This is a genomic window from Burkholderia sp. MSh2, from assembly GCF_000731655.1.
Classification (GTDB): domain Bacteria; phylum Pseudomonadota; class Gammaproteobacteria; order Burkholderiales; family Burkholderiaceae; genus Burkholderia; species Burkholderia paludis.
Window position 1 is genome coordinate 55,991 of record NZ_JPGM01000022.1, and the last position, 56,786, is coordinate 112,776.

The following is a 56,786-nucleotide window of genomic DNA, read 5'->3' on the forward strand; positions in this document are numbered from 1 at the left end:
TTACATCGAATGCGTCACGTCACGGCGCGCGCGGCGTGCTCCGCCGAACCGCTCAGCCAGCCTGTTCGACGCTGGTTTCCCATCCGTCGTATTCTCCTCCGAGCGAACGCGCCTCGCGACTGATCGCAACCGTATGGCGCGTGATGTCGGCCAGTGCCATGGTGCCTTCGTGCGAAAACCGCACGGCCGATCTGCCGTCTTCGGTCGGTGCGACCGATTCGACCGGATAGCCTTTCGCTTCCGCCCAGTCCGCGAACTGGTGCGCGTCGCTCGGGTCAGGGAAGAACGCCCAGTGCATCACGCGCCGGCTCACGCTGGCGGTGTCGCCTTTCTTCCGCAATTCGTCGAGCACCTGCATGTCGTGCATGATCTGCCGGTCGTCGTCGGTCGGGTAGAGCGTTTGCCAGTACGCTTCCTTGTCCGGATCGTCCTGGTGCGCGTACTGGAGCGAGTAGGTTGTCTGTTCGGCGAGCGCGTCGACGATTTCCGCCGCCTCGGCCTCGTCGAACGGCACGTAGAAGAGGAAATCCCGATTGCCGTCGGCGGTGATGCGGCCGACCTGCACGCCGCCTTTCGCGGCGATCGCGGCGTCCAGCAGATCCTCGATCTTCGCGAGATCGGCGAACTCGTCGCCGGCCGGCAGGCCTTCGGGCGTCGGACGTGCCAGCGGGACGCGCACGCTGAGCAGCGACGTGCGCGGATCGCCCTCCGCGATTTCCGCAAAGCTGTGGTTGAAGCTGATGAAGGCCTGATGGTCGCCCATTCTGGCAGGGAAGGTTCCCCAGGCGTCGGTCATGTGTTTCTCCCGTACACGATTGTCTGTTGACGGTTGCAAAGCGCCCCAATGTATCATCGAAAATCGCATTGGCTGGAGAAGCGCGCATGATTGCAAGTCTGGGCATCCTGGTGCCGGTCGAGGATGATCGTTTCCGGGCGGTGGTGGATTTCTATCGTCTGGCGCTCGCGCTGCCGGTGCATTCCAGCGGCGTGTCGGCCGCGGGGAATCCGTGGCATCGCTTCGTCGCGGGCGGTGCGACGCTGACTGTTCATACGGGCCGGGGCGGCGAGTTTCCGTATCCGGAATTTCGGCCGACCGGTCATGGAATCGCGCTGGCGATCGAGGTGGCGTGCGTTTCGCAAGCCGTCGAGCGACTTGAATCGTGCAGCGTCGGCCTCCTGAATGCGTGGGACTACGGCGACGGCACGGTGGCGATTTCCGTGGCGGACCCGGCGGGAAACGTCTGCGAGATCTGGGGCCGTCCGTGACCCGCGCCTGGGCGCAGCGGGCCGCAACAAGTTCGAAGGAGAAGCCGATGTCGATGTTTGCGGTGAATGGTGTGCGTATCGATCCGCGCAGCGCGCGGGTGACGCATGTGCGCTGGGCGGCCGTGAATCCGGCCGACCGATCGTGGGCGGCGGCGCCGAGCGAGGCGCCGGTGGCGGACGTCGCGCGGGCGCTCGCGTCCGGCGACGACGTTCGCGCGATCTTCTCGGCATCGGATGCCACGGCGATCGGGCCCAGGCTGAAACGCGTGCTGTACCGCGATGCCTCGGAGGGCATCGAACTCGACATCGATGCGACGAGCGAGTCGCGCACGTTGCGCGATCTTCCGCAAATCTGACCGGCGCGGCATGCGCCGGCGGCAGGTGCGACCGGCGGTAGCGCTCGCGAGACCCGGCCGAACGGACTCGCGCACAGCGTCGATCGGGAGGCGTAGTATCGGACGATCGGCGTCCCGCATTGCCGGTTGCACCGAACGGTTTGACGGGCCGCGTGTTTCCGGCGAGCCGGTGTCGGTGCCGGAGGCGTGCGGCGCAAACGCGTACGAGACCATGTCCAGACCTCTCATCGCCCCGTTGGCATCCGCGTGCTGTCTTGCGCTGTCGGCTTGCCAGACCGCGTCCGCGCCGCCTCCGCTGCCGTCGCCCGAGACCGCGTCGGCGGCCGTGGCCGTTCCGGCATCGTCGCCCGCCGTGCCGATTCGCGGCAACGGTCTGGCGCCTCATCTGGCAGGGCAGAGCCATTGGTCCACCGGTCAATGCACGACCAACGGTACCGTCAAGGTGTGCAATTGAAATTGCCGATGGTGACTGTTCTGCCCGGATGAAGGCGCGTTTGCGCGCGTCGTCGATGCGTTCTCCCGATCTCGATCCGTGCCTGCCGACAGGCTTCAGGAACATCACCGGCTTTCGTGATCCTGGCGATCCATACCCGATGCGTTCGTCGTGCGTAGACGGCGGGTGGTGCGACGGGGCCGATCGCCCGGCGCGGGGGCCGGATGATCGAGGCGGCCGACCGAACGGGCCGATGGCGCCCGATACCGGGAATCCGCGCACTCGCGTACTCCGGAAAAAATGTCGGGCGTCGTGTCGATTTCCGTCGGGGTCGTTCGTCGTGGGATCGGAGGCGTGCGCTTCGTGCGTGCGTCCCGATTCCGACAAGACAACTGACCGAAGGAGCGACACCCATGTCCACGTCCGCCAAACCGATCCCGGAAGGGATGCGCACGCTGACGCCGCACCTGATCTGCGCCGGCGCAGCATCGGCCATCGACTTCTACACGCGGGCATTCGATGCGCACGAACGGTTTCGCCTCGCGACGCCCGACGGCCGGCTCGCGCATGCGTGCCTCGCGATCGGCGATTCGACGTTGATGCTGATGGATGAAATGCCCGAGCACGGCGCGTTCGGGCCGAAGGCGCTGAAAGGTACGGCGGTCTGCCTGCACCTGTACGTGCCGGACGCCGATTCGGCTATCGCGAAGGCGGTCGCGGCCGGCGCGACGGTCACGATGCCTGCTTCCGACATGTTCTGGGGCGATCGCTACGGGCAGGTCGAGGATCCGTTCGGGCATCGCTGGTCGATCGCGACGCATCTGCGCGACCTGACGCCGGAGCAGATCGCGCAGGCCATGGCCAGCGCGCCGCCGTGCGGCAACTGACGCAGCCGCGCAACCGGCGTTGAACGGCCGGGCGGCGGCCTGCGCCGGCGCCCGGATCGTCCGAGCCTATGCGCCGGCCGCCTTGCGGCGCTGCTTGTCCTCGTACATCCGCTGGTCGGCCAACGCGAGCAGATCGGCCACGTCGCGATGGTGCGCGGGATCGTAGGCGACATGCCCGACGCTGAACCGGATCGCGTAGCCGCGGGCGTCGGCCGCGTTGCGCTGCGCGAGCGCCTGCGTCACGCGTTCGATCGGCCCGGCCAGGTCGGCCGGCTCGGTGGCGCTCAGCAGCACGACGAACTCGTCGCCGCCGAGCCGTGCGATCACGTCGCTGTCGCGCAGCGTGCCCGTCAGCGTGTCGGCGAATGCCCTGAGTGCGTGGTCGCCTTCGGCATGGCCGAAGCGGTCGTTGATCGACTTGAAGTCGTTCAGGTCGAAGAACAGCAGCTCGGCATGACGATCGAGGCGATCGCACAGGCTCAGCACGTGGCGGGCCAGGATCTCGAAGCCGCGCCGGTTCGTCAGTTGCGTGAGCTCGTCGGTGGTCGCGAAATGCAGCGCGGCGATCTCGCGCTCGGTCATGTGGGCGAGATCGCCGAGCAGCGCGAGTTCGTCGGGTTCGAGCGAGCGCGGCCGCGTGTCGATCAGGCACAGCGTGCCGATCGGTGCGCCGTTCGGCGCGGCGAGCGGGCGGCCGGCGTAGAAGCGGATGCCGGGCGCACCGGTGACGAGCGGGTTGTCGTGGAAGCGATCGTCGTTCAGCGCGTCCTGGATCACCATCGTATGGCCCTCGAGCAGCGCGTGTGCGCAGAACGACGCATCGCGCGACGTTTGCGCGACATCGAGCCCCGCATGGCTCTTGAACCACTGGCGATCCTCGTCGACGAGACTGACGAGTGCGATCGGTACGTCGAACAGCCGGCGCGCGAGACGCGTCAGGCGGTCGAAACGCTCTTCGGGGGGCGTATCGAGGATCGAGAGCGAATGAAGCGTATCGAGCCGGGCCGCCTCATCGGCCGGTTTCGGTGCGATTTGCATGGGCCTTGTCTTTTGTCCCGGCTGTCAGGCCGGGCTCGGGATCGTATGCCGGACAGTATCGCGCATTATCCGGTGCATCGCCAACGTACAGTCCCGGCGACGGGTGTGTTCGGCACGGCCCGGATCGCCGCGCGCGCGGCTGGAGGCGGGCGCAGCCGGCCCTGCGTTCCGGTCGGGCGCGCAGCCGGAGGCGCGACGTCTCAAGGTGCCGGGCGCAGTGCCGTAAACAGGGCGAGTCCAATCGTTCATCGCATCCCATCGCACCATGGTTCGAATTCTGTACGCGGGCTATCTCGCTTTTGCGCTGTATTTCCTCTACCCGATGGTTCACGACACGCTGACGTTGGGCATGGTCTGTATCGGCAGCGCGCTGCCGGGCGGCGCGAGCGGTTTGTCGACGCCTGCGGCGAACGGCTTGGGCCGGCATGCGGGCCGCTGCGGGCCCGCGGCGCGCACCGGTGTGGCGACCGGACGGATGCCCGGCATTCATTGAGTGTGGCGGAGTGTCGCGCGGGGTGTTCGATAAGCAGGCGCCGTGCTGGCCATTCGGCCGAATTGAAGCTTGCGCCACGCATCGCCGATCATCGGCAATGCGGCGACTGAAGGCGGAATGTCGAACGATGCGCGGCCGCGCGACGTGCGTCAGTAGCTGGAGCGGTACGGCACGCCCTGGTCGAAGCGGCTTTGCCAGTGCGCGAGGTAGCGCGCCGCGAGTTGCGGATTGTTCCAGACCACGACCACGTTCTCGGAATTGCGGCTGGCCGCCGACGCACTGTAGTTGAACGAGCCCGTTTCGACGTGCTCCGCGTCGATCACGAGGTACTTGTCGTGATGGATCGCATAGGTGTCGATCGTGCGCGTCGGGATGCCGGCATTGACGAGCAGGTTCAACGCCTGCTTGCTGCTCTTGGCCCGATTGCCCTTGTCGTCCACGACCACCTCGACATTGACGCCGCGTTGCTTGGCGGCGAGCAGCGCACGCGTGACGGGCGGCGACGTGAACGAATAGGCGGCGACGCGAATCGAGCTGCGCGCCGCGCCGATCGCTTTCAGCACGAGCGCTTCGGCGCCGCCGTCGGGCGAGAACGCCGATTCGACAACCTGTGTCGCGGGGGCTTCGTGGGTGGGCGCCGGCAGCCATCGCGACACGAGGTCGATCGCCTGCTGAAGCAGCGATTCACTTTGCGTCTTGCCGAAGGCGGCGAACGGTGTGGCAAGCAGGGAGGCGGCGAGACAGGCGGCGGCGAGGCGATTGCGCGACAACATCTTGGACAGCGAACAATTTCGAGACAGCGGGCCGTGAGTGTAACGCAGACGCGGCGGCCCGGTCACGTGCGGCGGCGCAGGGTTCGCCAGGTTGAGTGATGTGATCGCAACGGTCGGCGGTGGCGGGGCGCATGAAGAAGGATCGCGTCGTGCGCAATCCGCGTGTGCGATCCGGTTCGGCTTGCGTGCCGGCTGCGACCGAGGGCGACGTGCGGTGGCGAGTGCGGCGGCAGGGTATCGAGCAAGTCGGGCACGCACGGAGTCTGACGGGCTCGGTGCGTCCCGCGGCAATAGTGCGAACGTACGCGCGATTGGTGTGTGTCAGGCGGTCGGGCGCGCGATGCGTCAATCGTCGACGGGGGGCGCCGCGCCTTCGCCGGGTACGCTCCATCCCGGGCCGGGCTCCGGCTGCACGTCGCGTGCGTCGAGCGGTTCGCCGCACGCAGAACAGATGGTGACCGCATGCATCAGCTGGCCGCAGGTGCGGTGGCGCAGTTGCACGGGCGGACCCTGGCCGTCGTTCTTCCAGCGGTCGCCCCACGCCATCAGCGCGAGCAGGGCCGGGTAGAGGTCGAGACCTTTGTCCGTCAGCCGGTATTCGAAGCGCGGCGGGCGCTCCTGGTACGTGTGCTTGATCAGCACGCCTTCGTCGACGAGCCGCGCGAGCCGGTCCGCCAGCACGTGGCGCGTCAGGCCGAGCCGTGCCTGGAACGCGTCGAAGCGGCGGCAGCCGAGGAACGCGTCGCGGAGGATCAGCATGGTCCAGCGGTCGCCGAGCACGGCGAGCGTACGCGCGACCGAACAGTTCAGCGTGCCGATGTCATCCCATTTCATCGTCGAGTCTCTTGCAGCGGTTCAGCGAAATAGCGGGCTCGATTATAGAACCCGCCTTCGGTTGCGACGGGCCCGGCCGCGTTGACAACGGCCGGCCTCCCTGTCGATAATGAGTTCCAATTTAGAACTTACTAGCGCGACGACGCGCTTTCAATCCGGAGACAACCCGATGAATTCGCTTCCCCTGTCCGGCCTCGATCTGCTGCGCAATGCGATCGCGGGTGATGCGCCGCTCGCGTCGATCACCGAAACGATCCCGATGCGGCCGCTGGACGTCGAACTCGGCTACGTGAAGTTTTCGGCGCGGGCGGACGGCCGTCATCTGAACCCGCTCGGCGGCGTGCACGGCGGCTTCGCCGCGACGGTGCTCGATTCGGTCACGGGGTGCGCGGTACATTCGATGCTCGACGCGGGCGTTGGCTACGGTACGGTCGATCTGCACGTGAAGATGCTGCGGCCCGTGCCGCGCGACGTCGATCTGATCGCGGAAGGGCGCGTGATTCACCTGTCGCGCTCGCTGGGCGTGGCGGAAGGTACGCTGAAGACGCCCGACGACAAGATCGTCGCGCATGCGTCGGCGACCTGTTTCATTCAGCGACCGCAGTAACGGACCACGGCAGGGCGGCGGTCCTCGCAGGTGCGTATCCGCCGGCTTCGGCGTCGAAGGGGGAATGTAAGCCTGCGCGGCGCCCGTCTGAAGCGGCCGCTTCAGTGTGATAGCGTTTCTGCTTTCCACCGACGCGACAGGAACAGCATGGAATACCGCACACTCGGCGATTCGGGCATCGAGGTCAGCCTGATCGGTCTCGGCACGATGACGTGGGGCGAGCAGAACTCGGAGCGCGACGCGCACGAGCAGATCGACTACGCGATCGCGCAGGGCGTGACGCTGATCGACGCCGCGGAGATGTATCCCGTGCCGCCGAAGCCCGACACGCAAGGCCGCACCGAGCAATACATCGGCACCTGGCTTGCGCGGCATCGCGCGCAGCGCGACCGCATCGTGCTCGCGACGAAGATCGCGGGGCCGGCGCGGCAGCCGCACAATCCGCGCCATATTCGCGGCGAAGGCAACCAGTTCGACCGCAGGAACCTGACCGAAGCGCTCGACGGCAGTCTCAAGCGCCTGCAGACCGATTACGTCGATCTCTATCAACTGCACTGGCCGGACCGCAGCACGACCACGTTCGGCCGTCCTGCCTATCCGTGGGTCGACGACACATACACGGTGCCGATCGAGGAGACGCTCGGCGTGCTCGCGGAATTCGTGAAGGCCGGCAAGGTGCGCGCGATCGGCGTGTCGAACGAAACGCCGTGGGGCGTCGCGCAGTTCCTGCATGCGGCAGAGAAGCTCGGGCTGCCGCGCATCGCCAGCATCCAGAATCCGTATAGCCTGCTGAACCGCACGTTCGAGAACGGGCTGTCGGAATTCACGCATCGCGACGGCGTAGGGCTGCTCGCGTATTCGCCGCTCGCGTTCGGCTGGCTGTCCGGCAAGTACGAGAACGGTGCGCGTCCGGCCGGCGCGCGCATCACGCTGTTCGAGCGCTTCCAGCGCTACAGCAAGCCGCAGGCGGTCGAGGCGACGTCGCGCTACGTCGCGCTCGCGCGGCGTCACGGGCTGTCGCCCGCGCAGTTCGCGCTTGCCTTCGTCAACAGCCGGCCGTTCGTGCACAGCAACCTGATCGGTGCGACGTCGCTCGAGCAGTTGAAGGAGAACATCGGCAGCATCGACGTGAAGCTGTCCGACGCGGTGCTCGCCGAGATCGACGCGCTGCACGAACTGCAGCCGAACCCGGCGCCGTAAACGGCGCACGGCCCGTGCGGCAGCGATGCCGCAACGGGCCGCACCGGCGGCGGATCGCCGCACCGCCGCCGGTTCGGCTACCGCATCTTGAGCCGCGTGCGCGCGACGAACAGCGCGGCGAGGCTCAACAGCGCGCAACCCATCAGGTAGAGCGCCGGCGCCAGCCGGTTGCCGGTCGCGCTGATCAGCCAGGTGATGACAAACGGCGCGAAACCGCCGAACAGCGTGACGCCCGTGTTGTAGCTGACGGCGAGCCCCGTTGCGCGCGTCTGCGACGGGAACAGCTCGGCCATCAGCGCCGGCAGCGCGCCGCAGTACATCGCCTTCAACGCGCCGATCCACACCAGTGCCGCGAGCATTGCCGCGAACGATGCGTGGCGCGTGAGCCACGCGAACGTCGGCCAGACGGTGACGAGCATCAGGAGGGCCGCGACCGCCATCATGCGGATCCGTCCGGTGCGATCGGACAGGTGCCCGACGACCGGCGTGACGAGCGTGAGCACGAAGCCGGTCGCGAGCGTCGCGGCGAAGCCCGTCGACGCGGGCAGCCCGAGCTGCCGGATCGCGTAGGTCGGCATGTACAGCACCATGTAGTTGAGCGCGGTCGAGATCACGAGCGCGCCGATCGACAGCAGCAGCCGCAACTTCTGATCCGCGAACAATTCGCGCACGGGCGCCTCGGAGCGGGCCTGCGCCTTGAACTCGACGCCTTCGTCGACGTAGCGGCGGATGTACAGCCCGACCGGGCCGATCGCGAGACCGAACAGGAACGGCACGCGCCAGCCCCAGCTTTCGAGTTGCGCGGTGGTCAGCGTGGCCGTCAGCAGCGCGCCGAAGCCCGATGCGAGCAGCGTCGCGAGGCCCTGGCTCGCGAACTGCCAGCTCGACATGAAGCCGCGCCGCTGCGGTGCGTGCTCGACGAGGAACGCGGTCGAGCTCGCGAATTCGCCGCCCGCGGAAAAGCCCTGCATCAGTCGCGACAGCATGATCCCGAGCGGCGCGAGTATGCCGATCGACGCGTAAGTCGGCATCAGCGCGATCAGCAGCGTGCCGGCCATCATCATCGCGATCGACAGCAGCAGCGACGCCTTGCGGCCTGCGCGATCCGCGTACGCACCGAGCACGAAGCCGCCGATCGGCCGGATCAGGTAGGACAGCCCGAACGTGCCGAGCGTGAGCATCAGCGACGTCGCTTCGCTCGTGGCGGGAAAGAACAGCCTGGCGATCGTCACCGCGAAGAAGCCGTAGACGATCAGGTCGAACCATTCGAGCGCGTTGCCGATCGATGCCGCGAAGATGATGCGCCGGATCTGCGCGGCGCTGGGGCGGGCGACTTCGTGCGAGGTCAGGGTGGTCGTGTTCATCGTGTGGGCAGCTTCCTTGAAAGGGGGCGAAGCGCGCGTTACAGGGCGGCGGCAGCCGTGGCGGGCGCCGCTTGGCGAACGGTCGGCGCGTCGTCGCCGAGATCCCAGAAGAGGCCGGCCATCATCTGCAGCCCTTCGCGGACGACGCTTGCAAGCAGATGCTCGTCGGGGGCGTGCTGCGAGCACGCCGGGTACGAATGCGGCACCCACAGCGTCGGCAGTCCGAGCGTCTCGGCGAACACCTCGTTCGGCAGCGTGCCGCCGAGATTCGGCAGGATCGCGGGCCGCTTGCCGGTGGTGCGCGCGAGCGACGCGACGGCCCAGCGGACCCACGGATCGTCCGGCGACAGGCGCGTCGCCGGTGCGCCGCGCTCGACGTCGATCTCGACGTCGGCGAAGCCGTGCGCATCGAGGTGCGCGCGCAGGTGCGCATGCAGCGCTTCCCAGTCGGTGCCGACGACGAAGCGCAACTGGCAGTGCGCATACGCGACGGGCGGGATCGCATTGACGGGGTGCTCGGGATTGCCCGCCTTGAAGGCGAGGATCTCGAAGGTGTTCCAGCCGAATACGCGCTCGGCCGCGGAGAGGCCGGGCTCGCCCCAGTCCGCGTCGAGCGCCGGATCGCCGGGGCCGCCGCCCACGGCAAGATCGGCGAGCGCGTCGCGCACGGCGGCCGGGATCGGCGGCGGACGCAGCCCCGCGACGCGAATCGCGCCGCGGGCGTCGACGAGGCTCGCGAGGGCATGGGCAAGCACGATCGCCGGGTTGCGCAGCAGTCCGCCCCAGTTGCCGGAATGGTGCGCGCCGTCGCGGGCGCGCAGGCCCAGCCTGAAGTTGACCGAGCCGCGCGAGCCGAGGAACACGGTCGGGCGCGCAGCGGCGATGCGCGGACCGTCGGATGCGATCAGCACGTCGGCCGCGAGCGCGTCGCGCTCCCGGCGGCACAGCGCGTCGAGGCCCGGCGACCCCGTTTCCTCGCCCATATCGATCAGCAGTTTCGCGTTGAAGCCGAGCCGGCCGCCGCGCGCGTCGAGCACGCTCGCCAGCGCGGCCAGGTTGATGGTGTGCTGGCCCTTGTTGTCGGCGCTGCCGCGGCCGTACCAGCGGTCGCCGTCGGCCGTCAGCGTCCACGGCGACAGCGGCGCGCGCCATTGCGCGTCGTAGCCGCGCACGACGTCGCCGTGACCGTAGATCAGCACGGTCGGCAGCGCGTCGTCTTCGTGGCGGGACGCGAGCAGGAACGGGCCGCCGCCGTCGACGGGGTTGTCGACGATCCGCGATGCGAAGCCGAGACGGGCGGCCTCGGGCGCGATTTCGTCGCTCAGGTAGGCGCGCAGCGCGGCTTCGTTGCCGCTGTCCTGGCTTTCGGTGCGCAGGCCGACGCGGCGGCTCAGGGTCGTGAAGAACGCACCGGATTCGAACTGGTTCAGCGCGTGCTGGATGGCGGCGGTACGGCTCAAGTCGTGTCTCCTGGGTCGAGGGCTGCACGCGCGTGTCGTGCATGCAGCGGGAAGTGCGATCGATTCTAGAAAGCCGTTTTTTTTGTCACAATGATCGAATTTCGAACCTTTCTTTGCCGAAAAGGCAAAGCAGACTGACCAAGCGCGGCGTGGAGACGGAACGATGGCGGCTTTCCTGCATGGCCTGGCGTTGCGGTATTTCGTGGAGGTGGCGCGTACCGGCTCGATCAGCGACGCATCCGCGCGGCTGCATGTGGCCGTGTCGGCGATCAGCCGCCAGATCGCGAAGCTCGAGGGCGAGCTCGGCGCGCCGTTGTTCGAGCGCCGGCCGCGCGGGATGGCGCTGTCGGAGGCGGGCGAGCGGCTGCTGGCGTTCGCGCAGCGCAGCCTGCTCGAGGCCGAGCACGTGATGAAGGACATCGGCGGGCTCGACGCGCTGCACGGCAGCCTGCTGAAGATAGCGTGCTCGGAAGGGTTCGCGATCGATTTCCTGCCCGGCGCGCTCGCGAGCTTCAAGGCGCGTCACCCGGGCGTCGACTTCTCCGTGTGGGTCGTGTCGCCGGCGGACGCGACGCGGCGCGTGCGCGACGGCGATGCGGACATCGCGCTGACCTTCAGCCTCGCGCCGGAGAAGGGCGTGCGCGTCGAGCATACCGAGCGCGCGCCGATCTTCGCGCTGGTGCGTCACGACCATCCCCTCGCGACACGCGGCGCGGTATCGCTCGCCGATGTCGCGTGTCACCCGCACGTGCTGCCCGAGGCCGGCACGACGGTGCGCCAGCTGATCGACATCGCATGCGCGCTCGACGGGCTGCTGCTCGAGCCCGAGCTGACGAGCGACAACACGGCGGCGATGTACGGCTACGCGCGGCGTACGGGCGCGGTGATGTTCACGGGGCTGCTGTCGGTGCGCGACCGCTGCGACGCGGACGGCTTCGTCGTCGTGCCCGTGACGAACCCGCAGCTTCGCGAGCGCAGCATCCAGGTGCAGACGATGGCGGGGCGCGACCTGCCCACGTCGGTACGGGCTTTTCGCGATCACCTGATCGACGCGATGCAGGCCGCCGCGCCGCCGCCGGCCGTCGGGCGCGGACCGAGACGCCGGCCCGTGAGATAATCGCCAATCCGCCTTCCGCGTCCGTGCGGCTCATCGAGCCGCATCGCCCCTGTTCGACACCGAATTGAAGAACCTGATTGCCACCCTCGATCGCGCCGGCGAGTTCGACGAGCTCATCGACGTGCGCACGCCGCTCGAGTTCGCCGAGGATCATATTCCCGGCGCGCTGAACGCGCCCGTGCTCGGCAACGAGGAGCGCGCGCTGATCGGCACGATGTACCGTCAGGTCTCGCCCTACGAGGCGACGCGGGTCGGCGCGGCGATCGTCGCGCGCAACATCGCGCGCCATCTCGACACCACGTTCGCCGACCGGCCGCGCAACTGGCGGCCGCTGATCTACTGCTGGCGCGGCGGCATGCGTTCGGGCTCGATGACGACCTGGTTCAACCTGATCGGCTGGAAGGCGCGCCAGCTTGAAGGCGGATACAAGACCTACCGCCGCTCGGTGTGCGCGACGCTCGACTTGCTGCCGACGCGCTTTCGCTACATCGCGCTTGTCGGCCATACGGGCTGCGGCAAGACGCGCCTGCTGAACGCCCTGGGCGACGTGGGCGCGCAAACGCTCGATCTCGAAGCGCTCGCGTGTCACCGCGGCTCGCTGCTCGGCGCGTTGCCTGGCAAGCCGCAGCCGACGCAGAAAGGGTTCGATTCGGGGCTCGTCGGGGCGCTCGAGCGTTTCGACCCCCAATGGCCGGTGTTCGTCGAATCGGAAAGCCGCAAGATCGGGCTCGTGCAGTTGCCGATCGCGCTGGTCGACGCGTTTCACGCGGGGCCGTGGGTGCAGGTCGAGGCGACGCACGACGAGCGCATCGACTTCCTCCTCAACGACTATGGCCATCTGTTCGACGATCCGGCGGCCTTCAAGGCGCAACTGCATCGATTGATCGGCCTGCACAGCCGCGACGAGGTGACGCGCTGGAACGCGCTGATCGATGCAGACGCGCGCGCCGACCTGTTCGCCGAACTGATCGACAGGCATTACGATCCCGCCTATGCGCGTACCTACCGCGCGACGTACGGCAAGCCGAACCGGGTGCTGACGCTCACGTTCCGGCCCAACGCGGCGGACGTGGGCGAGCAGGCGCGCACGCTGCTGGCCCGGCTCGCGCAAGCCGGGCTGCCCGCGTCGGCCGCGCTCGCGACGGGCGCGGAATCCGTAATCGACAAAAACCAATCGACGACCACACGATGACGACCACACGCACCCAACCCGGCCCGGCCCTCGGCTGGATGACCTTCCTGCTGATCGCGGTCGCGGGCCTGTTCTATGTGAAATGGTTTCCGTACTACAACAAGGCGTTCGTTGCCGCCGAGCATCATTCGATCGGCCAGTCGATCCTGATGGGCACGTCGGCGGCCGCACCCGAGCCGTCGCTGAAGGCGGCGCTCGACTACGCATGGGCGTACGGCAAGGCGATCTGGCAGGCGATGGTGCTCGGCCTGCTGCTCGGTTCGGCCGTGCAGGCGTTGCTGCCCGCGCACTGGGTCGCGCGCGTGCTCGGCCGTACCGGGTTCGGCAGCGTCGCCGCGGGCGGCCTGCTGTCGCTGCCCGGGATGATGTGCACGTGCTGCGCGGCGCCGGTCGTCGCGGGCCTGCGGGCTCGCAACGCATCGCCGGGCGGCGCGGTCGCGTTCTGGCTCGGCAACACGGTGCTGAACCCGGCGGCGCTGGTCTTCATGGGCTTCGTGCTCGGCTGGCACTGGAGCATGCTGCGCCTCGTGCTCGGCATCGCGATGGTGTTCGGGATCGGCTATCTGCTGAACCGGCTCGCGCGCCCGGGCGACGCCAGCGTCGACGATGCGCAGCTCGCCGCGCTGGCGGCCGGGCAGGCCGCGGCCGGCAATCCGTTCGTCCGCTGGATGAAGCTGCTCGCGCGCATGGTCGTGCGGCTCGTGCCCGAATACATCGTGCTCGTGCTGCTGCTCGGCGCCGCGCGTGCATGGCTGTTCCCGCATATCGGTCCGGACATCGGCAACCATCTCGGCTGGATCGTCGCGTTTGCGATTGCCGGCATGCTGTTCGTGATCCCGACTGCCGGGGAAGTGCCGATCATCCAGGCAATGCTGTCGCTCGGCATGGGCGTCGGCCCGGCCGCGGCCCTGCTGATGACGCTGCCGCCGATCAGCGTGCCGTCGCTCGCCATGCTCGCGCGTTCGTTCAAGCCGTACATGCTGGCCATCGTCGCGATCCTCGTCGTCGTGTTCGGGATCGCGAGCGGCCTGCTCGCGGTCGCGCTCGGGTTCTGACACGCGCGAGCGGTGCGCCGACCGGCGCCATCGTCGTATTCATCCGGCGCCGCCGTTTCGCGCGTGCGGTGCCCTTTACAAGAAGCAAACAGGAAAACGCATGACCCAACCGAAGATCCATCCTCGACTCGAAAAGGCGCTGACGCGCGGCGATCTCTCGATCCGCCAGGCCAATTCCGCGCGGGCGACCGCCGTGCTGAACGCACTCGGCACGATGATCATCGAGGCCTCCGCAACGATCGGCGTCGAGGCCAGCATCGAGATCCCGCAGGGCGACCGCATTTACGATCCGGTCAACGGCTTGTGGCCGCAGAAGATGCTGGTGTCGTTCGACGGCCCGGTGGACGAAGCCGAGAAGGAGGAGCTGCGCACGGTGTATCTGGTGGCAGACGATCCGGGCACGCAGTTCCGCGTCGAATGGCACCGCGCGGACGGCAAGCTCGGCCGCCAGGAAGGCGGCCCGCTCGCGACCGTCGCGTTCCTGACCGACGTCGAGATCCCGTGGAGCGACGACGACGAGTAACGTCGTCGCATGATGCCGGCGCCGCGTGCGCCGGCCGTCAGCGCATCATCCGTCGCCGGAACAGCCACGCGGACAGCAGAAAGCCGCCGACCGCGTAGCCGGCCAGTACGGCGACGTGCAACGCGACATCCGTCGCCGGCCGGCCCAGCATCGCGGGCCGGATCAGCTCGACCGCGTTCGCGAGCGGCAGCGCATGCGCTGCGTGCTGCGCGATCGGCGGCAACTGCGAGGTCGGGAAAAACACGCCCGACAGCAGCAGCATGGGCGTCAGCACGAGCGTCTGATAGAACATGAAGAAATCGTACGACGGTGCGAGCGCCGTGACGATCATCGCGACGGCGGCGAACGCGAGGCCCGCGAGCGCGATCACGGGCAGCGCGGCGAGCATCGACGGAAACCGCGCGTAGCCGAGCGCGCCCGCGACGAGCATGATCGCGGCGCCGGACAGCATCGCCTTGCTGGCTGCCCAGACAATCTCGCCGAGCACGATGTCGCCGAGCGCGAGCGGCGTATGCATGATGGCTTCCCACGTGCGCTGCACGTGCATCCGCGAGAAACCCGAGTACATCGATTCGAAGCTCGCGGACATCATCACGCTGGACCCGACCGTGCCGGCCGCGAGAAACGCGATATACGACACGCCGTCGACGTGGCCGAGCATCAGGCCGAGCCCGAAACCCAGCCCGAACAGATAGATCATCGGATCGGCAAGATTGCCGAACATCGATGCAAGCGCGAGCTTGCGCCACACGAGATAGTTGCGTCGCCAGACGGCGGCCCAGTTGGTCGCGTTTGCCGGCAGCGCGATCGCGAAGCGCGACTCGCGTTGTGGCGCGGACGGTGCGGCGGCGGAATAGTTGCGGACATCCATGTTCGATCAGTCCTGCATTTCGCGGCCCGTGAGCCGCAGGAACACATCTTCCAGATTGGCCGGGCGATGCAGATAGCGCAATCCCGTACGACCCTTGAGCCGCGCGTTGAGCGGCTCGGGGTCGCTCACGTAGCAGAACAGCGTTTCGCCGCTGATCTCGGTGTGTTTCGCGAAGGCCGACAGCTCGTCGCGCAGTGCAACCGGATCGGACCCGTAGATCTCGATCACGTCGCAGCCGATCTCCGATTCGATCAGCGCGCGCGGCGCGCCCTCGGCGATCTTGCGGCCTTCCTCGATCACGCACAGGCGGTCGCACAGCCGTTCGGCCTCTTCCATGAAGTGCGTGGTGATCAGGATCGTCTTGCCGCGCGCGAGCAGTGAACGCAGCCGCTCCCACATCAGGTGCCGCGCCTGCGGGTCGAGGCCGGTGGTCGGCTCGTCGAGCACGAGCACGTCGGGATCGTTGACGAGCGCACGGGCAAGCGTGAGACGGCGCTTCATGCCGCCCGACAACTCGCCGACCTTCGCGTCGGCCTTGTTCTCGAGCTTCGCGAATTCCAGCAGCGGCTGTACCAGCGCGCGTGCCGCCTGCGTCGGAATGCCGAAATAGCGGCCGAACACGAGCAGGTTTTCGCGCACGCTGAAGTCGGGGTCGAGATTGTCGAACTGGGGCACCACGCCGACGCGCTGGCGCGCATGCCGCGCACGCGATGGGACCGGTTCGCCGCACAGCGAAATGCTGCCGGCGTCGGGTTGGGCGAGGCCGAGCAGCATCTTCAGCGTCGTGGTCTTGCCGGCGCCGTTCGGCCCGAGCAGGCCGTAGCATTCGCCGGCCTGCACGGTGAACGACAGGCCGTTGACGACGCGCTTGTCGCCGTAGTGCTTGACGACGTTCCGGAAATCGATCGGTGCAACGGACATGGGCAGTTTGTCGTTGTGTGCGGGCGCGGAAGCGTTCCGGCGCCGGATGCGTGGCCGGCGGGCGAACGGATCGGACGAATGCGTGTCACACGGGCATGACCGAAGCGTGCGCCCCGTGCGCCTGACGGCACGCGGGAGTACGAACGGGCCATTCTAGTGCATCGGCTGCGTCGCTTCAGCGCATGCGTGCACGGTGCGATGCATGCCCGCACCGATCGTGCACCGCATCATCGCGCACATGCCAGGCGGGGCGAATCAGCGTTTTCCATCCCTTGCGTCCTGAATTGCGGCGCACCATGATGAAGGCGTGGGCTCGTATTGCGATAGGGAGGTTACATGGCTAGCTACAACAAGATTCTGCTGTGTTACGACGGCTCGCTCGAAGGGCGCAAGGCACTGCGCTGCGGCGCCAATCTCGCCATGGACCTGAAGGCGGAAACGCACTTGCTGTCGGTGGTCGACATGCGCTCGAGCATTGCGCAGAGCGCGGGTCTGCTGACCGACGTCGCGTGCGGCCGGTTCGAGGAAACAGCACGCGAAATCCTGCAGGAAGGCGTGAACTGGCTACGCGAGCGCGGGGTGCAAGCCGAGGGCCATTTCGCGTTCGGCTATCCGATCGATGAAATCGCGAATCTCGCGACGGAGCTGAATGTCGACCTCGTCGTCGTCGGCCACCGGTGCCGCAGCGGGCTCTCGAGATGGTGGATGGGGTCGGGCAACACGCAACTGCTCGATCGCGTGAACTGCAGCATTCTGGTGGCGTGTTCGTCGGCGCAGGAGCAGAAGGCCGAGATGGCGCGCGAGCGTGAAGCGGCCACGGCGAGCGGCAAATGATCGTCTGATGCGATGGCGGCCTGGCCGGCGATTCGCGCGGGTCGGGCGCCACGCCGGATCAACCGCGCGGGCGCCGACCGCGAGCCGTTACGCGTGCAGGTCGATCGCAGACAACTTCCACGAGAACAGGCCGAAGCGGTGGAAGATAGCCGCATAGCGTGTGCCGTCGGCACTGCGCTGGTAGGTCACGACGAACTCGTCGATGTTCCGGTAGCCGGCGCTGGTTTGCTGCCGGTGCGGCGGATTCTCCGGATCGCCCGGGCCGGCCGGCGCGGCAGAGGCCGGAGCCGGCAATGACGCGGCGCCCGTGTTGCTGCCCGCAACGGCGGCACTTGCCGGGGCCGGGCTGGCCGACGCGTTGCCCGGTGCATGGCCAGGCGGCAGATTCGACCATTCAGGTGGACGCTCGTCCGGCGTGCCGCGCGGCGGCAAGCCGCTCATCAGTGCGGCCACGCCCTCCGGGGTCGTATACGCATCGACCAGCGGGCCGATCAGCGCGGACCCGATCAGTGCGCCGATCATCGCGAGCGGATTGTCTTTCTTCACCGCGTCGATCCGGCGCATCAGTTCTTCCGTGACCTGCTGCTTGAGGCTGATGCGCAGCGACGGAAAATCCACGTATTCACTGATGACCTGCGCGTCGCGCGCATCGATCGCCGATTTCAGACGACCGAGCGCGACATACGGCGACGCGTACGCATAGCCGATCGCCGCAATGACCGCGACGGCCAGCACGACGATCAGCAGGGGCTTGAGCCGCGATGCGCGGCCCGGCGATACGGTCACGTTGCCTCCGGTGCGGGAATGTTCCGCAATCAGAGACCGTTTTGCGCGGCCGATCGTTCCTCTGCGATGCAGCGGTCGATCATGCGGCATACGGCATCGATCGTGCCGACCATGATCAGGCGGGAACGGCCGTGATACACGCGTACCGGCGCGCGGCGCGCGGGTTCCGCGTGATTCAGGCCGGCGTTCAGCGACACCCGCGCGAAAGCGGGGAGCGCCGACGGCAGCAGGGGCGCCTGCCGTTCGACTGCGATTTCTTCTTGCACCGGCGCGGCCGCGGATAGCGGCGCGCAGGGCGTGCGGCCGCGCAGATGACGCAGGCGACCGAATTGGCGGAAAGGCAGCAGGCGGGCAAGGCGTTCCATGATGTTCTCCTCAGCGAGACGGAATGTCAGAGTTCGCCCGAGCGAATCAGCCCGACGGCGATGCCTTCCAGCGCGAATTCCGCGCTGCCGGCCTTGACGAAGATGTTTTCGTAATCGGGGTTCTCCGCGATCAGCTCGAGACCGCCCGGCCGGCGCATCAGGCGCTTGACCGTGACGTCGTCGCCGAGACGCGCGACGATGATCTGGCCGTCCTTCGCTTCCGTGCGTTTCTGCACGGCGAGGAGGTCGCCGTCGAGAATGCCGGCATCGCGCATCGACAGGCCGCGCACCTTCAGCAGGTAGTCGGGCTTGCTGGAGAACAGCGCGGGATCGCACGCGTAATGCTGCGAGATGTGTTCCTGCGCGAGGATCGGGCTGCCGGCTGCGACGCGGCCGACGAGCGGCAGCGACAACTGCATCAGGCCGGCGTGCGGCAGCGTGAACTGGTGCGGGGCGTCGTCGATGCCGAGCAGGCGGATGCCGCGCGACGCGCCGGCGGCCAGCTCGATGACGCCCTTGCGCGCCAGTGCGCGCAGGTGCTCCTCGGCCGCATTCGGCGAACTGAAGCCCAGTTCGGCCGCGATCTCGGCGCGGGTGGGCGGGAATCCGGAGCGCTCGATCGCGCGGCGGATCAAGTCGAACACTTGCTGCTGACGGGCGGTGAGTTTGGTCATGGCTCAACTGTATGGATAGACAGTGAGCTGTATTTTTATACAGTACTCCGCGAATTTCAAGTGTTACGTGAGGTTCGACGCGATCGCGCCGGTTCCGCCGCGATTTCGCGACGTCCTGACGCCGGTTCATCTGCCGCAACCGTCCATCCCGTCTGCGTTAGCACTTTTGAGTATTAAAAAATAAGGAACGATTATTTTTAATCATGTAACCCGTTCGTTAGACTGGCCCGACATCGCAATACCGACAACACTGGAGAACCAAGGATGGCGAAGCGCAATACGGGGCTGGTGGGCGGAGTGGGCCGCCTGATCGCAACACTCGCGCTGGGCGCGGCGGCGGTGCTGGGCGTCGCGTCGCATGCGTGGGCCGATACGACTTTCCTGAACGTGTCGTACGACCCGACGCGCGAGCTGTATCAGGACTTCAACCAGGCGTTCGGCAAGGAGTGGAAGGCGAAGACGGGCGAGACCGTCAACTTCAAGCAGTCGCACGGCGGTTCGGGCGCGCAGGCGCGCTCGGTGCTCGACGGCCTGCAGGCCGACGTCGTCACGCTGGCGCTGGCCTACGACATCGATGCGCTCGCGAACAAGGGGCTCGTCAACAAGGACTGGCAGAAGCGCCTGCCGGACAACGCGTCGCCGTATACGTCGACGATCGTGTTTCTCGTGCGCAAGGGCAATCCGAAGGGGATCAAGGACTGGGAAGACCTGACCAAGCCGGGCATCTCGATCGTCACGCCGAACCCGAAGACGTCGGGCGGCGCGCGCTGGAACTACCTGGCCGCGTGGGCGTACGCGCAGCACAAGCCGGGCGGCAACGAGCAGACGGCCAAGGAATTCGTCACGAAGCTCTACAAGAATGCGGGCGTGCTCGATTCGGGCGCGCGGGGCGCGACGACGAGCTTCGTGCAGCGCGGGATCGGCGACGTGCTGATCGCGTGGGAAAACGAGGCGTTCCTGTCGGTCAAGGAATTCGGCACCGACAAGTTCGAGATCGTGGTGCCGTCGGTGAGCATCCTGGCCGAACCGCCCGTCGCGGTGGTCGACAAGGTGGTGGACAAGAAGGGCACGCGCAAGCTGGCCGAAGCGTACCTGAACTTCCTGTACAGCCCGCAGGGCCAGGAGATCGCGGCGCGCAACTACTATCGCCCGCGTTCGAAGAACGTGCCGGCGGAGCTCACGAAGCAGTTCCCGAAGCTGAAGCTGTACACGGTCGACGACACGTTCGGCGGCTGGACGAATGCGCAGAAGACGCATTTCGCGGACGGCGGCGTGTTCGATTCGATCTACAAGCCGCAGTAACGCCATAACGACAGCGGCGCGCCACGACAGCGCGCCGCATCCCCGACGGGCCGCCGGCGCAATTGCATTGCGCCGGCGTTTGCGTCGGACCCATGAGCTGCATCGACCCAGCAAGAGCATCCGATGACGACGTACACCTTTCGCAAGCCGAGCGCGCTGCCCGGTTTCGGCGTGACGCTAGGCATCACGGTGGCCTATTTGAGCCTCGTGGTGCTGATTCCGCTCGCCGCCACGTTCCTGAAGACCGCGACGCTGTCGTGGGACCAGTTCGTCACCGCCGTCACGTCGCCGCGCGTGCTCGCGTCCTACCGGCTGACGTTCTCGGCCGCGCTCGGCGGCGCATTGATCAACGCCGTGTTCGGCTTCCTCGTCGCATGGGTGCTGGTGCGCTACACGTTCCCGCTCAAGCGCATCGTCGACGCGATCGTCGATCTGCCGTTCGCGCTGCCCACCTCGGTCGCCGGCATTTCGCTCGCGGCCGTCTATGCGACCAACGGCTGGGTCGGCCAGTATCTCGCGCCGCTCGGCATCAAGATCGCGTTCACGCCCGCCGGCGTGCTGGTCGCGCTGACCTTCATCGGGCTGCCGTTCGTCGTGCGCACGGTGCAGCCGGTGCTGGAGGATTTCGAGCGCGAGCAGGAAGAGGCGGCCGCGTGCCTCGGCGCGTCGCGCTGGCTGACGTTCCGCCGCGTGGTGCTGCCGGCCGTGCTGCCGGCGCTCCTGACCGGTTTCGCGCTGGCGTTCGCGCGCGCGCTCGGCGAATACGGCTCGGTGATCTTCATCGCCGGCAACGTGCCGATGAAATCCGAGATTACGTCGCTGCTCATCATTACCAAGCTGGAGCAGTACGACTACGCGGGCGCGACCGCGCTCGCGGTCGTCATGCTCGTGGTGTCGTTCCTGATGCTGCTGCTGATCAACACGCTGCAGTGGTATCTGCAGCGCCGGACGAGCAAGGGCGCGAGCGGCCCCGCGCCCGCCGCCGTCACCGCCGTCGCAACAGGAGGCCAGCAATGAGCCAGGAGGCGAGCGCCGTGCTGAAAAACCCGTCGGCGGCCACGCGTGCCGCGAAACGGCTCGATCCCGTCAGCGAGTCGCGCGTCGTGCGCTGGCTGCTCACGGGCATCGCGCTGGCGTTCCTCGCGTTCTTCCTCGTCGTGCCGCTCGCCGCGGTGTTCGTCGAGGCGTTGCGCAAGGGCATCGGCTTCTATCTCGAATCGCTGGCCGATCCCGACGCGTGGTCGGCGATCAAGCTGACGCTCACCGTCGCGCTGATCGCCGTGCCGCTGAACCTCGTGTTCGGCGTATGCGCGTCGTGGGCGATCGCGAAGTTCGAATTCCGCGGCAAGGCGCTGCTGACGACGCTGATCGACCTGCCGTTCTCGGTGTCGCCGGTGATCTCGGGCCTCGTGTACGTGCTGATGTTCGGTGCGCAAGGGTGGCTCGGGCCGTGGCTGCAGGATCACGACGTGCAGATCATCTTCGCGGTGCCGGGCATCGTGCTCGCGACGATCTTCGTCACGTTCCCGTTCGTCGCGCGCGAGCTGATTCCGCTGATGCAGGCGCAGGGCACCGACGAGGAGGAGGCTGCACGCGTGCTCGGCGCGTCGGGCTGGCAGATCTTCCGCCGCGTGACGCTGCCGAACGTGAAGTGGGGCCTGCTGTACGGCGTGATCCTCTGCAACGCGCGCGCGATGGGCGAGTTCGGCGCGGTGTCGGTCGTGTCCGGCCATATCCGCGGCCAGACCGACACGATGCCGCTGCACGTCGAGATCCTGTACAACGAATACAACTTCGCGGCGGCGTTCGCGGTGGCGTCGGTGCTGGCGCTGCTGGCGCTCGTCACGCTCATGCTGAAGCTGATCGCCGAGCGTCACCTTGCCGCCGAACTGGCCGGCACGCGCGACGCCGCTCCCGCACACGCCGGCCCCGTCGCCGCCGTTTCGTCGAAATCGTAAAGAGGCAACCAGAATGGGTATCACCGTCCGTCACCTTCAGAAGCGCTTCGGCGATTTCACGGCGCTCGACAACGTATCGCTCGACTTCCCGCCCGGCGAACTGGTTGCGCTGCTCGGGCCGTCGGGCTGCGGCAAGACCACGCTGCTGCGCGTGATCGCGGGCCTTGAGCACGCGGACGCCGGCCAGGTCGTGCTGCAGGGGCTCGACGTCGCGTCGGTCGGCGCGCGCGACCGTCAGGTCGGCTTCGTGTTCCAGCACTATGCGCTGTTCCGTCACATGACGGTATTCGAGAACGTCGCGTTCGGGCTGCGCGTGAAGCCGCGCCGCGAGCGGCCGTCGGAGGCCGCGATTCGCGACAAGGTGCACGAGCTGCTGAAGCTGGTGCAGCTCGACTGGCTCGCGCAGCGCTATCCGTCCGAGCTGTCGGGCGGCCAGCGCCAGCGTATCGCGCTGGCCCGGGCGCTCGCGGTCGAGCCGAAGGTGCTGCTGCTCGACGAGCCGTTCGGCGCGCTCGATGCGAAGGTCCGCAAGGAACTGCGCGGGTGGCTGCGTCGCCTGCACGACGACCTGCATATCTCGACGATCTTCGTCACGCACGATCAGGAAGAGGCGCTGGAAGTCGCCGATCGCATCGTCGTGCTGAACCGCGGCCACGTCGAGCAGGTCGGCAGCCCGCAGGACGTCTATGATCATCCTCAGAGTGCGTTCGTGTACGAGTTCCTCGGCGCGGCCAACCGGTTGCCGGGCACGGTCGCCGGGCGCGGTTTCGTCGCCGAGGGCGCGGCCGCACCGATCGAGGTCGACGCCGATTTTGCCGGGCCGGCGAACGCGTACGTGCGGCCGCACGACCTGCAGCTCTGGCCGGCGGGCGAAGACCACCGCGACGGCATCGCGGTGGACGTGCGTCGCGTGATTCCGCTCGGCGGGTCGGTGCGCGTGGAACTGGAGGCGAGGGCCGGCGGCGCGCTCGAGGCGGAACTCGATCGCGATGCATGGCGGGCGCTGTCGCTGCAGGTCGGCGACGGTGCGACGGCCGTGCCGCGCGCGGTGCGCGTGTTTCCCGCGCGTTGACGCCGGCATGCGGGGCAGGGGGCGGAACGCGCTCCGTTTCGACAATCAAACAACGACAGCCTAAGAGGCATACCCATGAATTTTCAGCAATTGCGGTTCGTGCGCGAAGCAGTGCGCCAGAACATGAACCTGACGGAAGTCGCGAACGTGCTGTACACGTCGCAGTCCGGCGTGTCGAAGCAGATCAAGGATCTCGAGGATGAGCTGGGCGTCGACATCTTCATCCGGCGCGGCAAGCGGCTGACGGGGCTCACGGAGCCCGGCAAGGCCGTGCACCAGCTGATCGAACGGATGCTGCTCGACGCCGAGAACCTGCGCCGCGTCGCGCGCCAGTTCGCCGACCAGGACAGCGGCCACCTCGTCGTCGCGACGACCCACACGCAGGCGCGCTACGCCTTGCCGAAGGTGATCCGGCAGTTCACCGACGTGTTCCCGAAGGTGCATCTGGCGCTGCGCCAGGGCAGCCCGCAGCAGATCGCGCAGATGATCCTGAACGGCGAGGCCGATCTCGGCATCTCGACCGAGGCGCTCGACCGCTATCCGGACATCGTCACGTTCCCGTGCTATTCGTGGCACCACACGGTCGTCGTGCCGAAGGGCCATCCGCTCGTCGGCCGCGAGAACCTGACGCTCGAGGAAATCGCCGAGTATCCGATCATCACGTACGACCAGGATTTCACGGGCCGTTCGCACATCGACCAGGCGTTCACGCAGGCAGGCGCCGTGCCCGACGTCGTGCTGACCGCGATCGATGCGGACGTGATCAAGACCTACGTCGAACTCGGGATGGGGATCGGCGTCGTCGCGGCGATGGCGTACGATCCGCAGCGCGACACGGGGCTCGTCGCGCTCGACACGCAGCACCTGTTCGAAGCGAGCACGACGCGGGTCGGGCTGCGCAAGGGCGCGTTCCTGCGTGCGTACGCGTACCGGCTGATCGAGATGTTCGCGCCGCACCTGAACGAAGCGGAAATCGCAGGGCTGTTGCGCGAAGCCGTCTGACGGCAGCACCCTCCGTGCCGTCGGCGCGGAGGGCGCGCATCTCCAGTCCACCCGCCGGGCGGCCTTCCGCGGTCGTCCGGTTCGTCGAACCATCGACCGCATTGCGGTTGCCAACCCGGATCGTCGCGCCAGGCGGCGATCGATACGCGTACCGCTGCCATCAAAAGAACAAGACAGCAGGTTCGAACGCGCCGTTCCGGTTTCCCCCATCGCCCTGTCCCGCGGGTCGTTTGTCCGCGGATATGATTCAATGCGCGTGAATGTCGGCCAGCCCGCATTCATCGGGCAACGCGCGCTGCGTGTCCGCACCGGCACACCCGACAGCCGGTCGCGCAGCGTGCAGCACGCAACACGCGTGACGATGAGGTGAACGCAATGAATCTGAAATGGTTTCTCTTTTCCTTCAAAGGCCGGGTCGGGCGCCTGCCGTGGTGGATCTACGCGCTGGCTTCCACGGTGCTCGGCGCGCTTTTCGATGCGGGCTCCAGCGGTGCGCCGAATGACAATCTGCCGCTGCCGGCGATATTGCTCCTGTTCGTCATCGCGGTCGTCGCGGTGTGGTCGTCGATTGCGGTCGGTGTGAAACGGCTGCACGACATCGACAAGTCGGGATGGTGGATGCTGCTGCTGTTCGTGCCGATCGTCGGCGTGCTCGCGTTGTTCGTGATGAACGGCTTCATCGCCGGCACGCCTCATGCGAACCGCTTCGGCGACGCGCCGTCGGCCGATGCGGACGAGCCGGCGCAGCAGGGCCCGGTGTGATACGCACTCAGAAAAACCCTTAAATATTGATCAGACAGGTTGCGCGCCGAAGCGAATCGGTACAGCATAGCCGTCACGCCGCCGGCGGCCCGCCGGCGGCGGCGCGTTGACGACAGCACGCGCCAGGCAGTCGGCCGTCTGCCTCGCTTCCATTCCGTGGTACCGACAGCAGCATCGATGGCCATTGCCCGGGTAGTGTGGCGCAAACGTTTGCTCACATTAAAACAACATCCGGCCCACTCGGGCCAGTCGCCAGGAGATGTGTATGAATGTCCTCTTTCGCCGTCGCTTCCTGACCGCCGCGCTTGCCGCCGTCGCGGTTGCCGCCACCCCGGCCGTCCACGCACAATCCACGGCCAAGCCGAAGGTCGCGCTCGTGATGAAGTCGCTCGCCAACGAGTTCTTCCTGACGATGGAAACCGGCGCGAAGGAATACCAGAAACACAACGCGAACCAGTTCGACCTGATCACCAACGGCATCAAGGACGAGACCGACACCGCGAACCAGATCCGCATCGTCGAGCAGATGATCGTGTCGAAGGTCGACGCGATCGTGCTGGCGCCGGCCGATTCGAAGGCACTCGTGCCGGTCGTGAAGAAGGCGGTCGATGCGGGCATCATCGTCGTGAACATCGACAACCGGCTCGATCCCGACGTGCTGAAGTCGAAGAACCTGAACGTGCCGTTCGTCGGCCCGGACAACCGCAAGGGCGCGCGCAAGATCGGCGACTATCTCGCGAAGCGGCTGAAGGCGGGCGACCAGGTCGGCATCGTCGAGGGCGTATCCACGACGACCAACGCGCAGCAGCGCACGGCCGGCTTCCAGGACGCGATGAAGGCGGGCGGGATGAAGGTCGTGTCGGTGCAGTCGGGCGAATGGGAAATCGACAAGGGCAATGCGGTCGCCGCTGCAATGCTCAACGAATACCCGAACCTGAAGGCGCTGCTGTGCGGCAACGACAACATGGCGATCGGCGCCGTGTCGGCGGTGCGCGCGGCCGGCAAGCAGGGCAAGGTGCTCGTGGTCGGCTACGACAACATCAACGCGATCAAGCCGATGCTGAAGGACGGCCGCGTGCTCGCGACCGCCGACCAGTACGCGGCGAAGCAGGCCGTGTTCGGCATCGATACGGCGCTCAAGGCGATCGCCGAGCATCGCAAGCAGGCCGACATGTCGGGCGTGGTCGAGACGCCGGTGGATCTCGTCACGAAGTGACGCGGCCCGGGTGCGGCCGCCGCCATCCTCAAGAATCCGGCACGGCGGCCGTTATCCGGGGTGAGCGCGATCACGGCCACTGCATGCACATGCACTTGTGAGCGTCACACCCGCGCGCCGCGTGCGCGCGGCCGCAACCAGGATCGCGATGGACCCGACCTTCCAACCCTCCCGTGCAGCCGTTCCCGTGCTGTCCGTATCCGGCATCGGCAAGACCTACGCCGAACCCGTGCTCGCCGACGTCACGCTGGCGCTCGAGCCGGGCCACGCGCTGGCGCTGACGGGCGAGAACGGCGCCGGCAAGAGCACGCTGTCGAAGATCATCGGCGGGCTCGTCGAGCCGACCGCCGGCACGATGCAGCTCGGCGGCCAGCCGTATGCGCCGGCGAGCCGCGCGCAGGCCGAGGCGCTCGGCGTGCGCATGGTGATGCAGGAACTGAACCTGCTGCCGACGCTGACCGTCGCCGAGAACCTGTTCCTGAACCGCCTGCCGCGGCGCTTCGGGATCATCGACCGCGCGCGGTTGCGCGACGACGCACGCGCCGCGATGGCGCAGGTCGGGCTCGACGCGATCGATCCCGATACGCCGGTCGGCGCGCTGGGCATCGGTCATCAACAGATGGTCGAAATCGCGCGCAACCTGATCGGCGACTGCCGCGTGCTGATTCTCGACGAGCCGACCGCGATGCTGAGCGCGCGCGAAGTCGAGCTGCTGTTCGAGCAGATCGACCGGCTGAAGGCGCGCGGTGTCGCGATCGTGTATATCTCGCACCGGCTCGAGGAACTGGCGCGCGTCGCCGAGCGTGTCGCTGTGTTGCGCGACGGCCGGCTCGTGCATGCGGGCGACATGGCGGCGACGACGTCCGACGGGCTCGTCACGCTGATGGTCGGGCGCGAGCTCGGCGAGCACATCGATCTCGGCGAGCGCCGGATCGGCGCGCCGCGGCTCGTCGTGTCGGGCCTCGCACGCGGGACGGCGGTGCGCGACATCTCGCTCGAAGTACGCGCGGGCGAGATCTTCGGCATCTCGGGGCTGATCGGCGCGGGGCGCACCGAGCTGCTCCGGTTGATTTACGGCGCCGATTCGCCGGACGCCGGGACGATCGCGGTCGGCCAGCCGCCGCAGCCGGTCAGGATCGGTTCGCCCGTCGATGCGGTGAGGCAGGGCATCGCGCTGATCACCGAGGACCGCAAGGGCGAAGGGCTGCTGCTGTCGCAGTCGATCTCTGCGAACGTGTCGCTCGGTCAGCTCGACCGGCTCGCGCGCGGCGGCATCGTCGACACCGCGCGCGAAACCGCGCTCGCCGAGCAGCAGATCGACGCGCTGCGGATCCGCACGCACGGCGCGACGCAAACGGTCGGCGAACTGTCGGGCGGCAACCAGCAGAAGGTCGTGATCGGCCGCTGGCTCGCGCGCGACATGGGCGTGCTGCTGTTCGACGAGCCGACCCGCGGGATCGATGTCGGCGCGAAGTTCGAGATCTACACGCTGATGGGTGCGCTCGCGCGCGAGGGCCGCGCGCTCGTCGTCGTGTCGAGCGACCTGCGCGAGCTGATGTTGATCTGCGACCGGATCGGCGTGATGTCGGCCGGCCGCATGACCGCCGTGTTCGAGCGCGGCAACTGGACCCAGGATGCGCTGCTGGCCGCGGCGTTCGCCGGCTTCGGCCGCGAGACGCCGCCGGACGGCACGCGGCATCCGGACGCGGGGCAGGCGCCGGGCGCCGCTCCAGGCACTTCGACGACAGGACGACAGCAATGACCCAGCCTCCCGTATCCCCGGCCGACGCAGACGCGCGGCAGACCGCGACCGGGCGCGGCGCACGCATGCTGTCCGGCACGCGGCTCGGCCTGTCGAACTATCTCGGGCTCGCCGGCGCACTGGCCGCGATGATCGTGCTGTTCTCGGTGCTGAGCTCGCATTTCCTGACCTACGATACGTTCAGCACGATCGCGAACCAGATTCCCGATCTGGTCGTGATGGCGGTCGGGATGACCTTCGTGCTGATCATCGCCGGGATCGACCTGTCGGTCGGCTCGGTGCTTGCGCTCGCCGCGTCGATGGTGAGCGTCGCCGCGCTGAAATGGCAATGGGGGCCGCTGCCGGCCGCGCTGATCGGCATCGCGGTCGGAACCGCGACGGGTGCACTGACGGGCGCGGTCACGGTCGGCTGGCGGATTCCGTCGTTCATCGTGTCGCTCGGCGTGCTGGAGGCCGCGCGCGGCCTTGCGTACCAGCTGACGAATTCGCGCACGGCCTATATCGGCGACGCGTTCGATTTCCTGTCGAACCCGATCGCGCTGGGCATCTCGCCGGCGTTCCTGATCGCGGTTGCGGTGATGCTCGCGGCCCAGTTCGTGCTGACGCGCACCGTATTCGGACGCTACCTGGTCGGGATCGGCACGAACGAGGAAGCGGTGCGACTTGCAGGGGTTAACCCGAGGCCGTATAAAATTCTCGTATTCGCATTGATGGGCGCGCTCGCGGGGCTTGCGTCGCTGTTCCAGATTTCGCGGCTCGAGGCGGCCGACCCGAATGCGGGCGTGGGCCTCGAACTGCAGGTGATCGCCGCCGTCGTGATCGGCGGCACGAGCCTGATGGGCGGGCGCGGCTCGGTGATCAGCACGTTTTTCGGCGTGTTGATCATCTCCGTGCTGGCCGCGGGGCTGGCGCAGATCGGCGCGAACGAGCCGACGAAACGGATCATCACTGGTGCAGTGATCGTGGTGGCGGTCGTGCTCGATACATATCGCAGCCGGCGCACGCGCGTGCGGTAGAAAGTCAGACAGAACAGACCAGAGAGAAACGGGAAATGGCGACGATCAAGGATGTGGCGGCCATGGCGGGCGTGTCGTTTACGACCGTCTCGCACGTGGTGAACAATTCGCGGCCGGTGTCCGCGGATGTGCGTGCGAAGGTCGAAGGCGCGATCCGCGAGCTGAATTACGTGCCGTCGGCCGTGGCGCGCTCGCTGAAGGCGCGCGCGACGGCGACCATCGGCCTCGTCGTGCCGAACAGCACGAATCCGTACTTCGCGGAGCTTGCGCGCGGCATCGAGGATCAGTGCGCGGCCAACGGCTATTGCGTGTTCTTCTGCAACTCGGACGACGATCCCGTGAAGCAGCGCAACTACCTGCGCGTGCTGCAGGAAAAGCGGATCGACGGGCTGATCGTCGCGTCGGCCGGCGAGGACGCGGTGCTGGCGGAGACGCTCGCGGACGCCCATGCGCCGCTCGTCGTCGTCGATCGCAACATCGAGGGGCTCGCCGCCGACCTCGTGCAGATCGACCACGAGCGCGGCGCGTACCTGGCGACGCGCCATCTGCTCGAACTGGGACACGCGAAGATCGGCTGCATCACGGGGCCGACCGACACGGCCGTCAGCGCGATGCGCGTGCACGGCTTCATCCGCGCGATGGCCGAGCGCGGGATCGACATCGTGCCGGGCGCGATCGCGGAGAGCGATTTCTCGTGCCTCGGCGGTTATCACGCGGCGTCGCGGCTGTTCGAATCGGTGCGGCCGAGCGCGATCTTCGCGGGCAACGACCTGATGGGCGTCGGCGCGCTGCGCGCGGCGGCCGAGCGCGGCATGCGCGTGCCCGACGACTGCTCGATCATCGGTTTCGACGACATCGAGTTTTCCCGCTACACGTATCCGGCGCTGTCGACGGTCGGCCAGTCGGTGCGCGCGCTCGGCGAAATGGCCGCGCAGACGCTGATCGAGCGGATCGGCGGCGGATCGACGGCCGCGCCGAGCCGCCGTCGCGTCGTGTCGCCACGCCTCGTGCTGCGCGAATCGACGGCAATCTACCGCGAACCGCCGGCCCCGGGCGGGCGCGCATGACGGCGCCCGCGACAGGCGCCGGCCGCGTGACGGTGGTCGGCAGTCTCAACATGGATCTCGTCGTTCGCGCACCGCGGCTGCCGCTGCCGGGCGAAACGCTCGCCGGGCATGCGTTCGCCCAGGCTGCGGGCGGCAAGGGCGGCAACCAGGCCGTCGCCGCCGCGCGGCTCGGCGCGCAGGTCGCGATGATCGGCTGCGTCGGCGCGGATGCGCACGGCGCCGCGCTGCGTGCGGGCCTCGAAGCCGAGGGTATCGACTGCACGGGGCTCGCGACGAGCCCGTCGGCATCGACCGGCGTTGCGCTGATCGTCGTCGACGATGCGAGCCAGAACGCGATCGTGATCGTTGCGGGCGGCAACGGCGAGGTGACGGCCGACACGGTTGCGCGGCACGAAGCCGCGCTGGCGTCGGCCGACGTACTGATCTGCCAGCTCGAGACGCCGCCGGACGCGGTGTTCGCGGCGCTGTCGGCCGGCCGTCGGCTCGGCCGTACCGTGGTGCTCAATCCGGCGCCGGCCGTCGCGCCGCTGCCGGACGGCTGGCTGCCGCTCGTCGATTACCTGATCCCGAACGAGGTCGAGGCGGCCGCGCTGACCGCGCTGCCGGTGCGCGATCCGGCGGAGGCGGAGATCGCGGCGCGGGCGCTGCAGGCGGGCGGCGCGCGCAACGTGCTGGTCACGCTCGGCGCGCGCGGCGTGCTGGCGCTGACGGCCGACGGCGCCGCACGGCACTATCCGGCCCCGGCCGTACAGGCCGTCGATACGACGGCGGCGGGCGATACCTTCATCGGCGCCTTTTCCGCACGGCTCGCGGCCGGCGCGGACATCGACACGGCCATCCGCTTCGCGCAACGCGCGGCGGCGCTGTCGGTCACGCGAGCGGGCGCGCAGCCGTCGATTCCGACACTGGCCGAGCTGGCCTGACAGGGCCTGATCACATGGCGCGACCGGCCCGTCGCCGCAGACGGCCGGCGTGCCGTCGTGTCGCGTTCGCCGTTCATGAAAGCGCGAATTTTTGTTCAGACAATTGTAATAAACAGACGAATAATTCTTAAAAAGCGCGTAAACACCATCAAGTTGTGCAGTGTGCTGTCGTAAATGCACCGAGCGGAGCAATTCTTCGACGCGACGGGCCTGTCCCGTTATCACGACGCAACACAGGAAGGATGATGGTGTTCAAAAACCTGACGATTCGTGCGCGCATCGGTTTCACGATGGCGTTTCTGGCGGTACTCCTGGGCGTGATCGGTGCGCTCGGCGTGTACGGAATGACACGCGCCAACGACGCGACGCGCGATATCTTCACGAACCAGATGCCCAGCGCGGTCGACGTCTCGGTGGCCGAGGTCTACGCCGCCCGCGAGCGCCTGGCGCTCGACCGCGCAGCGCTGCTGGCCGGCACGCCCGATGCGGCCGAGGCCATCGAGCGAAGCCGCGCGATGCGCGCGCAGTCCGATACCTGGTGGCAGAAGTACCTTGCGTTGCCGCGCGGCCCGGAAGAGGACCGGCTTGCGCAGGATGTTGCCGCGAAGCGTCAGGCGTTGCAGCACGAGTGCGACGCGTTTGCGAGCGTGGTCGGGGCGAACCAGCACGACCAGATCGGCGACGGCGCGAAGCAGCTCCAGGTGCGCTACAACGACCTCGCGACCGCGAGCGAGGCGCTGCGCAACTTCCAGTTCACCGATGCGCAAACCCGCTTCGATCGCGCGGAATCGGTATACGACCTGTTGCGGGTGCTGTCGATCGTCGCGCTGGTGGCGGGCTTCGGCGCCGCGCTGGCGTCGTGGCTGACGCTGAGCCGCGCGATCGACCGTCCGATCACCGACGTGCTCACGCATTTCGACGCGATCGCCGCCGGCGACCTGCGCCGGCCGATCGTCGTCGAGCGGCACGACGAGATGGGCCAGCTTCTCGAGGGGCTCGCGAAGATGCAGCGCGGGCTCGTCGACACGGTGCGTACCGTACGCGGCGGCAGCGAATCGATCGCGACCGCGGCGCGCCAGATCGCGGCCGGCAACATCGACCTGTCGTCGCGCACCGAGGAGCAGGCCGCGGCGTTGCAGGAAACCGCGTCGAGCATGGAACAGCTGACCGGCACCGTGAAGCAGAACGCGGACAATGCGCGCCAGGCGAGTGCGCTGGCCGCGAATGCGTCGGAGATTGCGAACAAGGGCAATACGGTGGTCGGCCAGGTGGTCGGCACGATGGGTGAGATCAACGACAGCTCGGCGAAGATCGCGGACATCATTGCGATCATCGAGGGAATCGCGTTCCAGACCAACATTCTTGCGCTGAATGCGGCCGTCGAAGCCGCGCGCGCCGGCGAGGAAGGTCGCGGTTTCGCGGTCGTCGCGGGCGAGGTGCGCAGCCTGGCGCAGCGTTCGTCGACCGCCGCCAAGGAGATCAAGGTGTTGATCGATGCGTCGGTCGAGCGCATCCGCTCGGGGTCGACGCTGGTCGACGAAGCCGGACGCACGATGAGCGACGTGATCGGCGCCGTGCAGCGCGTGACGGACATCATGGGCGAGATCGCGGCGGCGTCCGAGGAGCAGAGCGGCGGGATCGACCAGGTGGCGCGCGCGGTGGCGCAGATGGACGAGGTCACGCAGCAGAATGCGGCGCTCGTCGAGGAAGCCGCGGCCGCCGCGCAGTCGCTCGACGAACAGGCCGGACGCCTGCGCGAAACGGCCGCGGTGTTCCAGCTCGTCGACGAGGCGGCGCGCCCGGGCGCCGCGGCACCGGTCCCGGCGCGTCACGTGGCGCGTGCGCCTGCCGCGCCCGTTGCGCCGGTTGCGGCGCCCGCTCAGGCGGCAGCGCGCGAGGATCGCGATGCGGCGCCGAAACGCGTGGCCGCGGCGACGCCGGCACGCAAGCCGGTCGCTGCGCCCGCAGCGCCCGCGCAGGCTGCGGCGACGGCCGGCGCCGACGACTGGGAAACCTTCTGATTCGCGCGCGCCGCGCATCTATCCCCATTTGGTGACGAACGACGCCCGCGACATGCGGGCGTTGTTGTTTTCGCGACAGAAAAATGTGAAGGCGCGATGCGCATGATTGACGATCGCGCATCGTCGCGTGCATCGCGCGACAGGTCTCGACAGAGATGTGCACAGGTGCGCCCGATGTTTTCGCAACCGTGATACGGGTATCTCCGTAAGGGGTGTGCGAAAAAAAATTGTAACGGCGTGCGCAACGTGTCGTCGCAAACGGTCGCTCGAACGTATAGGGAAGAAGGGGAGAAGCGACGACGTCGGATGTGTCCAACGCACAAGACGTTCCGGTGTTCGACGAGACGCGGCGGATGCAGTTTCTGCGGCTCGGGAGATCGATTGTAAAGCGACGAAATGCGTTGTCCAAGCGGTGTTGTCGAGAATGACGAACTTCATACGAAGAGTTCGTGAAAAAAAATAAGAAAGGGTTTAGGATGAATTCGAACGCGCTTGCTTCTGCGCAGTCGTACGAAGGCAGGCACGTCTTCAGACTCAGGCGAGGGAGGTAGCATGGATATTTACAGCAGCTTCGCGAACCGCTTCGAAAAGACGCGAGAGGAAGAGCTCTCGCTGGAGGAGTACCTCGCGCTCTGCAAGAACGATCCATCCGCGTACGCGACGGCTGGTGAACGCATGCTGGAAGCAATCGGGGAACCTGAACACATCGATACCCGCAACGAGCCGCGCCTGTCGCGGATCTTTGCGAACAAGGTCATCAAGGTCTATCCCGCATTCCGTGAGTTCTACGGAATGGAGGAAGTGATCGAGCAGGTGGTCGCGTATTTCCGTCACGCCGCGCAAGGGCTCGAAGAGAAGAAGCAGATCCTGTATCTGCTTGGCCCGGTGGGCGGCGGCAAGTCGTCGATCGCCGAGCGTCTGAAGCAACTGATGGAGCGCGTGCCGTTCTATTCGCTGAAGGGCTCGCCCGTCAACGAATCGCCGCTCGGGCTGTTCGACTACGACGAAGACGGCCCGATCCTCGAGGAACAGTACGGCATTCCGCGCCGCTACCTGAAGAGCATCCTGAGTCCGTGGGCCGTCAAGCGCCTGCATGAATACAACGGCGACATCCGCCAGTTCCGCGTGGTGCGCCGCTATCCGTCGATCCTGCGGCAGGTCGGCATCGCGAAGACCGAGCCAGGCGACGAAAACAACCAGGACATCTCGTCGCTGGTCGGCAAGGTCGACATCCGCAAGCTCGAACAGTACGCGCAGGATGACGCCGACGCCTACAGCTACTCGGGCGGCCTGTGCCTCGCGAACCAGGGCCTGCTCGAGTTCGTCGAAATGTTCAAGGCGCCGATCAAGGTGCTGCACCCGCTGCTCACCGCCACGCAGGAAGGCAACTTCAAGGGCACCGAGGGCTTCGGCGCGATTCCGTTCGACGGGATCATCCTCGCGCACTCGAACGAGTCGGAATGGAAGGCGTTCCGCAACAACCGCAACAACGAGGCACTGCTCGACCGGATCTTCGTCGTGAAGGTGCCGTACTGCCTGCGCGTGTCGGAAGAGACCAAGATCTACGAGAAGCTGATCCGCAACTCGTCGCTGGCCGAGGCCGTGTGCGCGCCGGGCACGCTGAAGATGATGTCGCAGTTCTCGGTGCTGTCGCGCCTGCACGAGCCGGAGAATTCGAGCCTGTTCTCGAAGATGCAGGTGTACGACGGCGAAAACCTGAAGGACACCGATCCGAAGGCGAAGTCGTATCAGGAATACCGCGACTACGCGGGTGTGGACGAAGGGATGACGGGTGTGTCGACCCGCTTCGCGTTCAAGATCCTGTCGCGCGTGTTCAACTTCGATTCGAGCGAGGTCGCGGCCAACCCCGTGCACCTGATGTACGTGCTCGAACAGCAGATCGAACGCGAGCAGTTCCCGCCGGAAACCGAACAGAAGTACCTGTCCTTCGTGAAGGACGTGCTGGCCGGGCGCTACGCGGAGTTCATCGGCAAGGAGATCCAGACGGCGTACCTCGAGTCGTATTCGGAGTATGGCCAGAACATCTTCGACCGCTACGTCACATATGCCGACTTCTGGATCCAGGACCAGGAATTCCGCGATCACGACACCGGCGAGAGCTTCGACCGCGCCGCGCTGAACGCGGAGCTGGAGAAGATCGAGAAGCCGGCGGGAATCAGCAATCCGAAGGATTACCGCAACGAGATCGTGAACTTCGTGTTGCGCGCACGGGCGGCGAATGCCGGCAAGAACCCCGTGTGGACGAGCTACGAGAAGTTGCGCGTCGTGATCGAGAAGAAGATGTTCTCGAACACCGAGGAACTGCTGCCGGTGATTTCGTTCAACGCAAAGGGTTCGGCGGAGGAGCAGCGCAAGCATGAGGACTTTGTGAACCGGATGGTCGCGAAGGGCTATACGCCGAAGCAGGTGAGGCTGCTTTGCGACTGGTACCTGCGCGTGCGCAAGTCCTCATGACGCGCGCGGTACCGCGCCCGTACGGCGGTGCCGTGCGGGCGTCTTCAGAGACGCCGCCCGCATGACGGCAGACGGCATGTGCGGCGAGCGTCCCGGCATATCGACATTCGAGCGGGAGACCGGGAGTGCTTCATCAAATCATCGACCGCAGGCTGGCCGGCAAAAACAAGAGTATCGCCAACCGCGAACGCTTTCTGCGTCGCGTCAAGAACTACATTCGTCGCGCCGTGTCGGACGCGGTGCGCGACCGTAGCATCAAGGACATCCAGAGCACGCAGAGCATCACGATCCCGCGCAAGGACATCGCGGAGCCGAGTTTCCGGCACGGGCCGGGCGGGCGCCGCGAACACGTGCACCCCGGCAACGAGGACTACGTGCGCGGCGACAAGATCCCGCGCCCGCAGGGCGGCGCGGGCGGCGGCGGCAGCCAGGCGAGCAACGAGGGCGACGGGCAGGACGACTTCGTGTTCGAGCTGTCGCGCGACGAGTTCATGCAGTACTTCTTCGACGATCTCGAACTGCCGCGCCTCGTGAAGACGCACCTGCTGACGGTGCCGAGCTGGAAGAACGTGCGCGCGGGCTGGTCGGCGGAAGGCACGCCGAACAACATCGACGTCGTGCGCTCGCTGCGCAGCGCGCTCGGGCGGCGCATCGCGCTCGGCTCGCCGCTCGTCAACGAGCTGCGCGAGCTCGAGGCGCAGCTGGAAGCGCTGCAGAGCGACCCGGAAGACCGTCGCGCGGAAATCGCGGTGCTCGAGGCCGAGATCCATCACCTGAAGGGGCGCATCTGGCGGATTCCGTTCATCGATCCGTTCGACCTGCGCTACATCAACCGCGTGAAGCAGCCGCAACCGTCGAGCCAGGCCGTGATGTTCTGCCTGATGGACGTGTCGGGCTCGATGGACGAGCAGCGCAAGGATCTCTCGAAGCGCTTCTTCATCCTGCTTTACCTGTTCCTCAAGCGCAACTACGAGCGCATCGAGGTCGTGTTCATCCGGCACCACACGCGCGCCGAGGAAGTCGACGAGGACACCTTCTTCCATTCGACGGAGAGCGGCGGCACGGTCGTGTCGAGCGCGCTCGAACTGATGCGCAAGGTGATGAACGAGCGCTACTCGCCGACCGAGTGGAACATCTACGGTGCGCAGGCGTCCGACGGCGACAACTGGACCGACGACTCGCCGAAGTGTCGCAAAATCCTGGAAGAGGATATCCTCACGAAGACGCGTTACTTCGCGTATATCCAGGTCGCGCCGGAAGAGCAGAACCTGTGGCTGGAATACGCGCAACTGGCCTTGTCGCAGCCGCATCTGGCGATGAAGAAAGTCGAATCGGCTGCCGACATTTACCCGGTGTTTCGCGAATTGTTCGAAAAGCAGGTGGAAATGTCATGACGACGCGCCATCTGCACAACGAGTCGCGCGGCTACGAGCCGCGCCCTTCCGGCGACGACACGGCCGGCCCTGCCGCATCGCAGCAACGCGCGCAGGCCGAACCGTCGCCGCCGGCCGCCGACTTGCCCGGTTCCGGGCAAAAGGAAGCGCGTATGAACGTTGCCGAACGCAAGCCGCTGCCGTGCCCGTCCGACTGGACCTTCGAACTGCTCGAGGAGTACGACACGCACATTTCGCAGGTCGCCGAACAATACGAACTCGACATCTACCCGATCCAGCTCGAATTGATCAGCGCCGAGCAGATGATGGATGCGTACGCGTCGGTCGGGATGCCCGTCAACTACCGTCACTGGTCGTTCGGCAAGCATTTCCTGTCGACCGAGAAGAGCTACCGCCGCGGCCAGATGGGCCTCGCGTACGAAATCGTCATCAACTCGAATCCGTGCATCGCCTATCTGATGGAAGAGAACACGATGACGATGCAGGCGCTCGTCATCGCGCACGCGGCGTACGGGCACAATTCGTTCTTCAAGGGCAACTACCTGTTCCGGCTGTGGACCGACGCGCACGCGATCATCGACTATCTCGTGTATGCGAAGAACTACGTCGCGGAATGCGAGGAGCGCTACGGCCTCGATCGCGTCGAGGAACTGCTCGATTCGTGCCATGCGCTGATGAACTACGGCGTGGACCGCTACAAGCGGCCGCAGAAGCCGTCGCTGTCGAAGGAGGCCGCGCTGCGGCGCGAGCGCGAAGCGTACCTGCAGTCGCAGGTCAACGAACTGTGGCGCACGCTGCCGGGCAAGAAGCCCGAGCAGATGGAAGAGCAGGAAGGCCGCTATCCGCCCGAGCCGCAGGAGAACCTGCTGTATTTCGCGGAGAAGAACGCACCGCTGCTCGAGCCGTGGGAGCGGGAAGTGATCCGCATCGTGCGCAAGATCGGCCAGTATTTTTATCCGCAGCGGCAGACGCAGGTGATGAACGAAGGCTGGGCGACGTTCTGGCACTACACGCTGCTGAACACGCTGTACAACCAGGGCAAGCTGGAAGACGGCTTCATGATGGAGTTCCTGCATTCGCACAGCAACGTGGTCTACCAGCCGCCGGTCACGAAGCCGTACTACAGCGGGATCAACCCGTATGCGCTCGGTTTCTCGATGATGAGCGACATCCGGCGGATCTGCGAAGCGCCGACGGACGAGGACTACAAGTGGTTCCCGGAGATCGCGGGCACGCCGTGGTTGCCCGCGATGCACTACGCGATGCGCAACTTCAAGGACGAGAGCTTCATCGCGCAGTACCTGTCGCCGAACCTGATCCGCGAAATGCGGCTGTTCTCGGTGCTCGACGACGACATGCGAGATTCGCTCGAGGTGTCGGCGATCCACGACGATTCCGGCTACCAGTACGTGCGGCAGGCGCTGTCGAGGCAGTACGACATCCATCACCGCGAGCCGAACATCCAGGTGTGGGCGGTGAACACGCGCGGCGACCGCAGCCTCACGCTGCGCCACTTCATGACCGACAACCGCCACCTGTCGAACGACAGCGACGAAGTGCTCAAGCACATGGCGCGGCTCTGGCAGTTCGACGTGTTCCTGGAAAGCGTCGACGAGGCCGGCACCGTGCGCAAGCGCTACGAGTGCCGCTACGTGCCGCCCGAGGTGCGGGTCTGAGCGTCTTCCGCCGGACAGTTTGCATGGAACGCCAGCCTGCGGGCTGGCGTTTTCATATGACGAACACGTGGCAGGAGAAAATTTTTCTGCATCCGGACGAACCCGGAGAGTCTGTTACTTTACATTTCGCTAAAATTCCGTAGCGCCGTGCGCCGGAACCGGTGCCACGTCGACCGTACGCGGCGGCCTCGGCCGTCTCGCCCAGAAAGTACTATAAGGAACAGACCAACCCATGGACGTCCAGACCGACCAAGCTGCGCTGTCCGCGCATGACACCCGGCGGCGCGTGTTCGCCATCGTCGGCGCCTCATCGGGCAACCTCGTCGAGTGGTTCGACTTCTACATCTACTCGTTCTGCGCGCTGTACTTCGCGCCGGCGTTCTTTCCGAGCGGCAACACGACGACGCAACTGCTGAACACGGCGGGCGTGTTCGCGGCGGGCTTCCTGATGCGTCCGATCGGCGGCTGGCTGTTCGGCCGCATCGCCGACCGTCATGGCCGCCGCAACGCGATGATGATCTCGGTGCTGATGATGTGCGGCGGTTCGCTCGTGATCGCGGTGCTGCCGACCTATGCGCAGATCGGCGCGCTCGCGCCGGCGCTGCTGCTGGTCGCGCGGCTGTTCCAGGGGCTGTCGGTGGGCGGCGAATACGGCACGAGCGCGACCTACATGAGCGAGGTGGCGCTGAAGGGCCGCCGCGGCTTCTTTGCGTCGTTCCAGTACGTGACGCTGATCGGCGGCCAGCTGTGCGCGCTGCTGGTGCTCGTGATCCTGCAGCAGACGCTGTCGTCCGACGAACTGAAGGCGTGGGGCTGGCGCATTCCGTTCGTGGTCGGCGCGGCGGCCGCGCTGATTTCGCTGTACCTGCGCAAGTCGCTCGACGAGACGTCGACGAACGAATCGCGCGACAAGAAGCACGCGGGCACGATTCGCGGCGTGTGGCAGCACAAGGGCGCGTTCTTCACGGTGGTCGGCTTCACGGCCGGCGGCTCGCTGATCTTCTACACGTTCACGACCTACATGCAGAAGTACCTCGTGAACACGGCCGGCATGCATGCGAAGACGGCCAGCAACGTGATGACCGTCGCGCTGCTCGTCTACATGCTGATGCAGCCGGTGTTCGGCGCGCTGTCCGACAGGATCGGCCGCCGTACGTCGATGATCCTGTTCGGCGCGTTCGCGGTGATCGGCACGGTGCCGCTGATGCACGCGCTGAAGGACGTGACGAGCCCCGTCGCGGCGTTCGTGCTGATCACGGTTGCGCTCGCGATCGTCAGCTTCTACACGTCGATCAGCGGCCTGATCAAGGCCGAGATGTTCCCGCCGGAAGTGCGCGCGATGGGTGTCGGCCTGTCGTATGCGGTCGCGAACGCGATCTTCGGCGGCTCGGCCGAATACGTCGCGCTGTGGTTCAAGTCGGTCGGCAGCGAGGAGACCTTCTACTGGTACGTGACCGTGCTGTGCGCGATCTCGCTCATCGTGTCGTGGCGGATGCGCGACCCGAGCAAGGAAGGGTATCTGCGCCACGAGCCGTGATCGGCCGCGCATTGCGCGCCACCGAGTCATGACGAACGTCCCGCCCGCCCGGCGGGACGTTTTTTTTGGGGCATGCGATTACGCGAGCGGCGGCAGCCCGGAAGCGGGCGCCGGGTCGGCCACGCTCGACCGGCGGCCTTGCTCGACCAGCCAGTCGAACATCTGCTCGACGATCGGCGAGCGCGACGGGCCTTCCATGCGCGACAGCCACCACGTGGTGCCGGGCAGGCGCGGGTAATCGTCGAGCACGGCGAGCGCGCGCTGGTCGATGCCGGCCTGCGCGACGAGGCGCGGCAGGCACGCGAGGCCGCGACCGCGCAGCACGGCGTCCAGCACGAGCCGCTGGTCGTCGTAGATCGCCTGCATCCTGAACGCCGACAACTGCTCGCGAAACACCGTCGCCATGCGCTCGTCGGTCAGGCTCGCTTCGAGGCAGACGACGCCCGCGTGCCGCGGATGTTCGGCGCGCGGCAGGCGTTCGAGCTGCTCCGCGAGCGGTGCCGCGCACACCGTCACCCATTCGTCCCGCATGAACGGGATATCGATCAGGCCGGGCTGCAGCATCGGCCGCGTGCCGATCGTCATGTCGACGTCGATTTCGTCGACATAGCGCGCGGTTTCGTCGGTCGACAGCAGCGGGCACAGGTCGGGCAGGGCCTGCTGCAACGCGTCGAGGCGCGGTTGCAGCCAGCCGTGCAGCAGCGGTGCGGGACACACCAGCACGACGAGCCCCGGGTTCAGATAGGTGGCGATGCGGTCGAGCCCGCCGCGCAACGTGTCCATCGCGCGCTGCACGCTGCGCTGCAGGATCTCGCCGGCAATGGTCAGCTCGACGCCGCGGCCGCGCCGGCGAAACAGCGGTTGCCCGAGCTGCGCTTCGAGCTGCTGGATCTGGTGGCTGATCGCCGATTGCGACAGGTGCAGCTCGTCGGCCGCGCGCGAGAAATTGCCGAGCCGCGCCGCGGATTCGAAGCCGGTCAGCAACTTGAGGGACGGAACGCGTTGCATCGAGATATGAGGTGAATTGATTGATTAAGCCAAAAAATATCAATATTCATCAAGTTTAACCTGACGCACAATCGGCCATCAATCACAACGGAGGCAGATCGATGGGTCGCTTCGATGCTCGCCAGCGCGGTTACCGGATGCCCGCCGAATGGGAATCCATGGACGCCACCTGGCTCGGATGGCCGGTTCTTGACGACCGGGAAACGCTGTGGGGAAGCCACTACGCGCAGGTTTGCGATGAATTCGCGCTGGTCGCGCGGACGATCGCCCGCTATCAGCGCTGCGTGGTGGCGGTGCATCACAGTCAGGCCGACGCCGCGCGCGAACGGGTGGGCGCGAGCGTCGACGTGCTGCCGGTCGAGGCCGAAGACAACTGGCTGCGCGATTGCGGGCCCGTCTTCCTCGTCAGCGAGCGGCACGGGCTCGGCGCGGCCGTGTTCCGCTTCAATTGCTGGGGCGAGAAATACCAGCCGTACGACGGTTGCCAGCAGGCCGGGCAGGACATCGCACGCGCGGCCGGCGCCGACATCTTCAACTCGCACATGGTGCTGGAGGGCGGCTCGTTCTATGTCGACGGGCAAGGCACGCTGGTCACCACCGAGAGCTGCCTGCTGCATCCGAATCGCAACCCGCACCTGAGCCGCGCGGAGATCGAGGCGGAGCTCCGCCGCATGCTGGGCGTCGAGAAGATCGTGTGGCTGCCCGGCAATCCGGACGAAGTCGAGACGAACGGGCACGTGGACGGCATCGCGTCGTTCGTCGCGCCCGGCCGGATGCTGTGCCAGACCGCGCTGCCCGAGCAGGGCGACTATTACCGCGTGATGCGCGAGAACCGCCGTGCGCTGGAACTCGCAACCGATGCGGCCGGGCGCCGGTTCGAGCTGCTCGACCTGCCGTCGCCGATCGTCGGCGAACGCTTCGGCTCCGAGCGCTACTGCGACTGTTACGCGAACTACATTCTGGTGAATGGCGCCGTGATCGTGACCGCGTTCGGCGTCGAACAGGATCGGGCCGCGCACGATGCATTCAGTCGAGCGTTCCCGGGGCGCAAGGTGGAGATGTTGCCGATCCCGACGCTGTCGATCGGCGGCGGCAGCATCCACTGTTCGACGCAGCAGCAGCCTTCCATCCCGCACTGAGCGGCCTTTCGTCAGCGGTCTTACGGTTCTACCGGGGAGCACTCGCCGTGCCGTCCAAACACATCACCGTCGCCGCCGTGCAGATGGCGTCGGGCAGCTGGCATCTCGAAGACAACATGGCCACCGCGGAGCGCCTGATCCGCGCGGCCGCCGCGCAGGGCGCGAATCTCGTGCTGTGCCCGGAGCTGTTCGCGATGCCGTATTTCTGCCTCGACCAGAACGTGCGCCATCTCGAACTCGCGCAGCCGTTCGAAGGCAACGCACAGATCGCCCGGTTCGCGGCGCTGGCCGGTGAACTCGGCATCGTGCTGCCGATCGGCTTCTTCGAGCGCGCGGGCAATGCCGCGTACAACTCGGTCGCCGTGGCGGACGCCGACGGGCGCGTGCTCGGCGTCTATCGCAAGACGCATATCCCGGACGGGCCCGGCTATACGGAGAAGTTCTATTTCACGCCCGGCGACACCGGCTTCAAGGTGTGGGACACGCGCTTCGGCCGGATCGGCATCGGCATCTGTTGGGACCAGTGGTATCCGGAGACGGCGCGCAGCCTCGCGCTGATGGGCGCGGAGCTGCTGTGCTTTCCGACCATCATCGGCTCGGAGCCGTTCAGCAGCGCGTTCGATTCGGCCGGCCACTGGCAGCGCACGATGCAGGGCCATGCGGCGGCCAACATGGTGCCGGTCGTGGCGGCGAACCGGATCGGCCGCGAGGTCGGCTTCGGCAACGACAATCCGCAGCAGCAGGGGCTGACCGGCGTGTTCTACGGCTCGAGCTTCATCGCGGATCACACCGGCGAGAAGCGGGCCGAAGCGAACCGCACCGACGAAGCCGTGCTCGTGCATGCGTTCGACCTCGACGCGATACGCGCCGACCGGCAATCGTGGGGCTTCTTCCGCGATCGCCGCCCGGAGATGTATCGCACGTTGCTGACCAGCGACGGCGTATCGTCCTGCTATCGATAAGGGGGCCGCGATGAAACGGAAGGGATGGCTGCGTTTCGCGGCACCGGGCCTCGCGCTGTGCGCGCTGGCCGGCGCGGCCCGCGCCGACGAGGACAAGGTGCTGAACCTGTACAACTGGAGCAACTACTTCGCGCCGGATACGGTGTCGTCGTTCGAGAAGGAAACCGGCATCAAGGTGCGCTACGACGCGTACGACAGCGACGAGACGCTGCAGTCGAAGCTGCTGACCGGCAACAGCGGGTACGACCTCGTGTGGCCGACCAACGACTTCATGGCCAGGCAGATACAGGCCGGCGTCTATCGCAAGCTCGACAAGAGCCGCCTGCCGAACCTGAAGTATCTCGATCCCTCGCTGCTGAAGCAGATGGCGCAATCCGATCCCGGCAACCAGTACGGCGTGCCGTACATGTGGGGCACCGTCGGCGTCGGCTACGACCGCGCGAAGGTGAGCGCGATCCTCGGCAAGGACATGCCGGCCGACAGCCTCGACCTGCTGTTCGACCCGGCGCTCGCGGCGCGCGTCTCGGCCCGGTGCGGGCTGGGCCTGCAGGACTCGGCGAGCACGGTGCTGCCGCTGGCGCTGCGCTACATCGGCCGCGATCCGATGCACCCGTCCGCGCAGGATTACGCGGCCGCGCAGGCGATGCTGATGAAGGTCCGGCCGTTCATCCGCGAATTCGTCGGTTCGTCCGACGCCAACGAGCTGATCGACGGCGAGCTGTGCGTGACGATCGGCTTCTCCGGCGCGATCAACCTGGCCGCGCAGAAGGCGAAGGCAAGCGACCCGAAGCGCGACATCGTGTACGACATTCCGCGCATCGGCAGCCTGATGTGGTTCGACGCGATGGTGATCCCGGCGTCCGCGAATCATCCGGACAACGCGCATGCGTTCATCAACTATATCCTGCGTCCGGACGTGGTCGCGAAGATCTCGAACGCGACGCGCTACGCGAATGCGAACCAGGGGGCGCTGAAGCTGATGGACCCGGCGCTGGTTCGCGATCCGGGCGTCTATCCGGACGAGGCCACCCGGCGCACACTGTTCACGCCGATCGCCGAATCGCCGGCCGTGATGCGGCTGGAGGGCCGGACCTGGCTCGGTTTCAAGACGGCGCGACCGTGACGGCCCGCCCCGAAACCATCGAAACCATCGAAACCATCGAAACCATCGAAACCATCGAAGCAACCGAAGCAACCGAAGCAACCGAAGCAACCGAAGCAACCGAAGCAACCGAAGCAACCGAAGCAACCGAAGCAACCGGCAAGAGAAAGAGGAATGCCATGACCACACGACGTCAACTGTTGAAACGCGGCCTGTCCGTATCGGGTGCGGCGCTGGCCGCCAGCGCGCTGGGCGGCTTGCTCGGACGCGCCGCGCACGCGCAGCAGGGCGCGATCTGGCATATGCCGGACGAGGGCGCGCCGCACACGGCGACCTGGATGGCGTTCGGCCCGAGCGAGGACATCTGGGGCGCGCGGCTGCTGCCGGCGGTGCGCGAGAATCTCGCGGCCGTCGCGAAGGCGATCGCCGCGCACGAGCCGCTGAAGATGCTGGTGCGCGAGCAGGACTACGCGATCGCGTCGCGGCTGTGCGGCGCGTCGGTCGAACTCGTCCAGCATCCGGTCGACGATCTGTGGATGCGCGACACGGGGCCCGTGTTCGTGAAGAACGCGTCGGGCCAGCTCGGCGGCGTGAGCTTCAATTTCAACGGCTGGGGCAACAAGCAGGAGCACGACCGGGACGCGGAGGTCGCGCCGTTCGTGGCCGAACGCGCCGGTGCGCGGCTGGTCGACACGCGGCTGGTGCTGGAAGGCGGCGGCATCGAGGTGGACGGCGAGGGCACCGCGATCATTACGCGCAGCTGCGTGCTCAATCCGAACCGCAATCCGCGCGTCAGCCAGGCACAGTGCGAGGCCGAGCTGAGCCGCCTGCTCGGGCTGAAGAAGATCATCTGGTTGCCCGGCATCGCCGGCAAGGACATCACCGACGGGCATACCGACTTCTACGCGCGCTTCACGAGCCCCGGCGTCGTGGTGGCCGGGCTCGACACGGACCCGTCGTCGTACGATCACGCGGTGACGCGGCAGCATCTGGAGATCCTGCGGAAATCCACCGATGCGAAGGGGCGGCCGTTGAAGGTCGTCGTGCTGCCGGGGCCGAAGACCGTCCGGCATACGTACGAGAACGACGAGTTCGCGGCCGGCTACATCAATTTCTACGTGTGCAACCGCGCGGTAATCGCGCCGCAATTCGGCGACAGCCGCGCCGACCGCAATACGCGCGACACGCTCGTCGACCTGTTCCCCGGCCGCGAGGTCATTCAGCTGAACATCGACGCCATTGCCGCGGGCGGCGGCGGCATCCACTGCACGACGCAACAGCAGCCGGCCTGAGCACGGCCCCGGACCGGTCCGCGTGACCGGCCCGGCGGCCGCCTTTCTCGCCTGGTCTTTACGGACTACTGAAAATAATGCGGAATCCGTCCCGAGGGACGGACGCCGGCGCGCACGTGTGCACGCCGGCTGCGCCAAGGAGTTGAATACATGACGAAGAAACACACCCGTGCGGGCACGGGCATGCTGGTGCGGCACCTGCCGGATGCCGGCCGGCGCGGCTTCATCCGCCGTTCGGCCGCGTGGCTCGGCATGCCGCTGCTGGGCAGCCTGGCCGCATGCGGCGGCGGTGACGGTTCCGGGGCGGCCGCCACGCCACGTACGGCGCCGTCGACGCCGGCGGTGCGGCAAGCCGCCTACCGGCTGCCGGCCGAAGACGCACCGCACGCGTCGACGCTCATGGCGTTCGCATCCGGCGCGGACGGCATCTGGACACCGGTCACGCCGCAGAGTACGGACGCCGGCATCGATCGCGTCCGGGCCGACCTGATGGACGTCGCGAAGGCGATCGGCGCGACCGAACCGGTCGACATGCTGGTGCTGCCGGCCGATCTGGATGCGGCGCGCGCGCTGCTCGCGACCGCGAGCGCCGCGAATCCCGACCTGCATGCACGTTATGCGGCGCGCGCGGCCGGCACGGGCGGGGTCAACCTCGTGCCGCTCGACGGCGGTTTCAACGATTTCTGGGTGCGCGATACCGGGTGCCTGTTCGTCAGGGACACGGCCAACGGCAACGTGCTGAACGCGGTCGGCTTCAATTTCAACGGCTGGGGCAACGCGAACACCGACGGCGCCGGCCTGAGTCCGGGGACGACGATCCCGCCGGAGATCGCGGCGGCGAGCAACCGGTCGAAGGCGGGCAAGTTCTTCCAGCCGTTCGGCCGCGACAGCGCGGTGGCGGGGTGGATGGCGCAGACGAAAGGCGTGCCGCTGATCCGGAGCACCCTGACGCTCGAAGGCGGCGCGATCGAATTCGACGGCGACGCCACGGCGATCCTGACCGAGTCGGCCGTGCTGCACGTGAATCGCAATCCGCAACTGTTCGACATTCCGAACGGCGCGATTGCGCGCGCGACGCTGTTGCCGACCGCGAAGGATACCGTGCTCGCCGAATTGCAGCGCACGCTCGGCGTGCGCAAGATCATCTGGTTGCCGGGCACGGCGACCTATCCGCGCGGCAGCGGCGCCGGGGGCGCCGATGGCGTGGCGACACCGGCCGGCGAGAGCGACATCACGAACGGCCACGTCGATTTTTACGCGCGTTTCCTGGCACCCGGTGTGGTCGCGTGCTGCTACGACGCGTCGAATTCGACCGGCGAGCGCGCGTTGACGGATGCGAACCGGCAGCGCCTCGCGGGCCAGACCGATGCCAGCGGACGACCGCTGCAGATCGTCGAACTCGTGCCGCCGGTCAATTTCGGCACGTCCGCCGGAACCACGCTGAACGACCGGCAGATGTCGCATTTCGCGGCCGGCTACATCAACTTCTACACCTGCAACGGCGCGCTCGTGATGCCGAAATTCAACGATGCGGCAGCCGATGCGGCCGCGGTCGCGGCCGTCCGCCCGTACGCGGGGAGCCGGGCAATCGTGCAGGTCGACATCCTCGGCATCGCGTCGGGCGGCGGCGGGATCCATTGCTCGACGCGGGAAATACCGGCCTGAGCAGGTCCCGTCATATCGATATGGAAATCGATTCGTTGTCCGTCACGCACGAATTCCGTAATCTGAACCCGTAGTTCGTGTGACACCTCCTTGACTGGGATTCGCGCCCGCTGCGTGCAGCGGGCGTCTTTTTTTGCGCGCGCCATCTGCCACGGCGCCACGTTTCTTCCACGCATCCTCCACGCCCGCCGATACGCGCCGCCATTCCAGCGGTTGTTCGGCCGCGCATGCATGCTCCGGCCCGCGCCGCGATTTTTACTTGCCATCCGGTTCCGGCCGTTCGGACCGACGGAAACTGAACAGTGCGAGTTATTCCCGTGTATCGCAGTCATCGAAACATAGCTAAAACGTCGAGCAAGCGTGCGGTTTATTTTGAATTGTCAGTGGCGTTTTATATTTAAACCGACAGTTTCGGTTATCGGATTAGGTCTTGTCCTAAACGTATGCATCGAAATCGGATTTTTCAGGCGATCTGAAAAATTACCGGCACTGCGCATATTGACGCGCCTTTTTCTTCATGCTTGACCGGCTTCGTCGATTGCCCGCATCGCCTGAGGGTCGGGCGTTTCGGGGCGACATGATTTCTCGGAAAACCGTTTCGATAGCAGGCGGGAAAATTGATTTATCGAATCCGGTTCTGCGGAAACGCGAGATGCTTTACTAATTTCTTACTTGTACGATATTCATTTCAAGTCTGGATAAATAGAATTGCGGGGTCGTCAATATTCGAAGGGGCGGGAAAGATTTCGCTGCCTTGGAAATGACGACGCGGCCGTCATCTCGCGTCGTGCCAATGAAGCAAGCGGCATTGCGCCTGTCGGCCGGTATGCCACAAGCCAATCAATCTCATAGGAACGTGGAAATGAAGATGAAACTTCTTCGGTGCTGGGTTGCGGCCGGTATCGCCGGCGCCGTACTGGCCCCGACGGTTGCCCATGCATATGACGGGACGATCAAGTTCGAGGGAAGCATCTCGGACGTCACGTGCAACATCAACGGCCAGGCGCCGGGCGTGGACAACATCCGCGAAGTATCGCTGGGCAACCATATCAACCCGAGCACGTTCGCCACGGCCGGTTCGACGTCCACGCCGGTGCCGTTCGCGCTGAATATCGGCGGCAACGCGGGTTGTACCGACGACACCAAGGTCGTGATCGATTTCGACCCGGCGTCGGTCAACGTCAATCCGGCAACCGGCAACCTGAAGCTCGTCGGAACCAAGCCCGCCGAAGGCGTGGAGATCCAGGTCAGCGACGCCGGCAACGGCAAGGCCGGCAAGATCTGGCTCGGCAAGCCGCAAAACCTGGCGGATGCGCAGGTCGCGACCGTGAAGAACAATACGGCGACCCTGACCTATTCGGCCGTCTACGTGTCGACGGTCGATCAGGCCGGAATCAAGACCGGGTCGGGCAATTCGTTCATCCGCTACACGCTGGCCTATTACTGATCGCCGCAGTCCATGTCCCGTGCCATGACCCTGTCATTTCGTACTATTAATCATGTAGTGATGTGCTGTGTCATGGCATGGGCTGCCTGTGCCGCGCCGGCACAGGCGGCGCTTGTGTTGAACGGCACGCGTATCGTCTTCCCGGAGCGCGAGCGCGACGTGACGGTGCGCGTCGAAAACACGTCGGAGCAGCCGGTACTGGCGCAGAGCTGGATCGACGACGGCCGCGTCGACGTGCCTCCCGAGCAATTGCAGGTGCCGTTCGTCGTCGCGCCGGCCCTGAAGCGCGTCGAGCCCGGCCGCGGCGCCGTGCTGCGCATCACGCACACGCCGGCGTCGCTGCCCGGCGATCGCGAATCGGTCTACTGGCTGAACGTCCTCGAGGTGCCGGCCAGCCAGAAGGATAGCGACAACCAGCTGCGCTTCGGATTCCGCACGCGCATCAAGCTTTTCTTTCGACCGACGGCGCTCGCCGACGGCGTGGACGCCGCGCCCGATCAACTGGTGTGGAAGACGGTCGCGGCAGCGCCAGGCGGGCACGAACGCAAGCTCGTGCTCGAAGTGGCCAACCCGACGCCGTACTACGTGTCGTTCGGCAAGGTGGAGAGCGATGCGGGCGGCACGTTCGCATCGGCAGGTGGCGGAATGGTCGCGCCGTTCGGCCACGCGCAGTTCGTGCTGCCGGGTGTCGCGATCTCGGCGAACAAGGCTGCAACCGTGCGGTACATGGTCATCGACGACTATGGCGGACGCACCACGATAACGAAAAAACTGGCGGACTGAGCAGGCCGTCAGGCAGCACCGCACCGAGGCACGATTCAACATGCCGTTTCACGCGTCGATACGACGGTCTGTTGATTCGGCATGCGAAACAACATGGTTCTTCATGCAGACCTTACCGGCAATTCCTTCCTTGTGCGCCCCGGTACCCGCGCCGCGCCGTCGGTCGTGTTCGCGTCGGCGGGCGATCGCATCGGCACTGACGCGGGTGGCGGTCGCGGTCGCGAGCGCGGGCATGCTCGTGGAGCGTGCGGCCGCGGCGACTGCCGCGCCGGCGCGCGACAGCGCCGGCCACGATGCACCGGCTGCGGTGGAGCCCGCATGGCCGGCCGGCGACGCGATCCGCTTCGACGAATCGATGCTGATGCACGGGGCCGGAGCCACACCGATCGACACGACGCCCTACGAGCGTCCGAACGTGCTGGTGGAAGGGCTGCGCCGCGTGGATTTCGTCGTCAACGGGCAATGGCGCGGCGTGGAAGAGATTACGTTCCGGCGCGCCGGCGACGGCCGCGTCCGGCCATGCTACGACCGCGCGATCCTGCAGCGCGCGGGCGTCGATCTGGCGCGCAGCGAGCGCGGCCAGGATCGCGATGCGCCGCCAGAGCCGATGCCGGACGGGCTGCTTTGCGAGCCGATCTCCCGCCATGTGCCCGGGGCCGAGCTGTCGTTCGACCAGGACGAACAGAAACTGTATCTGGTCGTTCCGCAGTTCTACATGCGGCTCGCGAGCCGCAGCAATTACGTCGATCCATCGACCTGGACGAACGGCGTGCCGGCCGCACTCGTGAACTACAACGCGATGGCGTTTACGACGCGCGCAAGCGGCTACGAGTTCGCGCAGCTCTATACGGGGCTGACGATGGGCGCGAACGCCGGGCCGTTCCGGATTCGCCATACGGGCAATTTCACCTGGTCGCAGCGCGGAGCGATGCGCTATCAGCGCGGCAACGTCTATGCGCAGACGGATCTGCCCGCATGGCGGGCGCAGTTGCTCGTCGGGGAAAGCTCGACGAGCGGCGATCTGTTCGACGCCGTATCGTTTCGCGGCATCCAGATATCGAGCGACGACCGGATGCTGCCCGACACGCTGCGCTACTACGCGCCCGTCGTGCGCGGCGTTGCGCAATCCAATGCGCGCGTGACGATCCGCCAGCGCGGCTATCTCGTGTACGAAACGACGGTCGCACCGGGGCCGTTCGAGCTCGACGACCTGCAGGCGATGAGTTACGGCGGCGACCTGAACGTGACGGTGACCGAATCGAACGGCGACGCGCACAGCTTCGTCGTGCCGTTCGCGACGACGGTCCAGTTGCTGCGGCCGGGGAGCACGCGATTCAGTGCGATGGCGGGCCGTGCAATCGATTTCGGTTCCGGTGCGGGCGGCGGTGCGCAATATGTCGGCCAGTTCACCGTGCAGCGCGGGATCAACAACCTGGTGACCGCATACGGCGGCGGCGCATTTGCCGGACGCTACCAGTCGGTGCTGACGGGCATCGCGTTCAACACGCCGATCGGCGGCATCGCGGCCGACGTCACGGTCGCGCGGGCGCAGCCCGCCGGCGCCGGGCGGATGAACGGCTCCAGCATCCGCGTGTCGTACAGCAAGAATTTGCCGAACAGCGGCACGAACTTCTCGCTGCTCGCGTACCGCTATTCGACCAAAGGCTATCTCGGCCTGAGCGATGCGCTGCAACTAGCCGGCAGGACCGCCCAGGGGCTGTCCACCGACGCGTTTCCGCGGTTGCGCAACCGAGTCGATCTCAACCTCAGCCAGCAGGTCGGGCAGGCCGGCAACGTCTATCTGAACGGCTCGTCGCTCAGCTACTGGACAGGGCGCGGCCAGACGCTCAGTTTCACGCTCGGCTACAGCAAGCAATGGCGCGACGTGACGGTGAACGCGTCGGTGCAGCGGGTGCGCAACGTGTCCGCCGGCATGTCGTCGTTCGGGCGTCCAGCCGGCAACACGCTCGCGAGCGTGAGCGTGTCGATTCCGCTCGACCGGAACGCGCGCCGCGCACCGACGTTCAACACGCTCGTCACGCACGACAGCAGCGCGGGCACCAGTGCGATGGCCGGCGTGTCCGGGCGCTTCGGCGAACAGGGTGACGGCTCGTACTCGCTGTCGGCGACCTACGACGGCAGCAACCGCGCGTCGTCGGGCAGCTTCGGCGTCGGCTACCGGATGCCGACGGCGTCGCTCGCGGGCAACTTCGGGATGGGCAGCGGCTACCAGCAGGCGTCGCTCAGCGCGTCGGGCGGGCTGGTCGTACACCGGGGCGGCGTGACGCCCGGGCCGACGCTGGGCGAGACCGTCGGCATCGTGCGCGCGCCGGACGCGCAGGGCGCGTCGGTCGGCACGTCGGACGCCCGGGTCAACCGGTCCGGCTATGCGATCGTCCCGAGCCTCGTGCCTTATCAGCTCAACCGGATCGACATCGATCCGAAAGACGTTCCCGACGACGTCGAGATGACGACGGTCTCGCGCAGCGTCGCCCCCCGCGCCGGCGCGGTCGTGCTGCTTTCCTACGACACGGTGAAGGCGCGCGCGCTGCTGATCGACACGACGATGGAGGACGGCCGGCCGTTGCCGTTCGCCGCGCGCGCGCTCGATGCGCGGACGGGCGCATTGCTCGGGGCAGTCGGTCAGGGCAGCCGCCTGTTCGTACGCAGCGGCGAGCACGACGGACACATCCGGGTCGAGTGGGGCCCGCGCGAGGATCAGCAGTGTGCGATCGACTATTCGGTGCCGGCGGAGCAGCGCGCGGGCACGGGCTACGTGACGCTCACGCGCGTGTGCCGTTCGCCGGCGTCGCTGCCGCCGCTGCCGCCGTCGGCCGCGACGGCTCCCGCCGGGAGGCCGTAGGTCGATGCGCGTCGTCTTTTTCCATTTCGCGTCGTTCCCGGCCCGGCGGCGGCCCATGCCGCGCGGCGGGCGCTTCCTGTCCGGTGCGCTTCGCGCCGCGTTGCTCGCGGCCGCCGCGATCGCGCCCGCGATCGTTTCCCTGCCCGCGCAGGCGGCGCTGTCGGTCGTCGGCACGCGTTTCATTTATCCCGGCGGCGCGCGTGCGGAAACGATCACCGCACGCAATTCCGGCAGCACGCCGCTCCTCGTCCAGATCTGGCTCGACGACGGCAATGCGAACGCCGATCCGAGCGGGCTGCGCGTGCCTTTCGTCGTTGCGCCGCCGCTTGCGCGGCTCGACCCGCAGCACGCGCTGGCGGTGCGCGTGCGCGCGGTGGGCGACGAGCTGCCATCGGATCGGGAATCCCGCTTCTGGATCAATCTGCTCGAAGTGCCGCCTGCCGGGCCGGCCGACAACATGCTGCGCATTGCGTACCGGTTGCGCATGAAGCTGCTGTACCGGCCGCGCGGCATCGACGGCGATCCGCGCGACGCACCGGATCGCCTGACGTGGACGTATCCGGACGCGCGGGCGCGTCCCGTCCTCGTGTCGAAGAACCCGACGCCGTTCTACGTCACGCTGACGCGCGTCGTCCTGCAGGGGCGGCCCGTCGTGCTGGCCGGCGGCGCGGTGGACGTCGAGCCGTTCGGCCGCGCCGAGATTCCGCTCGATGCGCCGCCGGGCCCGCCGGCGGACGACATCGTCTTCGACGCGGTCGACGACGGCGGCCGGCCGCGCGAGCACCGGGGGCGGCTCGATGCGCATTGATCGCCGAGGCAACCGGCAAACCGTGCAATACCCGTCCTGCAGGGGATACCGGCAGGGAATCAACTATCACAAGGCAAATTCACAATGAACAAGACCTACGCTCTGGTATGGAACAACGGGCAGGGAATCTGGCAGGTCGCGGGGGAACGGGCGCGTCGCCGAGGCAAGGCATCGACGCGCACCGCGAGGATGCTTGCCGTCGCATGTGTCGCCGGCGGTGCGATGAGCGCCGCGCATGCGTTGCCGGTCGGCGAGAACGTCGTGTCCGGGAGTGCCGACATCCTGCGTTACGACAACGGCCGGCAGATGTCGATCAACCAGCATGGCGACAAGCTGCTGACCGAATGGTCGTCGTTCAACGTCGATGCGGGGCAGCGCGTCACGTTCAACCAGCCGTCCGCGTCGTCGATCGCGCTGAACCGGGTCACGGGGCAGCAAGGCAGTGCGATTCACGGCAGCATCGACGCGAACGGCCGCGTGTTCCTCGTCAACCCGAACGGGATCCTGTTCGGCAGCGGAGCGAAGGTCAACGTGGGCGGCCTCGTCGCGTCGACGCTCGACATCGGGAACGCCGATTTCGCCGCCGGGCACTACCGGTTCTCCGGCGCGTCGCCGAGCATCGTGCAGAACAGCGGCAACCTCGTCGCGAGCGAAGGCGGCGCGATTGCGCTGCTGGGCGCGCAGGTGATGAACCGTGGGGTCGTCCAGGCCCAGATGGGCACCGTCGGACTCGCGGCGGGCAGCGCCGTCACGCTGAATTTCGACGGCAGGAAGCTGCTCAGCCTGCAGGTCGACAAGCGTGCGGTCAACGCGCTGGCCAGCAACGAACGGCTGCTGAAGGCCGACGGCGGTCAGGTGTTGATGAGCGCGCGCACCGCCGATACGTTGTTGCAGACGGTGGTGAACAACCAGGGCGCCATCGAGGCGCGCACGCTCAGGAATTCCGCCGGACGGATCGCACTGGACGGCTACGACGCGGGCACGGTCAACGTTGCCGGCACGCTCAACGCCAGCGCGTCGACGCCCGGCAACGGCGGCACGATCGACACGCGCGGCGCGGACATGAAGGTCGCGCTCGGCGCGACGGTCGACACCCGCGCCACCAACGGACGCGGTGGGGTGTGGCGCATCGCGTCGTCCGACGTGTCGGTCACGACGGGCGCGAGCCGGCCGGGCACGATCGTCGCCGATACGCTTTCGCGCAATCTGGGGATGACGGATATCCAGCTCGTCGCCGAGCAGGGCAAGCTGTCGGTCGACGGCCCGGTGACCTGGGCAACCGGCAATCAACTGACGCTCACGAGCCGGCAGGGCGACGTCGCGGTGAACGGCGCGTTGCAGGCGACGGGCGCGAACGCCGGCGTGACGATCGACGCGGCGCAGGGCGCGCGGATTGCCGCGCCGGTCTCGCTGACCGGCGTGAACGCCCGTTTCAGGCTCGACTACGGCAGCACGTATTCGCTGGGCAACGGCGCCTCCGTCACGCTGTCCGGCGCGGGCGTGGCGTTCGAGTCGAACGGCTTTCTCTATACCGTGATCCAGAACCTCGCGCAGTTGCAGGCGATGAACGCGAACCTGGGCGGCCTGTACGTGCTCGGCAACGACCTCGTCGGCAGCTATTACAACACCGCATTCACGACGATCGGCGCCGACACGCCGTTCCACGGCGTGTTCGACGGTCTCGGCCATTCGGTCAGCAAGCTGTCGATCACGAGCGGCAGCCCGTACGCGGGCCTGTTCGGCCTCAACATGGGCCGCATCGCGAACCTGATCATGAAGTCGTCGAACGTCGGTGCGGCCGCGGGCCCCGGGCCGGTCGCGATCGGTGCGGTGGCGGGCGAGAACCGCGGCGAGATCGCGAACGTCGTCGTGTCGGACAACACGGTGGTGCGCGCCGGCGCGAGCCGCAGCAACGTGCTCGGCGGCGTCGTCGGCATCAATCGCGGCAGCGTGGCGCAATCGTCGTTCGCCGGCAGGGTGGAAGGCAACGGCATGACCTACGCCGCCGGCGGTCTCGTCGGCGAGCATGCCGCGGCCGCCGGACGCGCGGACGAAGCGACGATCTCCGACAGCACGGCGAACGCCGTCGTATCGGGCGGCGCATCGAACGCAGCGTCGCTCGGCGGCCTCGTCGGCGTGAACCGCGGCGGCACGATCCGCAACGGGACGAGCCTCGGCTCGACGTCCGCCGCCGGCCTGTCGGGCGTCAACGTCGGCGGCCTGGTCGGCACGAACCTGGCCGGCGGCGTCGTGCAGGGCAAGGCTTCCGGGAACACGACGGGCGGTACCGGCGGTACGGCGGGCGGGTTGGTCGGCTACAACGCGGGTGCGATTGCCGATTCGATGGCGACGGGCGTGGTGGACGGCCGGTCCGCGCAGGCGATCGGCGGGTTCGTCGGGATGAACCAGGGTTCCGTGGTCGGCAGCCGTGCACTGGGCGCGGTCACCAGCGCGTCGTCCGGTGCGACGGGCGGCTTCGTCGGCATCAACCAGGGGCGCGACGCGTGGATCGCTCACGCCGAGGCGCACGGTACGGTTGCCGGCGGGCAAGGCAACGTCGGCGGTTTCGTCGGAAGCCACCTCAACGGGACGATCGAGCATTCGGTCGCGCGCGGCAAGACGACCGGCGGCAACTACAGCAAGACGGGCGGCTTCGCGGGCTACAACGAGAGCATATTGACCAACAACGATGCGAGCGGCGACGTGATCGGCGGGACGTATGCGTCGGTGGGCGGCTTTGCCGGCACCAACGCGACGTCGGGCGTGATCGCCGTCGCGCTCGCGACCGGCAACGTCCTGGGCAACACGTCCAGCGTCGTCGGCGGGCTCGTCGGCGACAACCTCGGCGAGATCTCCAACTCGGCGTCGTCGGGCACGGTCAGCGGCGGTTGCCAGGCAACGCTCGGCGGGCTCGTCGGGCTGAACGCGGGGCTCGTCCAGATCTCGACCGCGAGCGGTCGCGTCAACAACAGCACCAATGCCTCGTGGCGCCAGGTGTATGGCGGGCTCGTCGGCGTCAATCGCGGCACGTTCCGGTGGAGCGATGCGGTCGGCGCTGCAGCGCAGCAGCAGATCGCCGGCATCAACCTGGGCGTGATCGAGAAGTAACGCACTTGGCGACGGGCGACACGGCGCCCGTCGCCGGCATCAACGGGAAACGGGAGACAGCATGACGACGATTCTACGGCGAGCGTACCGATGGGGGCGGACGCCCGCACGCCTGGGCGCGGCAGCCTGCTGCGCGGCGTGCATATGGCAAGCCGGCCCTGCGTTTGCCGCCGCTACGGCGGTCGACTGCACGTTCAAAAACATCAAGGCGACGGACTGGAAGCAGGTCACGAGGTTGACGAACAGTACGCCGGCCGGCGCGGTGCTCTACCAGCGGATGGTGTCGCTCGTCGTGCAGTACAAGTACGGCACGGCAACCTCGACCGAGTACGAGATGGTCAATGCCGGACACTGGAAGCCGGGCACCGTGATACCGG

General features: G+C 67.0%; 53 protein-coding genes (1 of these 53 cut by a window edge). 39 read left to right on the top strand and 14 right to left on the bottom strand.

Annotated elements, in window-relative coordinates:
- Window positions 1-52 precede the first annotated feature (52 nt).
- Complete coding sequence (locus GQ57_RS14970; protein WP_034198242.1) at window positions 53-796, bottom strand: DUF695 domain-containing protein; 744 nt, start codon at window positions 794-796, stop codon at window positions 53-55.
- Between the two features lie 26 nt (window positions 797-822).
- On the opposite strand from GQ57_RS14970, the gene GQ57_RS14975 reads away from it, so the two are divergent.
- The 4 genes from GQ57_RS14975 (at window position 823) to GQ57_RS14985 (ending at window position 2,942) form a co-directional block, all read left to right on the top strand.
- Window positions 823-1,266, top strand: coding sequence for a VOC family protein (locus GQ57_RS14975; RefSeq protein ID WP_152603256.1), 444 nt, complete (start codon window positions 823-825; stop codon window positions 1,264-1,266).
- 47 nt (window positions 1,267-1,313) lie between these two features.
- Window positions 1,314-1,622, top strand: a complete 309-nt coding sequence (locus tag GQ57_RS14980) for a hypothetical protein (protein WP_031398609.1) — start codon at window positions 1,314-1,316, stop codon at window positions 1,620-1,622.
- Window positions 1,623-1,833: 211 nt separating this feature from the next.
- Window positions 1,834-2,076, top strand: coding sequence for a hypothetical protein (locus tag GQ57_RS44260; RefSeq protein WP_081896662.1), 243 nt, complete (start codon window positions 1,834-1,836; stop codon window positions 2,074-2,076).
- A 392-nt stretch (window positions 2,077-2,468) separates the two neighbouring features.
- Window positions 2,469-2,942, top strand: a complete 474-nt coding sequence (locus GQ57_RS14985; RefSeq protein WP_031398610.1) for a VOC family protein — start codon at window positions 2,469-2,471, stop codon at window positions 2,940-2,942.
- A gap of 66 nt (window positions 2,943-3,008) precedes the next feature.
- Here GQ57_RS14985 and GQ57_RS14990 read toward each other — a convergent pair whose 3' ends face one another.
- Window positions 3,009-3,980 carry a GGDEF domain-containing protein gene (locus GQ57_RS14990; RefSeq protein WP_031398611.1) on the bottom strand — a complete coding sequence of 324 codons (972 nt, stop codon included), beginning with the start codon at window positions 3,978-3,980 and terminating at the stop codon, window positions 3,009-3,011.
- A gap of 265 nt (window positions 3,981-4,245) precedes the next feature.
- Here GQ57_RS14990 and GQ57_RS14995 point away from each other — a divergent pair, with 265 nt between their 5' ends.
- Complete coding sequence (locus GQ57_RS14995; RefSeq protein WP_034198243.1) at window positions 4,246-4,473, top strand: hypothetical protein; 228 nt, start codon at window positions 4,246-4,248, stop codon at window positions 4,471-4,473.
- A gap of 149 nt (window positions 4,474-4,622) precedes the next feature.
- On the opposite strand, the gene GQ57_RS15000 is transcribed toward GQ57_RS14995, so the two are convergent.
- Both GQ57_RS15000 and GQ57_RS15005 read right to left on the bottom strand, forming a co-directional pair.
- Window positions 4,623-5,246, bottom strand: coding sequence for a phospholipase D family nuclease (locus tag GQ57_RS15000; RefSeq protein ID WP_034198244.1), 624 nt, complete (start codon window positions 5,244-5,246; stop codon window positions 4,623-4,625).
- Between the two features lie 345 nt (window positions 5,247-5,591).
- Window positions 5,592-6,080, bottom strand: coding sequence for a winged helix-turn-helix transcriptional regulator (locus tag GQ57_RS15005; protein WP_034198245.1), 489 nt, complete (start codon window positions 6,078-6,080; stop codon window positions 5,592-5,594).
- Window positions 6,081-6,249: 169 nt separating this feature from the next.
- Between GQ57_RS15005 and GQ57_RS15010 the strand changes: the two genes are divergently transcribed.
- On the top strand, window positions 6,250-6,687 hold the full coding sequence (locus GQ57_RS15010; protein ID WP_031398615.1) for a PaaI family thioesterase: 438 nt from the start codon (window positions 6,250-6,252) through the stop codon (window positions 6,685-6,687).
- 147 nt (window positions 6,688-6,834) lie between these two features.
- The gene (locus GQ57_RS15015) at window positions 6,835-7,887 is read left to right on the top strand and encodes an NADP(H)-dependent aldo-keto reductase (protein ID WP_034198246.1); all 1,053 of its coding nucleotides are present in this window, start codon (window positions 6,835-6,837) and stop codon (window positions 7,885-7,887) included.
- A 77-nt stretch (window positions 7,888-7,964) separates the two neighbouring features.
- Here the strand turns inward: GQ57_RS15015 and GQ57_RS15020 are convergent, their stop codons facing one another.
- Together GQ57_RS15020 and GQ57_RS15025 are read right to left on the bottom strand one after the other, a co-directional pair.
- Window positions 7,965-9,251 carry an MFS transporter gene (locus GQ57_RS15020; protein ID WP_031398617.1) on the bottom strand — a complete coding sequence of 429 codons (1,287 nt, stop codon included), beginning with the start codon at window positions 9,249-9,251 and terminating at the stop codon, window positions 7,965-7,967.
- Between the two features lie 38 nt (window positions 9,252-9,289).
- Complete coding sequence (locus GQ57_RS15025) at window positions 9,290-10,711, bottom strand: M20 family metallopeptidase (protein WP_034198247.1); 1,422 nt, start codon at window positions 10,709-10,711, stop codon at window positions 9,290-9,292.
- Between the two features lie 163 nt (window positions 10,712-10,874).
- Between GQ57_RS15025 and GQ57_RS15030 the strand changes: the two genes are divergently transcribed.
- From GQ57_RS15030 to GQ57_RS15045, 4 genes are all read left to right on the top strand, one after another.
- Window positions 10,875-11,828 carry a LysR substrate-binding domain-containing protein gene (locus GQ57_RS15030; protein ID WP_034198248.1) on the top strand — a complete coding sequence of 318 codons (954 nt, stop codon included), beginning with the start codon at window positions 10,875-10,877 and terminating at the stop codon, window positions 11,826-11,828.
- A 64-nt stretch (window positions 11,829-11,892) separates the two neighbouring features.
- A complete protein-coding gene (gene mnmH / locus GQ57_RS15035) occupies window positions 11,893-13,020 on the top strand; it encodes a tRNA 2-selenouridine(34) synthase MnmH (protein ID WP_034198249.1) in 1,128 nt (375 codons plus the stop codon).
- Window positions 13,017-14,075, top strand: coding sequence for a permease (locus GQ57_RS15040; RefSeq protein WP_031398621.1), 1,059 nt, complete (start codon window positions 13,017-13,019; stop codon window positions 14,073-14,075). Before mnmH ends, GQ57_RS15040 begins: the two co-directional genes overlap by 4 nt.
- Before the next feature lie 100 nt (window positions 14,076-14,175).
- Window positions 14,176-14,598 carry a hypothetical protein gene (locus GQ57_RS15045; RefSeq protein ID WP_031398622.1) on the top strand — a complete coding sequence of 141 codons (423 nt, stop codon included), beginning with the start codon at window positions 14,176-14,178 and terminating at the stop codon, window positions 14,596-14,598.
- Window positions 14,599-14,635: 37 nt separating this feature from the next.
- Here GQ57_RS15045 and GQ57_RS15050 read toward each other — a convergent pair whose 3' ends face one another.
- Window positions 14,636-15,469 (bottom strand): ABC transporter permease, encoded by an 834-nt coding sequence (locus GQ57_RS15050; RefSeq protein WP_031398623.1) that lies wholly within the window; start codon window positions 15,467-15,469, stop codon window positions 14,636-14,638.
- A 6-nt stretch (window positions 15,470-15,475) separates the two neighbouring features.
- Complete coding sequence (gene nodI / locus GQ57_RS15055) at window positions 15,476-16,390, bottom strand: nodulation factor ABC transporter ATP-binding protein NodI (RefSeq protein WP_031398624.1); 915 nt, start codon at window positions 16,388-16,390, stop codon at window positions 15,476-15,478.
- 336 nt (window positions 16,391-16,726) lie between these two features.
- Between nodI and GQ57_RS15060 the strand changes: the two genes are divergently transcribed.
- Window positions 16,727-17,224, top strand: coding sequence for a universal stress protein (locus tag GQ57_RS15060; RefSeq protein ID WP_031398625.1), 498 nt, complete (start codon window positions 16,727-16,729; stop codon window positions 17,222-17,224).
- An 87-nt stretch (window positions 17,225-17,311) separates the two neighbouring features.
- Here GQ57_RS15060 and GQ57_RS15065 read toward each other — a convergent pair whose 3' ends face one another.
- From GQ57_RS15065 to lexA, 3 genes are read right to left on the bottom strand one after another with little or no spacing between them, the layout of a single operon-like run.
- A complete protein-coding gene (locus GQ57_RS15065; protein ID WP_034198250.1) occupies window positions 17,312-18,010 on the bottom strand; it encodes a DUF2939 domain-containing protein in 699 nt (232 codons plus the stop codon).
- Window positions 18,011-18,039: 29 nt separating this feature from the next.
- The gene (locus GQ57_RS15070; RefSeq protein ID WP_031398627.1) at window positions 18,040-18,375 is read right to left on the bottom strand and encodes a hypothetical protein; all 336 of its coding nucleotides are present in this window, start codon (window positions 18,373-18,375) and stop codon (window positions 18,040-18,042) included.
- A 26-nt stretch (window positions 18,376-18,401) separates the two neighbouring features.
- Window positions 18,402-19,049: a transcriptional repressor LexA gene (gene lexA, locus GQ57_RS15075; protein WP_009689103.1), complete on the bottom strand. Its 648-nt coding sequence runs from the start codon at window positions 19,047-19,049 to the stop codon at window positions 18,402-18,404.
- A 264-nt stretch (window positions 19,050-19,313) separates the two neighbouring features.
- On the opposite strand from lexA, the gene GQ57_RS15080 reads away from it, so the two are divergent.
- The 16 genes from GQ57_RS15080 to GQ57_RS15155 all read left to right on the top strand — a co-directional run bounded on the left by GQ57_RS15080 (window position 19,314) and on the right by GQ57_RS15155 (window position 40,232).
- Window positions 19,314-20,351: a sulfate ABC transporter substrate-binding protein gene (locus GQ57_RS15080; protein WP_031398628.1), complete on the top strand. Its 1,038-nt coding sequence runs from the start codon at window positions 19,314-19,316 to the stop codon at window positions 20,349-20,351.
- A 123-nt stretch (window positions 20,352-20,474) separates the two neighbouring features.
- The gene (gene cysT / locus GQ57_RS15085) at window positions 20,475-21,368 is read left to right on the top strand and encodes a sulfate ABC transporter permease subunit CysT (RefSeq protein WP_031398629.1); all 894 of its coding nucleotides are present in this window, start codon (window positions 20,475-20,477) and stop codon (window positions 21,366-21,368) included.
- The gene (cysW, locus tag GQ57_RS15090; protein WP_034198251.1) at window positions 21,365-22,309 is read left to right on the top strand and encodes a sulfate ABC transporter permease subunit CysW; all 945 of its coding nucleotides are present in this window, start codon (window positions 21,365-21,367) and stop codon (window positions 22,307-22,309) included. Before cysT ends, cysW begins: the two co-directional genes overlap by 4 nt.
- Before the next feature lie 13 nt (window positions 22,310-22,322).
- On the top strand, window positions 22,323-23,381 hold the full coding sequence (locus GQ57_RS15095; RefSeq protein ID WP_031398631.1) for a sulfate/molybdate ABC transporter ATP-binding protein: 1,059 nt from the start codon (window positions 22,323-22,325) through the stop codon (window positions 23,379-23,381).
- Window positions 23,382-23,456: 75 nt separating this feature from the next.
- The gene (locus GQ57_RS15100) at window positions 23,457-24,383 is read left to right on the top strand and encodes a CysB family HTH-type transcriptional regulator (protein WP_006484201.1); all 927 of its coding nucleotides are present in this window, start codon (window positions 23,457-23,459) and stop codon (window positions 24,381-24,383) included.
- Window positions 24,384-24,758: 375 nt separating this feature from the next.
- Complete coding sequence (locus GQ57_RS15105) at window positions 24,759-25,145, top strand: DUF805 domain-containing protein (protein WP_052001325.1); 387 nt, start codon at window positions 24,759-24,761, stop codon at window positions 25,143-25,145.
- Between the two features lie 265 nt (window positions 25,146-25,410).
- Window positions 25,411-26,361: a sugar ABC transporter substrate-binding protein gene (locus GQ57_RS15110; protein WP_031398633.1), complete on the top strand. Its 951-nt coding sequence runs from the start codon at window positions 25,411-25,413 to the stop codon at window positions 26,359-26,361.
- Between the two features lie 148 nt (window positions 26,362-26,509).
- Window positions 26,510-28,123 (top strand): sugar ABC transporter ATP-binding protein, encoded by a 1,614-nt coding sequence (locus GQ57_RS15115; RefSeq protein ID WP_034198252.1) that lies wholly within the window; start codon window positions 26,510-26,512, stop codon window positions 28,121-28,123.
- A complete protein-coding gene (locus GQ57_RS15120) occupies window positions 28,120-29,139 on the top strand; it encodes an ABC transporter permease (RefSeq protein WP_031398635.1) in 1,020 nt (339 codons plus the stop codon). Before GQ57_RS15115 ends, GQ57_RS15120 begins: the two co-directional genes overlap by 4 nt.
- Before the next feature lie 35 nt (window positions 29,140-29,174).
- Window positions 29,175-30,206 (top strand): LacI family DNA-binding transcriptional regulator, encoded by a 1,032-nt coding sequence (locus GQ57_RS15125; RefSeq protein WP_031398636.1) that lies wholly within the window; start codon window positions 29,175-29,177, stop codon window positions 30,204-30,206.
- Window positions 30,203-31,129 (top strand): ribokinase, encoded by a 927-nt coding sequence (rbsK, locus tag GQ57_RS15130; RefSeq protein ID WP_034198253.1) that lies wholly within the window; start codon window positions 30,203-30,205, stop codon window positions 31,127-31,129. Before GQ57_RS15125 ends, rbsK begins: the two co-directional genes overlap by 4 nt.
- Window positions 31,130-31,374: 245 nt before the next feature.
- Entirely contained in the window at window positions 31,375-33,150 is a 1,776-nt protein-coding gene (locus GQ57_RS15135) for a methyl-accepting chemotaxis protein (RefSeq protein ID WP_031398638.1), read from the top strand.
- A 552-nt stretch (window positions 33,151-33,702) separates the two neighbouring features.
- The gene (locus GQ57_RS15140; RefSeq protein WP_031398639.1) at window positions 33,703-35,625 is read left to right on the top strand and encodes a PrkA family serine protein kinase; all 1,923 of its coding nucleotides are present in this window, start codon (window positions 33,703-33,705) and stop codon (window positions 35,623-35,625) included.
- Between the two features lie 125 nt (window positions 35,626-35,750).
- Entirely contained in the window at window positions 35,751-37,019 is a 1,269-nt protein-coding gene (locus tag GQ57_RS15145) for a YeaH/YhbH family protein (RefSeq protein WP_031398640.1), read from the top strand.
- Window positions 37,016-38,695, top strand: coding sequence for a SpoVR family protein (locus GQ57_RS15150; protein ID WP_031398641.1), 1,680 nt, complete (start codon window positions 37,016-37,018; stop codon window positions 38,693-38,695). Before GQ57_RS15145 ends, GQ57_RS15150 begins: the two co-directional genes overlap by 4 nt.
- A 232-nt stretch (window positions 38,696-38,927) precedes the next feature.
- On the top strand, window positions 38,928-40,232 hold the full coding sequence (locus GQ57_RS15155; protein WP_031398642.1) for an MFS family transporter: 1,305 nt from the start codon (window positions 38,928-38,930) through the stop codon (window positions 40,230-40,232).
- A gap of 78 nt (window positions 40,233-40,310) precedes the next feature.
- Here GQ57_RS15155 and GQ57_RS15160 read toward each other — a convergent pair whose 3' ends face one another.
- On the bottom strand, window positions 40,311-41,240 hold the full coding sequence (locus tag GQ57_RS15160; protein ID WP_034198254.1) for a LysR family transcriptional regulator: 930 nt from the start codon (window positions 41,238-41,240) through the stop codon (window positions 40,311-40,313).
- A 101-nt stretch (window positions 41,241-41,341) separates the two neighbouring features.
- Between GQ57_RS15160 and GQ57_RS15165 the strand changes: the two genes are divergently transcribed.
- The 3 genes from GQ57_RS15165 to GQ57_RS15175 are packed head-to-tail and all read left to right on the top strand — an operon-like array spanning window position 41,342 to window position 44,464.
- Window positions 41,342-42,379, top strand: a complete 1,038-nt coding sequence (locus GQ57_RS15165) for an agmatine deiminase family protein (RefSeq protein ID WP_034198255.1) — start codon at window positions 41,342-41,344, stop codon at window positions 42,377-42,379.
- Window positions 42,380-42,426: 47 nt separating this feature from the next.
- Entirely contained in the window at window positions 42,427-43,341 is a 915-nt protein-coding gene (gene aguB / locus GQ57_RS15170) for an N-carbamoylputrescine amidase (protein WP_031398645.1), read from the top strand.
- Between the two features lie 10 nt (window positions 43,342-43,351).
- Window positions 43,352-44,464, top strand: coding sequence for a polyamine ABC transporter substrate-binding protein (locus GQ57_RS15175; protein ID WP_031398646.1), 1,113 nt, complete (start codon window positions 43,352-43,354; stop codon window positions 44,462-44,464).
- On the opposite strand, the gene GQ57_RS41660 is transcribed toward GQ57_RS15175, so the two are convergent.
- Window positions 44,445-44,624 (bottom strand): hypothetical protein, encoded by a 180-nt coding sequence (locus GQ57_RS41660; RefSeq protein WP_152603257.1) that lies wholly within the window; start codon window positions 44,622-44,624, stop codon window positions 44,445-44,447. The genes GQ57_RS15175 and GQ57_RS41660 overlap by 20 nt on opposite strands.
- On the opposite strand from GQ57_RS41660, the gene GQ57_RS15180 reads away from it, so the two are divergent.
- The 4 genes from GQ57_RS15180 (at window position 44,623) to GQ57_RS15195 (ending at window position 49,630) form a co-directional block, all read left to right on the top strand.
- Complete coding sequence (locus GQ57_RS15180) at window positions 44,623-45,735, top strand: agmatine deiminase family protein (protein WP_031398647.1); 1,113 nt, start codon at window positions 44,623-44,625, stop codon at window positions 45,733-45,735. The two genes, GQ57_RS41660 and GQ57_RS15180, sit on opposite strands and share 2 nt — an antisense overlap.
- A 150-nt stretch (window positions 45,736-45,885) precedes the next feature.
- Window positions 45,886-47,400, top strand: coding sequence for an agmatine deiminase family protein (locus GQ57_RS15185; protein ID WP_034198256.1), 1,515 nt, complete (start codon window positions 45,886-45,888; stop codon window positions 47,398-47,400).
- Between the two features lie 862 nt (window positions 47,401-48,262).
- Window positions 48,263-48,847: a fimbrial protein gene (locus tag GQ57_RS15190; RefSeq protein ID WP_031398649.1), complete on the top strand. Its 585-nt coding sequence runs from the start codon at window positions 48,263-48,265 to the stop codon at window positions 48,845-48,847.
- A 24-nt stretch (window positions 48,848-48,871) separates the two neighbouring features.
- Window positions 48,872-49,630 carry a fimbrial biogenesis chaperone gene (locus GQ57_RS15195; RefSeq protein ID WP_034198257.1) on the top strand — a complete coding sequence of 253 codons (759 nt, stop codon included), beginning with the start codon at window positions 48,872-48,874 and terminating at the stop codon, window positions 49,628-49,630.
- Window positions 49,631-49,678: 48 nt separating this feature from the next.
- On the opposite strand, the gene GQ57_RS41665 is transcribed toward GQ57_RS15195, so the two are convergent.
- On the bottom strand, window positions 49,679-49,864 hold the full coding sequence (locus tag GQ57_RS41665; protein WP_152603258.1) for a hypothetical protein: 186 nt from the start codon (window positions 49,862-49,864) through the stop codon (window positions 49,679-49,681).
- Between GQ57_RS41665 and GQ57_RS15200 the strand changes: the two genes are divergently transcribed.
- The 4 genes from GQ57_RS15200 to GQ57_RS15215 all read left to right on the top strand — a co-directional run.
- Window positions 49,863-52,493, top strand: coding sequence for a fimbria/pilus outer membrane usher protein (locus GQ57_RS15200; RefSeq protein WP_034198274.1), 2,631 nt, complete (start codon window positions 49,863-49,865; stop codon window positions 52,491-52,493). The genes GQ57_RS41665 and GQ57_RS15200 overlap by 2 nt on opposite strands.
- Window positions 52,494-52,497: 4 nt before the next feature.
- Window positions 52,498-53,301: a fimbrial biogenesis chaperone gene (locus GQ57_RS15205; protein ID WP_235215062.1), complete on the top strand. Its 804-nt coding sequence runs from the start codon at window positions 52,498-52,500 to the stop codon at window positions 53,299-53,301.
- A gap of 84 nt (window positions 53,302-53,385) precedes the next feature.
- Window positions 53,386-56,409 (top strand): two-partner secretion domain-containing protein, encoded by a 3,024-nt coding sequence (locus GQ57_RS15210; protein WP_034198258.1) that lies wholly within the window; start codon window positions 53,386-53,388, stop codon window positions 56,407-56,409.
- A 235-nt stretch (window positions 56,410-56,644) separates the two neighbouring features.
- Window positions 56,645-56,786, top strand: the 5' portion of a protein-coding gene (locus GQ57_RS15215) for a fimbrial protein (protein WP_235215063.1). 854 nt of this gene lie beyond the right edge of the window; the window shows 142 of its 996 coding nt (coding positions 1-142); it begins with the start codon at window positions 56,645-56,647; its stop codon lies beyond the right edge, outside the window.

Coding starts and splice junctions, on each gene's coding strand:
- GQ57_RS14970 (WP_034198242.1), bottom strand. CDS start 796: ATGACCGACGCCTGGGGAACCTTCCCTGCCAGAATGGGCGACCATCAG.
- GQ57_RS14980 (WP_031398609.1), top strand. CDS start 1,314: ATGTCGATGTTTGCGGTGAATGGTGTGCGTATCGATCCGCGCAGCGCG.
- GQ57_RS44260 (WP_081896662.1), top strand. CDS start 1,834: ATGTCCAGACCTCTCATCGCCCCGTTGGCATCCGCGTGCTGTCTTGCG.
- GQ57_RS14985 (WP_031398610.1), top strand. CDS start 2,469: ATGTCCACGTCCGCCAAACCGATCCCGGAAGGGATGCGCACGCTGACG.
- GQ57_RS14990 (WP_031398611.1), bottom strand. CDS start 3,980: ATGCAAATCGCACCGAAACCGGCCGATGAGGCGGCCCGGCTCGATACG.
- GQ57_RS14995 (WP_034198243.1), top strand. CDS start 4,246: ATGGTTCGAATTCTGTACGCGGGCTATCTCGCTTTTGCGCTGTATTTC.
- GQ57_RS15000 (WP_034198244.1), bottom strand. CDS start 5,246: ATGTTGTCGCGCAATCGCCTCGCCGCCGCCTGTCTCGCCGCCTCCCTG.
- GQ57_RS15005 (WP_034198245.1), bottom strand. CDS start 6,080: ATGAAATGGGATGACATCGGCACGCTGAACTGTTCGGTCGCGCGTACG.
- GQ57_RS15010 (WP_031398615.1), top strand. CDS start 6,250: ATGAATTCGCTTCCCCTGTCCGGCCTCGATCTGCTGCGCAATGCGATC.
- GQ57_RS15015 (WP_034198246.1), top strand. CDS start 6,835: ATGGAATACCGCACACTCGGCGATTCGGGCATCGAGGTCAGCCTGATC.
- GQ57_RS15020 (WP_031398617.1), bottom strand. CDS start 9,251: ATGAACACGACCACCCTGACCTCGCACGAAGTCGCCCGCCCCAGCGCC.
- GQ57_RS15030 (WP_034198248.1), top strand. CDS start 10,875: ATGGCGGCTTTCCTGCATGGCCTGGCGTTGCGGTATTTCGTGGAGGTG.
- GQ57_RS15040 (WP_031398621.1), top strand. CDS start 13,017: ATGACGACCACACGCACCCAACCCGGCCCGGCCCTCGGCTGGATGACC.
- GQ57_RS15045 (WP_031398622.1), top strand. CDS start 14,176: ATGACCCAACCGAAGATCCATCCTCGACTCGAAAAGGCGCTGACGCGC.
- GQ57_RS15050 (WP_031398623.1), bottom strand. CDS start 15,469: ATGGATGTCCGCAACTATTCCGCCGCCGCACCGTCCGCGCCACAACGC.
- nodI (WP_031398624.1), bottom strand. CDS start 16,390: ATGTCCGTTGCACCGATCGATTTCCGGAACGTCGTCAAGCACTACGGC.
- GQ57_RS15060 (WP_031398625.1), top strand. CDS start 16,727: ATGGCTAGCTACAACAAGATTCTGCTGTGTTACGACGGCTCGCTCGAA.
- GQ57_RS15070 (WP_031398627.1), bottom strand. CDS start 18,375: ATGGAACGCCTTGCCCGCCTGCTGCCTTTCCGCCAATTCGGTCGCCTG.
- lexA (WP_009689103.1), bottom strand. CDS start 19,049: ATGACCAAACTCACCGCCCGTCAGCAGCAAGTGTTCGACTTGATCCGC.
- GQ57_RS15080 (WP_031398628.1), top strand. CDS start 19,314: ATGGCGAAGCGCAATACGGGGCTGGTGGGCGGAGTGGGCCGCCTGATC.
- cysT (WP_031398629.1), top strand. CDS start 20,475: ATGACGACGTACACCTTTCGCAAGCCGAGCGCGCTGCCCGGTTTCGGC.
- cysW (WP_034198251.1), top strand. CDS start 21,365: ATGAGCCAGGAGGCGAGCGCCGTGCTGAAAAACCCGTCGGCGGCCACG.
- GQ57_RS15095 (WP_031398631.1), top strand. CDS start 22,323: ATGGGTATCACCGTCCGTCACCTTCAGAAGCGCTTCGGCGATTTCACG.
- GQ57_RS15100 (WP_006484201.1), top strand. CDS start 23,457: ATGAATTTTCAGCAATTGCGGTTCGTGCGCGAAGCAGTGCGCCAGAAC.
- GQ57_RS15105 (WP_052001325.1), top strand. CDS start 24,759: ATGAATCTGAAATGGTTTCTCTTTTCCTTCAAAGGCCGGGTCGGGCGC.
- GQ57_RS15110 (WP_031398633.1), top strand. CDS start 25,411: ATGAATGTCCTCTTTCGCCGTCGCTTCCTGACCGCCGCGCTTGCCGCC.
- GQ57_RS15115 (WP_034198252.1), top strand. CDS start 26,510: ATGGACCCGACCTTCCAACCCTCCCGTGCAGCCGTTCCCGTGCTGTCC.
- GQ57_RS15120 (WP_031398635.1), top strand. CDS start 28,120: ATGACCCAGCCTCCCGTATCCCCGGCCGACGCAGACGCGCGGCAGACC.
- GQ57_RS15125 (WP_031398636.1), top strand. CDS start 29,175: ATGGCGACGATCAAGGATGTGGCGGCCATGGCGGGCGTGTCGTTTACG.
- rbsK (WP_034198253.1), top strand. CDS start 30,203: ATGACGGCGCCCGCGACAGGCGCCGGCCGCGTGACGGTGGTCGGCAGT.
- GQ57_RS15135 (WP_031398638.1), top strand. CDS start 31,375: ATGGTGTTCAAAAACCTGACGATTCGTGCGCGCATCGGTTTCACGATG.
- GQ57_RS15140 (WP_031398639.1), top strand. CDS start 33,703: ATGGATATTTACAGCAGCTTCGCGAACCGCTTCGAAAAGACGCGAGAG.
- GQ57_RS15150 (WP_031398641.1), top strand. CDS start 37,016: ATGACGACGCGCCATCTGCACAACGAGTCGCGCGGCTACGAGCCGCGC.
- GQ57_RS15155 (WP_031398642.1), top strand. CDS start 38,928: ATGGACGTCCAGACCGACCAAGCTGCGCTGTCCGCGCATGACACCCGG.
- GQ57_RS15160 (WP_034198254.1), bottom strand. CDS start 41,240: ATGCAACGCGTTCCGTCCCTCAAGTTGCTGACCGGCTTCGAATCCGCG.
- GQ57_RS15165 (WP_034198255.1), top strand. CDS start 41,342: ATGGGTCGCTTCGATGCTCGCCAGCGCGGTTACCGGATGCCCGCCGAA.
- GQ57_RS15175 (WP_031398646.1), top strand. CDS start 43,352: ATGAAACGGAAGGGATGGCTGCGTTTCGCGGCACCGGGCCTCGCGCTG.
- GQ57_RS15180 (WP_031398647.1), top strand. CDS start 44,623: ATGACCACACGACGTCAACTGTTGAAACGCGGCCTGTCCGTATCGGGT.
- GQ57_RS41660 (WP_152603257.1), bottom strand. CDS start 44,624: ATGGCATTCCTCTTTCTCTTGCCGGTTGCTTCGGTTGCTTCGGTTGCT.
- GQ57_RS15185 (WP_034198256.1), top strand. CDS start 45,886: ATGACGAAGAAACACACCCGTGCGGGCACGGGCATGCTGGTGCGGCAC.
- GQ57_RS15190 (WP_031398649.1), top strand. CDS start 48,263: ATGAAGATGAAACTTCTTCGGTGCTGGGTTGCGGCCGGTATCGCCGGC.
- GQ57_RS15195 (WP_034198257.1), top strand. CDS start 48,872: ATGACCCTGTCATTTCGTACTATTAATCATGTAGTGATGTGCTGTGTC.
- GQ57_RS15200 (WP_034198274.1), top strand. CDS start 49,863: ATGCTCGTGGAGCGTGCGGCCGCGGCGACTGCCGCGCCGGCGCGCGAC.
- GQ57_RS41665 (WP_152603258.1), bottom strand. CDS start 49,864: ATGCCCGCGCTCGCGACCGCGACCGCCACCCGCGTCAGTGCCGATGCG.
- GQ57_RS15205 (WP_235215062.1), top strand. CDS start 52,498: ATGCGCGTCGTCTTTTTCCATTTCGCGTCGTTCCCGGCCCGGCGGCGG.
- GQ57_RS15210 (WP_034198258.1), top strand. CDS start 53,386: ATGAACAAGACCTACGCTCTGGTATGGAACAACGGGCAGGGAATCTGG.